We start from the raw sequence: 54,910 nt of genomic DNA, 5'->3' as shown, positions 1-54,910 counted from the left end.
ATAAAGGTAACAGCCCACGGTAATGTCCGCCTCGCCGCCGGTGGTACGGACAAAGCCCTGCACCAGCGCCTGATAGGCACCCCATTTGTCATAGACCGGGTTGGTCACTTCCGGGAAAGCGAGCGCGGGCATGCCGGCCGGGCCGGACGGATCGAACAGGCCCGATCCCTTGAGGTCGGTGGCGATCACCTCGGCGATCTTGCGGCCCAGTTCATTGGCGGTGCCGGCCGGGGTCGCCACATCCTGCTGCGCCGGCAGCGCGGGCACTGCGATCTTCAAATTGCTGTCGATATCGCCGGTCACGTCGACCGACAGCTGCGCCAGCGCGGGCATGGCGGTGAAGGCGAGCAGGGCGGCGGTCGCCGCGGCCAGGCGGCGGAGCAGGGTCGTCGTCATCGGGTCAGCCTCGCGTCAAAGCGGAGTGGCCGCAGCCATTTCCATTGTTCATAATATTCGGGCGGCAAATTGCGGAAGGGCGAAGCGAGCTTCACCGCCTGGATCGCGCGCTCCGCGTGCAGCTTGGCCTGGGGCCGGTTGCTGGCGGTGACGCCCAACTGGTCGATCACTTCGGGCGTACCGATCACCGCGCCATTCTTGTCCAGTCGCACTTCCAGCAGGGTCACCAGCTGATCGGCATCCGCGCCTGACGGCGGGCGCCAGTTGGGCTTGAGCTGCCGGCGGATCTCGGCGTCCAGCGCGGCCTTCTGCTGCGGTCCCATGGCGGCGGCCTGCGGCGCGGCGGCGGGTTTACGCGGCGCGTCGGCGCTGGTGTCGATGCCTTTGAGGAAATCATTGCCCAGCAGCGATCCCTTGGGCTTGGCCGCGGCCTTGCCCGATCCCGATGCCGCGGCCGGCTTGGCGGCCTTGGGCGCGGGCTTGGCGCTCGCCTTGGCGGGCGCCGCCGCTGCTGCCTTGGGCTTCTCCGGCGCCGGCTTCGCCCTGGGCTTTTCCGCCGGCTTTTCGGGCGCCGGCTTGGGCTTGGGCGCCGCCTTGGGCGTTTCCTTCTTCGGCGGTGTTGGTTTCGGCTTGGGCGGCGCGGGCTTCGCGACTTCCTTGGGCGGGACCGGCTTTGGTTTGGGCGGCGCCGGGGTAGGCTCGGGCACGGGGGCTGGCTCGGGTTGGGCAGCGGGCGCAGCGTCCTCGGTCGGGCCCTTCTCAGGCGCGACGCTGGGGGGGGGCGGCTCGGTCGAGATGCGCGGCGCGGTCGATTGCAGCGCCACTTCGTCCACCAGGCTGACATCCATCGGCGGGCTGTTCAGCTTCAGCGGATTGGGCGTCGCCAGGAACCCGGCCGACAGCAGGCCGAACAGCAGGACATGTCCTGCCGTCGCGACGCCAAGGCCGATTTTTTCCGCGCGTTCCATCGGTTTGACCTATGGCCCCTATTCTGAACCTGCGCTGACATCGTCGGCGCCGTCCTGCCCGCCGGTGCTGACCAGCGCCACCTTGTTGAGGCCGGCCCGGTTGAGCTCGCCCATCACCCGCATCACCCGGCCATAATCCAGCGCCGTGTCCGCCCGCAGGAAGATTTGCGGTGCGTCGGGCTTGCCGGCATTGGCCGACACGATCTCGGCCAGCCGGTCGGGCAGGTCGGCATCGCTGACCACATCCTCGTCGACATAGATGGCGCCGTCGCGATCGATCGACACCACGGTCGGCTTGGCATCCTGGTCCAGCCCCTTGGCGCGCGTCTCGGGCAGGTTCACCGGCACGCCGGTCACCAGCAGCGGCGCGGTCACCATGAAGATGATCAGCAGCACCAGCATGACGTCGACCAGCGGCGTCACGTTGATGTCTGCCATCGGCGCGCGATTGCGCCCGCGCCGACCGGATGGAGGACCAGACATCGCCATCAGCGTTGGGCCTCAAGCTCGCGGCTCAGCGTCGCGTAGAAGCCATCGGCAAAGCGGTTGAGGCGCGATTCCATCCGGTTGATGCCATGGCTGAACCGGTTGTAGGCGATCACCGCCGGGATGGCGGCGAACAGGCCGATCGCGGTCGCGAACAAGGCCTCGGCAATGCCCGGCGCGACGACGGCGAGCGAGCTGTTCTGCGCCGCGGCGATTGAGGTGAAGGCGCGCATGATGCCCCAGACGGTGCCGAACAGGCCGACGAAGGGGGCAACCGAACCGACCGTCGCCAGGATGTTCAGCCGGTCCGACAGCCGGTCGACCTCGGCCGCGATCGTGCTCGACATGCTGGTCGCCAGCCGGTCGCGCGTGCCGTCGCGGTCGATCACCTTCTGTGCGGTGGAGCGGCGCCATTCGGTGACGCCGGCGGCCATCACCTTGGCGGCCGGGAATTCGGCCTTGCCGCGGGCTTCATAGAAACGGTCGATATCGTCCGCCTTCCAGAAATCCGCCTCGAACGCGCGGCTCTGCTTGCTCGCCTTGCGCAGGGTGAAGCTGAAGCCGATGATGATCGCCCAGGTCCAGATGCTGGCCAGCAACAGGCCCAGCATCACCCCCTTCACGACGATGTCGGCCTGCAGGAACAGGGCGAGCGGCGAAATGGTGGCGGCGTCGGCTGCGGCGCCAACGGCGGCGCCGACGTCAGGCATGGACAGGTTCATGGGTGGATGTCTTCCCCTCGCATCAAACGGCTGAAAATCTCGATCCAGGGGCGCGGCTGGCGCTGCGGTCGTCCCTGGGGTGTCAGATAGGCGACGGTGATGACGCCGTCGGTCAATATGTCCTCGCCGCGCATGACTCTTTGCTGAATGACGCAGCTGGCGGCCCGCACCTCCATCATCTGGCTGACGACCATCAGGTCATCGTCCAGCCGGGCGGGACGGCGATAGGCGAGTTTCAGGTCGGTGACGGCATAGACGCCTTCGCCGCCTTCATGATTGGCGCGCTGGTCGATGCCGGCGATGCGCAGCATGTCGGACCGGGCGCGCTCCATATAGCGCAGATAATTGGCGTGATAGACCAGCCCCGACAGGTCCGTATCCTCGAAATAGATGCGCAGCGGGAAATGATGCACGGCGGCGATGAACCGTCCGGATGCGGGCGCTGGCAGGGGATCGGCAAGGGGCATGGGCGGCTATTAAGCATGGCGTGCGGTTCGCGCAAAGGCGGAAAATCGCGCGGGCGAACCATCCATCCGTCGCGATGGCCCGTTCGCCGCCCGCGAAGGGGCTTGGCGCGCGGCCTTACTTGTCGGTAGGGGTGACTGGAACGAACATTTGGTGAGGAGAATGGGACATGACCGACATAAAGACCGTGGGCGTGATCGGCGCCGGCCAGATGGGGGCGGGCATTGCCCAGGTCGCCGCCCAGGCCGGCTATGACGTGATCCTGTCCGACATCGACCTGCCCCGCGCCGAAAAGGGCAAGGCCGGCATCGCCAAGCTGCTGGCCCGCGCGGTCGAAAAGGAAAAGATCAGCCAGTCCGATGCCGATGCCGCACTGGCCCGCATCACCCCGGTCGGCGAGATCGCGCCGCTCGCCGGCGCCCAGCTGGTGATCGAGGCCGCGACCGAGCGGGAAGAGGTCAAGCGCACCATCTTCACCAATGTCGGCAAGATACTGGCGCCCGGCGCCATCCTCGCCACCAACACCTCGTCGATCCCGATCACCCGCCTCGCCCAGGCCGCGCCTGACGCCAGCCGCTTCGTCGGCGTCCATTTCTTCAATCCGGTGCCGGTGATGGTGCTGGTCGAGGTCATTCGCGGCCTTGCCACGTCGCCCGAAACGGTCGCCGCGGTCGAGGGTTTCGCCGCGAAGATCGGCAAGACCACGGTCCATGCCTTCGACGCACCGGGCTTCGTGGTGAACCGCATCCTGCTGCCGATGCTGAACGAGGCGGTGTTCGTGCTGGGTGAGGGGGTCGGCAGCGTCACCGACATCGACCAGGGTTGCAAGCTGGGCCTCAACCATCCGATGGGGCCGCTGACCCTGCTCGATTTCGTCGGCCTCGACACCGCGCTCGAAATCCTCAACGTCTTCCTCACCACCACCGGCGATCCCAAATATCGTCCGGCGCCGCTGCTGGTCAAATATGTCGAGGCCGGTTGGTATGGCCGCAAGACCGGCAGGGGCTTTTACGATTATTCCGGCCCGGAACCCGTCCCGACCCGCTAAATCCGTCCGGTAGGGCGGCCTTGTGCCGCCCTATCCCGCGCTCAGCCCATGTTTCTTCATGCAGTGGCGCAACTGGTCATAGGTCAGGCCCAGCCCCTTGGCGGTCGCGCGCTGATTATAGCGGAACCGCTCCAGCGCGGCCCGCACGATCGCCGCCTCATGCGCATCGACCGCCGATTTGAGATCGGTGACATCGCCATGGCCGTTCATCACCGATGCGGTCACAGGTGCCGGCGCCGCGCTTTCCGGTGAAACTGCCGCAGTCCCCGGCATCATCGGGCGCGGTTTCCAGGGCGAGGCGAACGGGTCGAACACGATCGCCGAGATCGGCCGCCCCGGCTCGAGCCAGCGATAGACCGCCCGTTCCACCACATTGCGCAGTTCGCGCACGTTGCCCGGCCAGCCATAGCCTTCCAGTTCGGCTGCGCAGGCGGCGGAGAAACCGGGCCATTGCGGCCAGTTCAGTTCCGCCGCCATGCGCCGGCCGAAATGGTCGGCCAGCACCGTTATGTCGCCTTCGCGCGCGCGCAGCGGCGGCAGGGTGATGACCTCGAAGCTCAGCCGGTCGAGCAGATCGGGGCGGAAGCGCCCGGCATCGGCGGCGGCGGGCAGATCCTCGTTGGTCGCCGCGACGATGCGGACATCGACCATCACCGGCCGCGACGATCCGATCCGCGTCACCTCGCCATATTCGATCACGCGCAGCAGCCGCTCCTGCGCCGCCATCGACAATGTGCCCAGCTCGTCCAGGAACAAGGTGCCGCCATCGGCCTCCTCGAACCGGCCCGGCCGCGCCTTGGTCGCGCCGGTGAAGGCGCCCTGTTCATGGCCGAACAATTCCGCCTCGATCAGCGTCTCGGGCAGGGCGGCACAGTTCATCACGATCAGCGGCTCGCCCCAGCGCGGCGACAGATGGTGCAGGCGCTCGGCGATCAGCTCCTTGCCGGTGCCGCGTTCGCCGATCACCAGCACCGGGCGATTAAGTTCGGCGGCCCGCCCGGCCAGCTCGACAGCGTCGAGAAAGGCCAGCGACTGGCCGACAAACTGCGTATTTTTCTCCATGCGCCAAAATATGGGGAAATTTCCCAACTTTCAGCAAGCGAAATCTTTGCGCAGCCGTGCCAAATCATCAGAAAATGGCTGTTTTCTGCGCTTTTCGAAAATTGGCACGGCCTCTGCAATGTTGGGAACGAAGCCGCTGCACAGACAGGCGGCACCTTTAGAAGGCCAGGTTCAAGGAGTGTTGAAGATGGAAAAGAACAGCAACAGCGTTCGCGAAATCGGTCAGCTGATGTCGGTCGCCATTGCCGCCGTCCTGTTCGGATCGACCATGATCCTTTCGGCGGTCGGCCCGGCCCGCGCCAGCGAAGCCCCGGTCCTCGCGACCCAGGATACCCCCGCGACCCTGCGCTATCTGGCGTAAGGCCGCACGACCCAGGCCGGGGCGGAAATGCCCCCTCTCGTCCGCCCCGGCCCCCTTGAAGAGAAGACCAGGAGCACCGTTAAAATGGGTATTTTCTCCCGCACCCGAGACATCATCGCCGCCAATGTCACCGACCTGCTCGACAAGGCCGAAGACCCGGCGAAGATGATCCGCATGATCATCCTCGAAATGGAGGAGACGCTGGTCGAGGTGCGCGCGTCCGCCGCTCGCACGATCGCCGATCAGAAGGAAATGCGTCGCCACATCGGCAAGCTGCAGGCTTTGCAGGACGGCTGGACCGAAAAGGCACAGCTCGCCCTCAGCAAGGACCGCGAGGATCTTGCCAAGGCTGCTCTGGTCGAACGCCAGAAGGCTGCCGACATGGCCGAGCATCTCTCCCACGAGATCGAGGTGCTGGACGAGGCGCTGAAGGCGTCGGAAGAGGATATCGCCAAGCTGCAGGGCAAGCTGCGCGAGGCGCGTGCTCGCCAGAACAGCCTGGTCAGCCGCATGGAAAGCGCGCAGAACCGCCTGCGGGTGCGCGAAGCCTATGCCGGCGAGAAGGTCAATGAAGCCTTTGCCCGCTTCGACATGCTCGAACGCCGCGTCGATATGGCCGAAGGCCGCGCCGATGCCATGGGTCTGGGCGCGCAGCCCAAGACGCTGGAAGAGGAAATCGCGGAACTGAAGTCGGCCGACAAGGTCGATGCCGATCTCGCCGCGCTCAAGGCCAGCATGAACAAGGGAGCCTGATCCCATGGAAGACGTCTTCTTGCCTATCATGGTCTGCGGCATGCTGTTCATCGGCATGCCCTGGCTGATCTTCCACTATGTCACCAAGTGGAAGCAGGCGCCCAAGATCACCGACGAGGATGAGCGGCTGCTGGACGAACTCCACCTGCTCGCCCGCCGTCTCGAAGACAGGCTGCAGACGGTCGAACGGATCGTCGCAGCCGACAATCCCGACTTCCGCCCGCAACGTCCGGCACAGGACGATAATTACGACTTCGACCGGAGGAACTGACATGAGCGCCCGCCGCACCAAATTCTATCTCGACAAGCAGAATGGCAAGTGGATGGGCGTGTGCTCCGGCATCGCCGACTATACCGGGATCGACGTGGTCTGGGTTCGGGTCGGCGCGGTGCTGGTGACCCTCATGGGCGCCTTCCCCTGGACGCTGATCGCCTATTTCGCCGCCGCCTATTTCGCCGATGCCAAGCCCCAGGGCCTCTATTCGGATCGGGACGACGAGAAATTCTGGCAGGGCGTGCGCACCAACCCGGCGCGCTCCACCCGCGACGTCCGCTCCAAGTTCCGCGACATCGACCGCCGCCTCGCCGACATCGAGGTCTATTATACCAGCCGCAACACGCGCCTCGCCGACGAGATCGACAGCCTGCGCTGAAGCATAGCCAGGACAGGGCAGCAATAACGGGGAGTTAAGGCCATGAATTTCGCAGGACCGACCTTCGTTCTGGCCATCATCGCCATGTCGACGCTGGGCTGGATGTTCACCACCTGGGTCCGTGCCCGCCATGGTTATCCGGTTGAAAATGAATGGACGGGCACCGTTCATCGAACAGATCCCGACGCCGGTCGAAAAATCGACCTTCTTTCAAGTGAAAACGAAAAGCTGACTGGCCGCATCAGCCGCCTCGAAGAACGCATCGCAGTCCTCGAACGGATCGCCACCGATCCCGCCGCCCGGACCGCGCGCGATATCGACGCGCTGCGCTGACGCTGACCAGGCAAGGGGAGTAAAGATCATGGTTCCAGTTGAAGTTCTTGCGCCTGCTGCGGTCATCGTCGGATCGCTGGGTGTCGCGGGTTGGGTTTTTACCACCTGGCTTCGCATCCGGCACGGCTACCCGCTGGAAAATAGCTGGGGCAAGGCGGTCTATCCGCAGAAGAATGAGGAACTGGTCGAGCGAATCAAGCTGATCAGCCAGGAAAATGCCCAGCTGCGCGCCGAAATCGGCTCGATGAAGGACCGGCTCGCCGTGGTCGAGCGGATCGTCACCGATGAAAGCCATCAGCTCAATCGCGAAATCGAGCGGCTGCGCGGCCCGGCGAACTGATCGCCCCGCGCGCCCAAGGGAGGACAGATATGAATCCGTTTGAAATGGTCGTCGCCATCGTCGCGATCACCGCCATCGCCAGCGTCGTCCGCGCCAAATATGGTGTCGTGCGCCGCCACAAGGGCGAGGATTTCATCCAGCGCGGTCCCGATCCGGAGGCTGAACGCCTCCGCGCCGAAGTGAAGGCGCTCAAGGACCGGGTCGCCGTGCTGGAACGGCTCGCCACCGACAGTTCGACCGCGCTGGAGCGCGAATTCGAGAAGCTCAAGGACCGCGACTGATCGCGGCAAAGGACACAGGGAGGACATCATGCAGGATCCCCTCTTCTACCTCACCATGGCCACCGCCGGCCTCGCCGGCCTCACCATCGTCGCCTTCGCGTCGCTGCGCGGCTGGAACGGCTGGCTCGACCTCAAGCGGGCGGAACTGAGCCGCCGCAGCGAGGAAGCCGCCCCACCCTCGGCCGCCGCCCGGATCGAGGTCGCCGACCTCAAGGAACGCATCCGCAAGCTCGAAGCCATCGCCGCCGGCGTCGATCTCTGATCCGCCGGCGGGGAAAAGCGGCTTTCCCGCACCGCTTTTCCCCCTATATGGGCGGCATGACCGATCAGCCCGCCCCGATGCCCGTTCTGGCCGACCTCCAGGAAGAATATGAATTTCTCGACGCCGATGATCGCTATCGCCTGTTGATCGATCTGGGCCGGGGGCTGGAGGATATGCCCGACGCGCTCAAGACTGACACGACGCTGGTGCGGGGCTGTTCGGCGGCGGTCTGGGTCTATCCCACGGTGCTCGACGATGGCCGGCTCCATTTCCTTGCCGACAGCAATGCCGCCATCACCAAGGGGATCATCGCGCTGGTGCTGCTGACCGTGCAGGACCGCGCCCCGGCACAGATCGGCGCGACCGATATCGAAGGCGCGCTGGCGCCCTTCGACCTCAAAAACCAGCTCAGTTCCAACCGCACCCAGGGCATTCCCAACATGATAGCCCTGATCCGCGAGACCGCTGCCCGCTACGCCTGACGGAAACTCCCGCGCATCCCCGCGTTCTTGCCTGACAAGGAGAATGCGACAATGCGCCATATCATGCCCCTCGCCATGCTCGGCCTGCTGGCCGCCTGTTCGGGCGGGGACAAGAAGGAACCGACCCAGCGCGACCAGATCGGCCAGGTCTGGAAATATGAAACCGCCGGCGCCAGCCAGAAGGTCGCCTATATCGGCAGCGCCAACAGCGTGCAGACCATGACCGCCGCCGACACCTTCTCGGTGCTGATGGTCCAGCCCATGTCCAATGGCGAAAAGACGGTGACGGTGAAGCTGGTCGGCGCGCCCTTCCAGTGCGACCTGTCCGACTGCGCGGTCGATGCCACCACCGACGATGGCAAGGCCCATCGCTGGAAGGGCCGCATGACCGAAGCGAAGGACGGGATCGAGATCATGCCCTCTCAGAACGCCTATGAGGCGATCGCCAAGGCCAGGAGCCTGAAGGTCGATCTTGCCGTCGGCCCGAAAGACCAGCGCTTTCCGTTCGAATTCAACGTCGCCGGGCTCGACCTCAAGAAGGGCGCCTGATGCGCGACTGGCGAGCGCGACGCTGCGCTCGCCATGACCGCCTGCCTTATTCCTGCAACGACACGCCGGGGCTGCGCGGGTCGGCGGCGCCAATCCAGTGGCCGTCGGCGGTGCGCTCGGCGGCATTGGCCTTGAGGCCCAGGCGCGAAATGGTGACGCGGTGGCCCAGTTTCTCCAGCGGTCCCTTCATCGCCTCCAGCGACGTGCCCTGTTCCAGCACCAGCCCCTCGCCATTGAAGAATTCCAGCCCCAGCGCGATCGAATCCTGCGCCGACAGGCCCCAGTCGAAATGGGCGATCAGCGCCTTGGCGACCTGCATGATGATGGTCTTGCCGCCGGCGGCACCAACGGTGAAGATCGGCATACCCTTGTCGTCATAGACGATCGTCGGCGACATGGATGACAGCGGCCGCTTGCCCGGTTCCACCCGGTTGGCGACCGGCGCGCCATTCTTCTCGGGCGTGAAGCTGAAATCGGTCAGCTCATTGTTCAGCACCACGCCATTGGCGACCAGCTGGCTGCCGAAGAAGCTCTCGATCGTCGATGTCCAGGCCGCGATGTCGCCATTGCGGTCCACCGCGACGAAATGGCTGGTGCCGCTTTCCGGTTGGGGCAGGGCGCTGGTGCGCGGCTGCGCCCCGGCGGGCAGACCGGGCTTGTAGGCAGTGAGCGCCTTGTTCAGCCGGATCTCGCCCGACCGCTGCTTCAAATAAGCGGGATCGATCAGCCCGGCGATCGGCACGTTCACGAACTCGGGGTCGCCCAGCCAGGTGTCACGGTCGGCATAGGCCAGTTGCATCGCTTCGCCGATGACGTGCCAGGAGCGCGGATCATCCTTGCCCCACTGCGCCAGCGGGAAGCGCTCGACCATGCCCAGCACCTGCAGCACGGTGATGCCGCCGGCCGACGCCGGCCCCATGCCGCACACCGTATAGACGCGATAATGGCCGCATACCGGTTTGCGGTCCTTGACCTGGTAATTGGCCAGATCCTGGGTCGTCATCGGCACCGGGTTCTTGGGCGCATTGGTGACCGCTTTGGCGATCGCCTGCGCATTCTCGCCCAGATAGAAGGCGTCTGGCCCTTCGGCCGCGATCCGCTTGAACAGGGCGGCGAGCGGCGGGTTCTTCAATGTCGTGCCGACCGCCGGCAATTGTCCGTCGATCCAGTAATAGCTGCGGATTTCGGGGAAATCGGCCCAGATATTCTGCAACGCCTTCAGCGCCGTGGCGGTGCGCTCGCCCAGCTGGAAGCCGTCGTCGGCCAGCCGGATCGCCGGCTGGAACAGGTCGGCCCAGGGCAGCTTGCCCCATTTCTTGTGGGCTTCCCACGCCATGCGCAGATTGCCCGGCACGCCGACCGAATAGCCGCCCGGCCAGGCCTGGACGAAGGGCAGCGGCTTGCCGTCGGGGCCCATGAAGCGGTCGGGCCGGGCGGCGGCCGGGGCGGTCTCGCGCCCGTCGATCGATTCCAGCACGCCGCTCGCGCCATCATGATGCATCAGGAAGCCGCCGCCGCCGATGCCGCTATTGTGCGGCTCGACCACGTTCAGCGCCAGCATCATCGCGATCGCGGCGTCGGTGGCGCTGCCGCCCTTGCGCAATATTTCCTGCCCCGCCGCCGCCGCGCGCGGATCGGCGGCAGATACGGTGGCATTCAAGGCCACCGGCTCGCGCGCCAGGGCGGTTACGGGCGCCAGGGCAAGGGGGGCAATCAGGGCGAAGGGGGCCAGCAGGCCGGTCAGGCGGGAGGTCATGGCCGGCACCCTAAAGCTCGCATTTCGTTTCGCAACCCGTCTTGTTTCGATCATGTCCGGGAAGGACGGATCAGGCGTCGATCCCCACCACCTCGCCGATATGCCGCACCCCATCGCGCGCCATCAGCGCCTTCAGGCCATCATTGATCCGCCTGGCGAGATAGGGGCCTTCATAGACCAGCGCGCTATAGACCTGCACCAGCGAGGCACCGGCGCGGATGCGGGCATAGGCCTGCTCCGCATTGGCGATGCCACCCACGCCGATCAGCGGCAATCGGTCGCCCAGCAGCCGGCGGAAATCCTTGAGCTTGCCCAGCGACAGGTCGGTGAGCGGCGCGCCCGACAGGCCGCCGGTCTCGCCTGCATGGGGCGATTGCATCGCCGGACGGGTGATGGTGGTGTTCGACACGATCAGCGCGTCGATCCGATGGTCGATGCAGGCGGCGGCAATATCCTCGATATCGGCCGGCTCCAGGTCCGGCGCGACCTTCAGGAAGATCGGCGGGCCGCCTTCGGGCCGTGCCGCCATCACCGCGCCCAGCAGATCGTCCAGCGCCGCCCGGCCCTGCAGCGCGCGCAGCCCCGGCGTGTTGGGCGACGAGATATTGACGGTCAGATAATCGGCCAGCGGCGCCATGCAGGTAACGCCGGTGGCATAATCGGCATTGGCGCGCCCGGCCGCCGTCGCTTCCTTGTTCGCGCCGATATTGATGCCGATCACCGGTCCTTCGCCTACCGGCCGGCGATAGCGGGCGATGCGGTCGGCGGCGGCGCCCTGGCCGCCATTGTTGAAGCCGAAGCGATTGATCACTGCCTTGTCCTCGACCAGTCTGAACAGGCGCGGCTGGGGATTGCCCGGTTGTGCCAGCGGCGTCAGCGTCCCCAGTTCGGCAAAGCCGAAGCCCAGTCCATGCATCTTGTGCGCGACCCGGCCGTCCTTGTCATAACCTGCCGCCAGACCCACCGGATTGGGAAAGGCGATTCCCGCCACCGTCTGCGCCAGCATCGGGTCGGCCTTCAGCGGGGCCGGGGTCGGCATCATCCGCAGCAGTGCGATCGACAGATTATGGGCGCGCTCGGCATCGAGCGCGAAGAAGAGCGGACGGATCAGGCGATAGGACATGGCCGCGCTATGCCAGCGGCGCCTGCGCAGGTCGAGTCGTGTTGCGTTATTGCAACAACATATTCCCTTGCGTCATTTCATGACAGAAAACGTCATGAATGCGATCCTTTTCGGTCGTCAGATGTCCGATCTGTCCAATAATCTTCCACCGATTCGGGCTTAAAGCCGTCTTGCGACCCGAAGGCTCTAGGCCATTTTGGCTGATGAGACCTTTTCCTGACCCGGCAGTGAAAGCTGCCGGGTCATTTTTTTGTTGCAACGCTGTGGCGAAAAATCGTCATGGTGACGTCATGGCTCTTGCACGGTCGTTGGCCGCGCTCATAATGCCGCCACTGGGGTGAAACTATGGGGCCGCAACATTGGGATCTGCCGCTGAGTGCGGCGCGGGGGGTGGTGCCGGATAATCGCGGGCCATTGTCCTATTCGGTGGATGCCGAACAGGGCCCGGTCCGCTTGCGCTATTTCACCCCGCCGGAAAAGGTCCGGCCCTATTTCGGCTCGCTCTACATATTTTCCGTGGCGGCCGACCATTATGCCGACGTCACCCGCGCCGATGTCGCGCAACTGCGGCTTATGCTGCGGGGCGATGGGCGCTATCATTTCCAGGATGGCTCGGTGCAGCGGCCCCCCGCCGTAGGCCTGATCGGCCCTACGCAGGGGGCGACCCGCTTCGAACTGGATGCGCCGACCCGGTTGCTGGGCGTGTCGCTGCTGCCGGCCGGCTGGCTGGCGCTGCATGGCGGCGACGCCGACAAGCTGGCCGATGGCCTGTGCGATCTGGCGGCGGAGCGGGATGACGGCTTTCTCGATCTGCTCGCCCAGTTGCAGCGCATGGAGGATGGCGACGCCATGGCCGCGCTCACCTGGTCCTTCCTCGCCGAACGGATCAAGCCGCTGCCCGAAGCGACCTGGGCGATCCTGCGGGCGATCGACAGCTGGCTGATCGGCGAAGGCTCGCCCCGGATCGAGGTGCTGAGCGAGATGACCGAATTGTCGCCGCGCCAACTCGCCCGCATCACCAACAAGCTCTATGGCGCCCCGCCCAAGCTGCTCGCCCGCAAATATCGCGCCCTGCGCTGCAGCGCGCGGATCGCGCTCGACCATGAAAGCTGGCAGGCCCTGTGCGACGATGGCAGTTTCTACGACCAGTCGCATTTCATTCGCGAGATCAAGCATTTCATCGGCATGACCCCGCACCAGCTCCAGACCGAGCCAACCGCCGTGGTTCAGCTGACCCTGCTCCGACGCACGCTGGGCGGCGATGTCGCGGTGCTCAACCGGCTGAGCTGATCGCTATTTGGAATGCGCCTTTGGCGTATCCGTACCGGCCCACACCCCCACCCGGCCGCCCATCAGGGTATCATGTCTGGGAGGTCGGGTGGGGGTGTGGGCCGGTGCGGCTCTGAAAATGCGCTCTTTCGCGCATTTTCCAAACAGACTCCCAAGGTAGGAGAAATGCCTTGATTCCGGGGGCGAGTGGGACCACATGCCCAATCGGATTGATTCGATCCGATTTGAGAATGGTTCGCAACACGCATGAAATTATCGAGCTTTGCCGATTATGCCGTCGTGCTGATGTCTGCCGCCGCCCGCCACTGCGGTGCGGCGAAGATGAACGCGACCACGCTCAGCGCCGAAACCGGCATCCCGCTGCCCACCGCGCAGAAGCTGGTGAGCCGGCTGTCGGCGGCGGGTCTGCTCGAATCGAGCCGGGGCACCGGTGGCGGCGTGCGTCTGTCGCGCCCGCCCGCGACGATCACCCTGGCGGACGTGGTGGAGGCGGTCGAAGGCCCCATCGCCATGACCGCATGCAGCGAACAGGGGGCGCATGACTGCAATCTGGAACAGGATTGCCGCATCCGTCCGCACATGAATCTGGCGAACAACGCGATCCGCGAAGCGCTCGCGAACGTGACCATCGCCAGCCTGACACGAGAAATGGCATGACTGAAGAAGTGAGCACCGTCCGTAATCAGGAAGCGCTGGAGGCCGCCGAGCGCGCCTCCACCTATGAGCATGGCTGGTCGTCGGCCATCGAGCAGGATTTCGCGCCCAAGGGCCTGAACGAGGATACGGTCCGCTTCATCTCGGCCAAGAAGAACGAGCCGCAATGGCTGCTCGACTGGCGCCTGAAGGCCTTTGCCATGTGGCAGAAGATGGAAGCGCCGGACTGGGCCAAGCTCAACGTCCCGCCGATCGACTATCAGGACGCCTATTATTACGCCGAGCCCAAGAAGAAGGTGGAACTGGATTCACTGGATCAGGTCGATCCCGAAATCCTGGCCACCTATCAGAAGCTGGGTATCCCCATCGCCGAGCAGGAAATGCTCGCCGGCGTGAAGGGCAGCCGCAAGATCGCGGTCGACGCCGTGTTCGACTCGGTCTCGGTCGCCACCACCTTCCGCAAGGAGCTGGAGGAAGCGGGCGTCATCTTCCGCTCGATCAGCGAGGCGGTGCGCGAATTCCCCGACCTCGTAAAGAAGTGGCTGGGCAAGGTCGTGCCGATGCACGACAATTATTTCGCCACCTTGAACTGCGCGGTCTTTTCCGACGGCACCTTCGTCTACATTCCTAAGGGCGTTCGCTGCCCGATGGAGCTGTCGACCTATTTCCGCATCAATGCGGAAAATACCGGCCAGTTTGAGCGCACGCTGATCGTCGCGGATGATGGCGCCTATGTCTCCTATCTCGAAGGCTGCACCGCGCCGATGCGCGATGAAAATCAGCTCCACGCCGCCGTGGTGGAACTGGTCGCGCTCGACGATGCGGAGATCAAGTATAGCACCGTCCAGAACTGGTATCCCGGTGACGAGAATGGCAAGGGCGGCATCTATAATTTCGTGACCAAGCGCGCGCTCTGTCAGGGCCGCAACAGCAAGGTGTCTTGGACCCAAGTCGAAACCGGATCCGCCATTACCTGGAAATATCCGTCCTGCGTGCTGAACGGCGAGAATAGCGTCGGCGAATTCTACTCGGTCGCGCTCACCAACAATCTGCAGCAGGCCGACACCGGCACCAAGATGATCCACAATGGCAAGGGCAGCCGCTCGACCATCGTGTCGAAGGGTATCTCGGCCGGCCGGTCCAACAACACCTATCGCGGCCTCGTCCGCGTGAGCCCAAGCGCCGAAGGTGTGCGCAACTTCACCCAGTGCGACAGCCTGCTGCTGGGCGACCAGTGCGGCGCCCACACCGTGCCCTATATCGAGGTGCGCAATCCCAGCGCCCAGATCGAGCATGAGGCGACCACCAGCAAGATCAGCGACGACCAGCTTTTCTACGCGATGCAGCGCGGCCTGGATCAGGAAAGCGCGGTCAGCCTGATCGTCAACGGCTTCGCTAAGGAAGTGCTGCAACAACTGCCGATGGAATTCGCGGTGGAAGCGCAGAAGCTGCTGGGCATCAGCCTGGAAGGTTCGGTCGGTTGATCGATCAGACATCCCTGGATCAGGCCCGCCGCCTAAACTCCCCTCCCCTTCAGGGGAGGGGCCGGGGGTGGGGGCTCTCGGCTGGTCGTCTCGGCCAGTTGCAGGGCTTCGCGCGCGAAATGCGTCATGAGCCGACCGAGCCGGAAAAGCGCCTATGGGCGAGATTGTCCCGCTCCCAGATCGGTGGCCATAAATTCCGCCGCCAATCTGTGATCGGCCCTTTCATCGTAGACTTCCTCTGCCCGCAAAAGGCGCTGATCGTGGAAGTCGATGGAGACACCCATGTTGCGGGTTCCGATGTGGCGCGCGATCAGGCGCTGCAACAGCAGGGTTACCATATCATCCGGATCGCCAATGATGCGGTGATGCAGAATATCGAAGGGGTTTGTGCTGCGATCCTTGGCGCGCTGGATCAGGCGCCGGATCGTTGGGCTAGCCCCCACCCCAACCCCTCCCCTGAAGGCGAGGGGCTTTTTCAGATCAACGAAAAGACGAGCGATCAATGAGCGACGAAGACGATATCCAGGATGCCCTCGCCGATTTCGCGGAGGATGTCGGCAATGGCCAGGCATGGACCGCCGCGATCCGGATCCTGACCGAGGATTATGAGCTGGAAGAGGGCGAGCTTGCCGCCCGCGCCGCCAAGGATTTCGGCGATCTCGACGCCTATCAGGCCGAATGCCGCGATGCGCTGGAAAAGGGCGACGTCGCGATGACCGAGAAGCTGCGGAGCGACAAGGCCTTCCACAAGGCGAAGGCGCCCAACCTCGCCCGCATGGGACCGGTCAGCGAATTCGTCGTCGCGCTGCTGGAAAAGGGCGCGCCGGAACCGGACGCCGACTGGTGGCCCTATATGCCGATCAAGCGCCATATCGACACGCTCTTCCCCGCGCCGGGCGACGTGCGCGACATGGCCTTCTGGACCGCGCGGACGCTCCAGCGCGCGCATAAGGACTAAGACAAGATGCTGACGATCGACAATCTCACCAACGAAATCGACGGCAAGGCGATCCTCAAGGGACTCTCGCTCCAGATCAATGCGGGCGAAATCCACGCGATCATGGGGCCGAACGGCGCCGGCAAGTCGACCCTCGCCTACACGCTGGGCGGCCGCCCCAACTATGACGTGACCGGCGGCACCGCGACCTTCGAAGGCGAAGACCTGTTCGAAAAAGACCCGCATGAGCGCGCCGCTGCCGGCCTGTTCCTGGGCTTCCAATATCCGGTCGAGATCCCCGGCGTCTCCAACCTGCAGTTCCTGCGCGAAAGCCTCAATTCGCAGCGCCGCGCGCGCGGCGAGAAGGAACTGAACGGCGGCGAGTTCATCAAGCTGGCCAAGGAAAAGGCCGGCCTGCTCGGCCTCGACATGGAGATGCTCAAGCGTCCGGTGAATGTCGGCTTTTCCGGTGGTGAGAAGAAGCGCGCCGAAATGGTGCAGATGGGCATCCTCGATCCCAAGCTTGCCATCCTCGACGAAACCGACTCGGGCCTCGACATCGACGCGCTCAAGACCGTCGGCGCGGGCATCAACGCGATCATGCGCAAGCCCGACAAGGCGGTGCTGCTGATCACCCATTATCAGCGCCTGCTCGACTATGTGAAGCCGGACTTCGTCCATGTCCTGGCCGCTGGCCGGATCGTCAAGTCGGGCGGCCCCGAACTGGCGCTGCAGCTCGAAAGCGAAGGCTATGCCGAGGTGATCGCGGCGTGACCCTCCTCGCTCTCCCCACGCGCAAGGATGAAGCCTGGCGTTACAGCGATCTTGACGCACTTGCCGCCGTCTGGCCGGTGCCGGCCGCGACCCGGATCACGGTGGCGGAGGGCGAAAGCGCGCATGACCATCTGCTGCAGGATGCGGCCGATGGCGCGACCGCTGTGCACGACTATGTCATTGATATCGCTGACGGTGCCCGGTTCGATTTCCATCTGCTCAACATTGGCGGCAAGCTGGGACGTGTCACTTTCGCTGTCACGCTCGGCAAGGGCAGTCATTTCGAACTGAACGGCGCGATCATCGGCGGTGGCGAGCAGACGCTGGAGATCATCACCAGCGTCACCCATGCCCAGCCCGACGCGACCAGCGGCCAGACCGTCCGCTCGATCCTGGGCAGCCATGCCACCGGCAATTATCTGGGCAGCATCAATGTCGCCCGCGATGCCCAGCGCACCGACGCCTTCCAGTCGATCAAGGCGATGCTGCTCGACCGCACCGCCACGGCCAACGCCAAGCCGGAACTGGAAATCTATGCCGACGACGTGAAATGTGCCCATGGCGCGACCGTCGGCGAGCTGGACAAGCAGGCGCTCTTCTACATGGCCTCGCGCGGCATGGACCCGGCGACCGCCAAGACGCTGCTGCTGAAAGCCTTCGTCGCGGGCGTGTTCGACGATGTCGCGCAGGACGATCTGCGCGAACGGTTCGAGGCGGCGGCGCTCGCCAAGCTGGGGACGCTGGTATGACCGATCTCGCCCAAGGCCTGCGCCTGCGGGACGATTTCCCCGGCCTTTTAGATGGGAATGGGGGCGACTGGCATTATCTCGACAGCGCCGCCACCGCGCAGAAGCCGACCGCCGTGATCGACGCGATCGCCCGCGCCTATGGCCCCGACTATGCCACCGTGCATCGCGGCGTCTATGAACGCTCGGCCAATATGACGCTCGCCTATGAAGCCGCCCGGCGCAAGGTCGCCGGCTTCATCGGTGCGCAGTCGGACAGCGAGATCGTCTATGTCCGCGGCGCGACCGAGGGTATCAATCTGGTCGCCCAATGCTGGGCCGGCACCCAGCTCAAGGCGGGCGACCGCATCCTGCTGTCGACCCTCGAACATCACAGCAATATCGTTCCCTGGCAGATCGTCGCCGAAAAGGTCGGCGCCCAGATAGACGTGGTGCCGCTGACGCAGGATGGCCGGATCGATCTCGACGCGATGCGCGCGATGATCACGCCGCAGCACCGCATGGTCGCGCTTGCCCATGTGTCGAATGTGCTCGGCAGCGTGCTCGATTGCCGCCGCGCGGCCGACATCGCCCATATGGTCGGCGCCAAGATATTGATCGACGGCTGCCAGGCGGTCCCCCGCCTCGCCGTCGATGTTCAGGCGCTCGACTGCGACTTCTACGTCTTCTCCGCGCACAAGCTTTACGGCCCGACCGGCATCGGTGTGCTGTGGGGCCGCAAGGAACTGCTGGACGCCATGCCCCCCTATCAGGGCGGCGGGTCGATGATCGACAAGGTGACGTTCGAAAAGACCACCTATGCCCCCGCGCCGACCCGGTTCGAGGCAGGCACGCCGCATATCGTCGGCGTCGTCGGCCTGTCGGCTGCGATCGACTATGTGCAGGGCATCGGCCTCGACGCCATCCACGCCCATGAATGCGCCATGGTGGCCAAGGCTCGCGCCGCGATCAGCCAGATCAACAGCGTGCGCGTCTTTGGCCCCGAAGATTCGGCCGGCATCCTTTCTTTCGAAGTGGAGGGGGTGCATCCGCACGATGTCGGCACCATATTGGACGAAACGGGTGTCGCGATCCGCGCCGGCCATCATTGCGCCCAGCCGCTTATGCGGCATCTGGGCGTCGAGGCGACCGCACGGGCCAGTTTCGGCATCTACAGCGACGACAGCGACGTGGATGCGCTGGTCAAGGGCATTGAACGGGTAAGGAAGATCTTCGGATGACCGAGGAAAAGAAGTTCATGGTGGAAGAAGTCGACGCGGTGGAAACCCCGCCCAAGGCGCGCGTGGAAGAGGCGGAGGCGGCTCCGCGCCAGCGCGACTATCTCGACGGTTTCCTGGCGCAAAAGCCCAGCGAAGTCGCGGCCGGTGAGCCGGGCGGCGATCTCTATGACGGCATCATCGATGCGCTGAAGGAAATCTTCGACCCCGAAATCCCGGTCAACATCTATGACCTCGGCCTCATCTACGGCGTTGACGTCACCAGCGACGGCCATGCCGTCGTCACCATGACGCTGACCACGCCGCATTGCCCGGTCGCCGAATCCATGCCCGGCGAAGTCGAACTGCGCGTCGGCGCGGTGCCCGGCGTCGGCGATGTCGAGGTGAACCTGGTCTGGGATCCGCCATGGGATCCGGGCAAGATGTCGGACGAAGCCAAGCTCGAACTGGGAATGCTCTGATGACCGAGACGACCACCAAGACGCGTGCTCGCCCCGCCGCCGTCATGCTGACGCCCAGCGCCGAAGGCCGCATCGCCGAACTGATGGCGCAGGCGCCCGAAGGCGCGATCGGGGTCAAGCTGTCGACCCCCAAGCGCGGCTGCTCGGGCCTTGCCTATTCGGTCGACTATGTCACCGAAGAAGCCAAGTTCGACGAGAAGATCGAGACCCCCGGCGGTGTCCTCTATATCGACGGCGCCTCGGTCCTCTATCTCATCGGTTCGACCATGAACTGGGTCGAGGATGATTTCACCGCCGGCTTCGTCTTCGCCAATCCCAATGCCAAGGGCAGCTGCGGCTGCGGCGAGAGCTTCACGGTCTGATACCAGTTCAGGGGAGGGCGCCGATGCTGCACATGCTGATCCTCGGCATGGGCTATAGCGCCTCCCGCCTCGCCGCCCGACTGCGGGCCGAGGGTTGGCAAGTCACCGGCGTCCGCCGCCGCGCCGATGCCCAGGCGATCGCCTTCGATGATGAACCGGCCGTCCGCGCCGCCATCGCCGGCGCCACCCATATCCTTTCCTCCGTCCCGCCCGAGGGCGAGGAGGATCCCGTCCTTACCCGCTATGGCGCCGCGATCGCCGCCGCGCCGGCGCTCTGGGTCGGCTATCTCTCCTCGACCGGCGTCTATGGCGATGCGGCCGGCGCCTGGGTCGATGAGGCGAGCCCTGTGGGGCAGGGGCGCCGCACCGCCCGCGCCCGCGCCGATCTCGCCTGGGGCGCCTTGCGGCCCGATGTCCGTCGCTTCCGCCTGCCCGGCATCTATGGTCCCGGCCGCTCCGCGCTCGATCGGGTCCGGGCCGGCAAGGCGCATCGCATCGCCCTGCCCGGACAGATATTCAGCCGCGTCCATGTCGACGATATCGTCGGCGGCATCATCGCCGCCTTCGACGGCCCGCCCGGCGCTTATAATCTGGCCGATGACAGGCCCTGCGCCCAGAATGATGTGATCGCGACGGCCTGCGAACTGCTGGGCCAGCCGCTGCCGCCGCTGCTGTCGCTGGAACAGGCGGATCTCTCGCCCCAGGCGCTGGCCTTCTATGCCGAAAACCGCCGCGTCGCCAATGGCCGGGCACGACGGCTGCTTGACTGGAAACCTCTTTACCCCACCCATGCCGAAGGTCTAAGGGCCTGTCTTGTGGAAGAAAATCAGCCTTGCTGATCGGTTCGTCGCATGGTTTACGCCCCGTTAACCAGCGTGCGCCGAAAGCGGGATTACCGCATCAACAAGGGTGTGTCATGACCAGCATCGACAAGACTGTTTCCACGCTCGGTGACCGCATCAACGCCATGTCCGTGCCTGATCGCGCGGCCCCCGCACCGGAATCGCTCAGCAGCCTGATCGCCCGCCTCAACATGGCCAAGCTGCGCTACCAGCCCGGCGGCGTCAGGCTCTAGAATCATAGAATAGAGCCTGATTCACGCCATCGGTGAAAGCGCGAAGCGCTTCCACCTCAGGCGATCAGGCTCTAGTTTTCGCCCGCAGCGCGATCACCATCCCGGCGATCGCCAGCAGCGCGCCCGGCACGGCCAGCCCGCTCCAGCGATAGCCCTCCACCACCGTGGAGATCAGCATCGCGATCACCGGGATCAGCACGCTGGTATAGGCGGCCCGACCCGCGCCCATGCGCTGGATCAGCCCGAAATAGAGCGGGAAGGTGACGACCGATCCCGCCAGTGCCAGCCATCCTATGCCTAGCAGATAGCCGATCCGCGGCTCGATCACCGGCGGCCCGGTGGTGATCCAGGCAAAGGCAGCGTCGATCCCGGCGCCGATCAGCATCGCCCAGGCCAGCACCGCGATCATCGGCAGCCGGCGGGCGATGTCCATGCCCTGCATCACGTTGGCGGTCGATGCGCTCATCAGCCCGGCACAGGCAAAGGCCGCGCCCAGCACCACCTTGTCCGGGTCGATCCCGGCAAAGCGATATTCATGCACCAGCATCATGACGATGCCCGCCGTTGCGATCACCGACCCGCCGATGAAGGCGCGGCTCACCGGCTGGCGATGGAAGATCCAGGCCAGGATGCTGTTGGGGATCAGCAACATTGCATAGACCACCGCCACCACGCCGGACGTCAGATAGACTTCGGCGCGATAGACGAAGTTGAAATTGAGCACGAACTGCGCCGTGCCCAGCAGCGCGGCGAAGACCAGGCCGCTCCGCCCGATATTGAGCGACACGCCGCGCATCCGCGCGAACGCGGCCATCGCAAGGCCTGCCAGCAGGAAGCGATAGCAGACCGACCAGCTTGCGGGCACGCTGCCCAGCTGGTCGCGGATGACGATCCAGGTCGAACTCCAGATCAGGGTCACGAGGATGAAGGGCAGGGCGATGCCGCCCCGCTCCATCCCGCCCTGCGCCCTGTCGTCAGGCGTCATGATGCCCCAAGGCCCGGATCGCGTGGGCCAGCGGCGCGACGCTCTGCGTATCCTGCGACCAGTTGGTCACCAGCCGCGCCGCGCCTTCGCCCCAGTCATAGAAATCGAAGCCCTGCGCGCGCAGTGTCGCCGCTTCCGCCGGGGTCAGCCAGACGAACAGCTCATTGGCCTCCACAGGATGCATCAGCCGTCCGGCCGCCGCCTGCGCCAGCGCCTGCGCCGCGCCATTGGCGGCGCGGGCATTGTCCAGCCACAGTCCGTCCTCGACCATCGCCAATATCTGCGCGGCAAGGTAGCGCCCCTTGGAAAAGAGATGGCCCGCCCGCTTGCGCCAGCGCGCCGCTTCCGCCGCCCGCGCCTCGCGTTCGGGGCCGAAGAACAGAAGCGCCTCGCCCACCATGCCGCCATTCTTGACGCAGCCGAAGGAAAGGATGTCGATCCCCGCCCGCCAGGTGATGTCGGCCGGCGCGCAGCCCAGATGCGCCACCGCATTGGCAAAGCGCGCGCCGTCCATATGAAAGCCCAGCCCATGGGCCTTGGCGATCTCGCCCAGCGCCGCGACTTCGTCCGGTCTATAGACCATGCCATATTCGGTCGCATTGGTGATGCTGATCGCCCGCGCCGGCACTTGATGCACGTCGGGACGGATCGCCTTGAGCCTTGCCGTCACGACATCGGGCAACAGCTTGGCGCCGACGCCGGGCAGCGCCATCAGGCTGGCGCCATGGGTGTAGAAGCCCGGCGCGCCGCATTCGTCGACGACGATATGCGCTTCCTCATGGCAGATCACCCCGCCATAGGGCGGGCACAGGCAGGCGAGCGCGATGCTGTTGGCCGCCGTGCCGGTGGCGATCCATTGCGCCTTCACCGGCGTTTCGAACAGGTCGGAAAAGGCGCCGTCCAGCCGCGCGCTCCACGCATCGCCGTCATAGCCATGGTCGGCATGGTCCGCGCCGGCGATGGCGGCCATCACCTGGGGGCAGATCGGGGTGGCATTGTCCGAAAAGAAGTGCATGGCGCATGCGATACAGGGCGCGCGCTGGGACGGGAAGAGGCCAGCGAGGGCGCCTTGGCTCTTTATTCCAAAATTGGTCAGTATATATGACCAATTGTTTCGCGGGGCCGGATGTGACATAGGCGCCCCCGTCCAACGCATAAGGAGACTCACCATGGACGTCGAACAGAAGTCGCGCTTTACCGTTACCCCCAGCAGCAAGGCTGTGGCGGCGGACGCGCGCGCGGTACTTCTGGAGGATCCGGGCTTCGGCCGGCTCTTCACCGACCATATGGTCACCATCCGCTATACCGAGGGGCAGGGTTGGCACAGCCACGCCGTCGGTCCGCGCGAGCCGTTCCAGCTCGATCCCGCCTGCGCCGTGCTCCATTATGCCCAAGAAATCTTCGAAGGCATGAAGGCCTATCGCCTGGCCGACGGCAGCGTCGCCATGTTCCGGCCGGAGGAAAATGCACGCCGCTTCGCCGAGTCCGCCGAACGCATGGCGATGCCGGCGATCCCGGAAGACATGTTCCTTGAAGCGGTCGAACAGCTGGTGAAGATCGACGCGGACTGGATCCCGTCGGGTGAGGGCAGCCTCTATCTGCGCCCCTTCCTGTTCGCCAGCGAAGCCTTCCTGGGTGTGCGCCCGTCGAACGAATATATTTTCTGCGTCATCGCCTCGCCCGCCGGCGCCTATTTCAAGGGCGGCAAGAAGGCCGTGACCCTGTGGGTGTCGGAACATTATACCCGCGCCGCGCGCGGCGGCACCGGTGCGGCCAAGTGCGGCGGCAATTATGCCGCGTCGCTGGTCGCGCAGAAGGAAGCGATCAAGCATGGTTGCGACCAGGTCGTCTTCCTCGACGCCGCCGAGAACAAGTGGGTCGAGGAACTGGGCGGCATGAACGTCTTCTTCGTCATGGATGACGGTTCGATCGTCACCCCGCCGCTGACCGGCACCATCCTGCCCGGCATCACCCGCAATTCGATCATCAGCCTCGCCCGCGCCAAGGGGCATGAGGTGCGCGAGGAGCCCTACAGCTTCGCCCAGTGGCGTGCCGACGCCGCCAGCGGCAAGCTGCGCGAGGCATTCGCCTGCGGCACCGCTGCCGTCGTCACGGCGATTGGCACGGTCAAGAGCACCGACGGCGATTTCACCGTCGGCAATGGCGATGGCGGCCTGGTCACCGAAAGCCTGCGCGCCGAACTGACCGGCATCCAGCGCGGCAGCGTGGCCGATCCGGCCGGCTGGGTCCGCACGCTCTGATTTAGAGCCGGTGCCGATGCGCCGTAGGCGCAAAAGACGCTGAGACAATTTGTCGCCCCCGCTTTCACCCTGAAAGCGGGGGCGATGCTTTTCAAAGCGCTCTCAAGCGCCTAGACAGATGCCCATGCAACGCTTCGACGTCGTCATTCTTGGCGGGGGCCTGGTTGGCCTCACCCTGGGCATCGCTCTTTCGCGCCATGGCGTGCAATGCGCCGTGATCGATCCGGCCGACCCCGTGCAGGCCACGGCTGCCGGTTTCGATGGCCGTGTCTCGGCGATCAGCTCGACCAGCTTCGCGATGCTCCAGGCGATCGGCGTTGGCGCCCATCTGGAGGGCAAGGGCTGCCCTATCGACCGTATCTGGGTCAGCGACGGGCTGGAGCCGGGCGCGCTCGACTTCGTGCCGGACGAGGATGATGGCGTGATGGGGACGATGTTCCCCAATCGCGACCTGCGCGTCGCGCTGGCGCAGACCGCTGCCGAGGTCGAAAACCTCACCATCTTCCAGCCCGATCGTGCCGTCCATGTCGATCGCAATGCCGATGGCGTCACCCTGACGCTGCAGAACGGCGTGACGATCCACGGCGCATTGCTGGTCGCGGCGGAAGGGCGCAACAGCCCCACGCGCGAGGCGGCGGGCATCAATACCACCCGCTGGCAATATAAGCACACCGCCATGGTCACCGCGATCGACCATGAGGTGCCGCACGCCAACACCGCCTATGAAATCTTCTATGTCGGCGGCCCGCTCGCGCTGCTGCCGATGCTGCCGGGCACCCGGTCCGCCGTGGTCTGGACCGTGCCTACCGATCAGGCGCCGGCGATGCTCAAGCTGTCGGAACGGGCCTGGCTCGCCGAAATGCAGAAGCGCATCGGCGGCTTCCTGGGCGAGATCAGCCTGGCCGGCCCGCGCTCCTCCTATCCGCTCGGCTTCCATCATGCCGCGCGTATCACCGACACCCGCCTCGCGCTGGTCGGCGACAGCGCCCATGCCATCCACCCGATCGCCGGTCAGGGCCTCAATCTCGGCTTCCGCGACGTGGCGGCTTTGGTCGAAGTCTTGGTCGAAGGCATGCGCCTCGGCCTCGATCCGGGCGATGCGCAGCTGCTTGCCCGCTATCAGCGCTGGCGCGGCCTCGACACGATGATGACCAGCGTCGCGATGGATGGCCTGGTCCGCCTGTTCGACATTCCCGGCAAGCTGCCCTCGCTGGTCCGCCGCGCCGGCCTTGCCGCCGTGCAGCGCACCAGCTTGCTCAAGAACCGCTTCATGGCCGAAGCCCGCGGCCAGTCCGGCGCCCTCCCGCGCCTGCTCGCCGGCGAGATGGTTTAGGGGCTAATGTTCGTCACCCCAGCGAAGGCTGGGGTCTAGGGCGATCACGCGCTGGAAGGCACAAGATCCCAGCCTTCGCTGGGATGACGGAATGGCAGGCTGGCGGGACTCTGCTTCCACGGATCACAGCATCCGCCGCAGCACCCCGTCCTTCAGCATGAAATGATGGCGCAGCGCCGCCAGGATGTGGACGATGATGAGCGCGCTCCACAGCCAGGGGATCAGCTCGTGCGCCTCGTGCGATATGCCGACGATCGCATCGCCCTTGGCCACGCCGAATTTCGGCACGTCGAACAGGAAGAACCAGTTCAAGGGCCGCTCGCCCGCCGACGACATGATCCAGCCTGACAGCGGCACGATCAGCATGAAGGCGTAGAAGGCGAAATGGGTGAGGTTGGCGGCCAGCTTCTCCCAGCCCGGCATCGCGGCCGGCAGCGCCGGCGGCTTGTGCCCCAGCCGCCAGACGATGCGCAGGATGGTCAGCACCAGCACAGTGAGGCCGATCGACTTGTGCACCGGCATCACCTTCCAGTCCTTGGGCAGGCTGTCATGGGCAAAGCCCAGCCACAGATTGACCAGGATCAGGATCGCGATGATCCAGTGCAACAGGCGGGCGACGGACGTGTAACGGGCCATGGGCTGCTCCTTTTACGGAAGTCTCGCCTGGGCCTTGCGCGCGCTACCCCGCCCGCACGGCCCAGCTATGTCGAAAGGATACGCACGGGCACGATAAGTTCCTTATCCGGCGTGTCTTTTATCCCTGACGATTGGCGACCAGATTATCCACAACCGACGGATCGGCAAGTGTACTAACGTCCCCCAGCGCCTGCGCGGACACTTCGCCCTCGGCGATCTTGCGCAGGATGCGGCGCATGATCTTGCCCGAACGCGTCTTGGGCAGGCCTGGTGCGAACTGGATCGCGTCGGGCGTGGCGATCGGGCCGATCTCGGTCCGCACCCATTTCACCAGATCCTTGCGCAGGTCGTCGCTCGGCTCCTCGTTCGCGTTCAGCGTGACATAGGCATAGATGCCCTGGCCCTTGATGTCGTGCGGGAAGCCGACCACGGCCGCCTCGGCGACGCTTTCATGCAGCACCAGCGCGCTCTCGACCTCGGCCGTGCCCATGCGATGGCCCGACACGTTGATGACGTCGTCGACCCGGCCGGTGATCCAGTAATAGCCGTCGGCGTCGCGCCGCGCGCCGTCGCCAGTGGTATATTTGCCGGGGAAGGTGGTGAAATAGGTCTGGAAGAAGCGGTCATGGTCGCCCCACACCGTGCGCATCTGGCCCGGCCAGCTGCCCGCGATCACCAGATTGCCTTCGGTCGCGCCCTCCTGCACCACGCCGTCGCCATCCAATATCTGGGGAATGACGCCGGGCATCGGCAGGGTAGCGCTGCCGGGCTTCAGGTCGGTGGCGCCGGGCATCGGCGCGATCATCGCGCCGCCGGTCTCGGTCTGCCACCAGGTGTCGATGATCGGACAGCGGCCTTCGCCGATCACGCCATGATACCAGCGCCAGGCTTCCGGATTGATCGGCTCGCCGACCGTGCCCAGCACGCGCAGCGAGGCGCGGCTGGTCGAATGGACATAATCGTCGCCCTCCTTCATCAGCGCGCGCAGTGCCGTGGGGGCGGTGAAGATGGTGTGGACCTGATGCTTGTCGACCACTTCCCAGATGCGCGCCGGGGTCGGCCAGTTGGGCACGCCCTCATACATCAGGGTCGTCGCGCCGTTCGCCAGCGGGCCGTAGACGATATAGCTGTGGCCCGTGACCCAGCCGATGTCGGCGGCGCACCACCAGATGTCGCCGGGCCGATAGTCGAAGCATAGTTCATGCGTCAGGCTGGCCCACAGCAGATAGCCGCCGCTGGTGTGCAGCACGCCCTTGGGCTTGCCGGTCGAGCCTGAGGTGTAGAGGATGAACAGCGGGTCTTCCGCATTCATCGGTTCGGGCGGGCAGTCGGCCGATACCTGCGCCGCTGCCTCATGCAGCCAGATGTCGCGCCCCTCCTGCATCTGCACCGCGCCACCGGTCGCCTGCACGACGATCACCTTGTTGACGCAGGGTGCTTCGGCCAGTGCGGCGTCGACATTGGCCTTCAGCGGCACGGTCTTGCCCGCGCGGCGCCCTTCATCGGCGGTGATGACGATGGTCGAATCGCAATCGACCAGACGCCCGGCCAACGCCTCGGGCGAAAAGCCGCCGAACACCACGCTGTGGATCGCGCCGATCCGCGCGCAGGCGAGCAGGGCAAAGGCCGCCTCGGGGATCATCGGCATATAGACGGTGATCCGGTCGCCCTTCCGCGCACCCGCGTCCTTCAGCACATTGGCAAGGCGGCAGACCTCTTCATGCACCTGCTTGTAGGTGTAGCGGCGCACGTCGGCGTCGGGACTGTCGGGTTCCCAGATGATGGCGACCTGGTCGCCGCGCTCGGCCAGATGCCGGTCGATGCAGTTGGCGCTGACGTTCAGTTCACCGTCGGCGAACCATTTGACGCCGAAATCCGCCTCATGGAAGCTGCTTTCGTCGGCCTTGGTCGGCGGCGTGATCCAGTCCAGCCGTTGTGCCCGCTCCAGCCAATAGGCGTCGGCGTCCTCGATCGAGCGTGCATAATCGGCCGCGCGGCCTTCCCGGTCCAACAGGGCCTGGGCGGCCCATTGGGAGGGAACCGGGAAGAAATCGTCAGACATCCAGCTATCCTTTCCTGTGCGCTAAATTCCATGCGCTTGCAGCAGGTTGTAGGAGGCGCGCAGCACGACTTAAAGGGGCGATGCGCGTTTCGCCGCGTTTCTGTGTTTTTGCGCCTTTCCCGGCGCGCGGCCCCGGCCTAACAGAAGATCATATGTGGCAACTTTTCCAATTCCCGCTCTGTCCCTTCTCCCGCAAGGTTCGTCTGCTGCTTGGCGAGAAAGGCATTGGTTATGATCTGGTGCGCGAATCTCCCTGGGAAATGCGCGACGAGTTTCTGGATCTCAATCCGGCCGGCACCACCCCGGTGGTCGTCGATCAGGAAAAGGGCGTCACGCTGATCGACAGCCAGGCGATCTGCGAATATTTCGAGGAAACGGTCGAAAAATTCCCGCTCATTTCCGGCACGGCGGCGGGCCGGGCGGAAGTGCGGCGCCTGACCGCCTTTTTCGACCAGAATTTCTACGGCGATGTCGTTGGCCCGCTGCTGCATGAACGGATGAAGAAGCGGCTGATCGAGCGCGTCTCGCCCGATGCCCGCGTCCTGCGCGAAGCGATGCGCCGCGCGAACGTCCATATGGACTATATGGACTATCTGCTCGACCATCGCAGCTGGATGGCCGGCGGTACGCTCAGCCTTGCCGATATCGCGGCGGCAGCGCATCTTTCGGTGGCGGATTATCTGGGCGGCATCGACTGGGCCGGGCATGAGCCGGTCAAGCGCTGGTATGCCGGCTTCAAGTCACGCCCCTCCTTCCGCCCGCTCTTGTCCGAACGGATGGAAGTCATCACCCCGCCGACGCATTATGAAAAGCCCGATTTCTAAAGGGTACGGGCACGAAGCGGCCTAGTCCGCCTCGGCCGCCAGATAGACGCGGTTGCGGCCATGCTCCTTGGCCAGGTAGAGCGCCCGGTCGGCGGCCTTCAGCGCCGCGCGCGGGTCGTCATAGGCCAGGACATTGGCGACGCCGGCGGAAAAGCTCACCCGCTCCATCCGCTCGCCATTGGTGCGGTTGACCAGGCTACGATTGGCCAGATCCTCGCGCACCGCGTCGACCGCCTCGCAGGTCTCGGCCGCCGTCTTGCCGCGAAACAGCATGACGAACTCCTCGCCGCCATGACGGGCGACATGGCAGCGGTCATCGGACGCCTTGGCCAGCAGCCCGGCGACGAATTTTAGCACCCGATCGCCGGTCTCATGGCCATGGGTGTCGTTGACCAGCTTGAAATGATCGATGTCGCAGAAGGCGACCGACAATTGCTCGTCGCCTTCCTTCGCCAGCTTCAGTTCCTCGCGCAGCACGCCTTCGAAGGCGCGGCGATTGGGCAGGCCGGTCAGATGGTCATGCTCGGCGGCGCGACGCGCGGTCTCCAGGCTCGATTTCAGCGCCTGGGTCTGCTTCTGGTTCTCGCGCAGCTGGGTTTCGACCTGGCGGGTCTTTTCCACCATCGACCGGGTCAGGCTGACCAGCCGTGCCAGGATCGGCTCATTGTCGGCGCCGGCGGCCAGACCCTTGGCCTGTTCCTGCAATGCCGCGCCATAATCCTTGGCCGAATTGCGGGATTCGGTCATCAGTCCGGTAAATTCGTCCAGATTTTCCTCGACCTTGTCGAGCATGGAGGCGAGCGCGTCGGGCGTCACCTCGTCCGCGCGCTGGCTGGCGGCGAGCGATTCCATCCAGGCATTGCTGATCTTGCCGCGCTCCATCAGCACTGCCTGCACCGCCTTTTCCACGCCGATGCTGGCGCCGGTCAGATAGTCGAGCGCCACGCCGAAATTAAGCGGCGTCAGGTCCAGATCATGGGCGAATAGAAATTCGCCGATCTCCTCATAGAGGCGACGACGGCGATTAATCTCGCGACTGGCGGCACTGCCGGCGCGCGCGCGCGGCTCACTTTCCACCTGCGGTTCGTCCGGCTTGCCGGACAGGCCACGGGCCCAGCGGGAAAGGCGGTCGGTCAGCCCATGGTGCGAGCCGGCGGTGGATGTGGATGCCCCAGTCATGCCGCTTATAACGGAGGCGCCCGATCAAGGTTAAGGGGGCACTTGTCAAAAGTGGCAGGGATTTCAATCCATGCCGCTTTTTCTTCGCGGGTTCAGATATTTGCCGCCACCAGCCAGTCGCGGAAGATGCGCACCGACCGGGTCTGCAACGCGCGCGGGCGACAGACGAAATAATAGCGATAGGGGCTGTCGCAGCGTATATTGGGGAACAGCCGGATCAGCCGGGGGTCGCCCGACTGTTCGAAATGGCTGGCATGCATGACCGCCACGCCCAGTCCCTGGGCAGCGGCTTCCAGCATCAGCTGGCCGGAATCATAATTGTCGATCGCCAGCGGCTGCAGGTCGGGAATGCCCGCCACGTCCTTCCAGGCGTCGAAGGAAAGGGCCATGTCGCGATGCAGCAGGATCGTCTGTTGCGCCAGTTCGCTGGGCGACGCCAGCGCATTGGGGCCTTCCACCATCTCGCGCCGGCCGATCAGATAGACCTGCTCATGGTCCAGCTCATAGGCATAGAGCGCCGGGTCGATATCCTTGCTGGCCAGCACGATCGCCGCATCCAGCCCTTCGCCAAGCCGTGCGACCGCATGGGGCGTCGTCTCGATGTCGATATGCAGCTGCGGGTGCTGCTGGCGCAGCCGGCCCAGATGCGGGAAAAGGCGCTGCGTCGCGAACAGCGGCATCACCGCCAGGCGCAGGCGCAACTGGTTGCCGCCGCTCTGGATATTCTCCAGCGCCTGGCTGAGCGAATCCAGCGCCGGGGCGATGTCGTCAAGTAGCCGCTGGCCTTCGGAATTGATCTCCAGCGCCTGATGCTTGCGGTCGAACAATGGGCGTCCGATGAACCGCTCCAGCGCCTGGACGCGGCGGCTGAGTGCCGGCGTCGACAAAGCGAGTTCCTCGGCAGCCGCCTTGACCGAGCCAAGGCGGGCAACCTGAACAAAGGCCTCCAGGGCCGTAAGAGGCGGCAATCTGCGCATAATCGTCAAATTCTATAAGCCGGTCCGCTGCGTCGCATCATCTGTCATTATCGAACGGCGCGCTTCCCCGGTTCAAGCATCCTGACCTGCAATGAGCAGGAAAACGCGGCAAATGGCAAGATGCAAAAATTGCAACCACCCGATTCTTTTCGCACTTGCAAAATTACCTGCTGCAGCGCACATAGGAAAGGCCTTTCAGGCATCCTCTCCTATAAACTTTCCGGGCTGGCGCTTGCGCTGGCCCTTTTTTTGTTCCGGGCATAACGAAGCACGGCCCCTTTCCCTCACCCCCGGCGTTACCTATCTTCGTTTCGCAACCAAAAGGACGGGGATGACCATGGCCGATCAGGACAGCAGCGGACGCAGGATTCAGGTCGCCAATGCGCGGCCGGAGGATGCCGGGCGCGGTTTGGCGCGGCTTCCGCTGACGGTAATGGCCGAATTGCAACTGGCTGAAGGCGATGTTGTCGAGATTGTCGGCAAGCGATCGACTCCGGCGCGGGTGGTGCGCCCCTATAAGGAAGATGAAGGTCTGGACGTGCTGCGCCTGGATGGTTTGCAGCGCGCCAATGCCGGCGTCGGCTCGGGCGACTTCGTTCAATTGCGCAAGATCGATCCGCGTCCGGCCCAGCGCGTCGTGTTCGCGCCTGCACAAAATAATCTCCGTCTCCAGGGTAATCCCGATGCGCTGAAGCGGGTTTTCTTTCAGCGGCCGCTTGTCGCGGGCGATGTCGTCGCCACCGCCGGGCAGCAACAGGTGCCGCCCGGCGACATGCCACCCCATCTGCGCCAGATGCTGGCGGCGCCGGCCTATGCGCTCCAGGAAATCCGCCTGATCGTGGTGTCGACCGTGCCCAAGGGCATCGTCCATATCGATGCCGAGACCGAGGTGGAATTGCGCGCCGAGTATGAGGAGCCGCGCGAATCCCGCCGTGCCGATGTCACCTATGACGATGTCGGCGGCATGGCCGAAACGATCGACCAGCTGCGCGAGATGGTCGAGCTGCCGCTGCGCTATCCCGAATTGTTCGAGCGGTTGGGCGTCGATCCGCCCAAGGGGGTGATGCTCCATGGCCCGCCGGGCACCGGCAAGACCCGGCTCGCCCGCGCCGTCGCCAATGAATCGGAAGCCGAATTCTTCCTCATCAACGGACCCGAGATCATGGGTTCGGCCTATGGCGAGTCGGAAAAGAAGCTGCGCGACATTTTCGAGGAAGCGGCCAAGGCGGCGCCCTCCATCCTCTTCATCGACGAGATCGACTCGATCGCGCCCAAGCGGGGTCAGGTCACCGGCGAAACCGAAAAGCGCCTCGTCGCCCAGCTTCTCACCCTGATGGACGGGCTGGAACCGCGCACCAATCTGGTCGTCATCGCCGCGACCAACCGGCCCGAGGCGATCGACGAGGCGCTGCGCCGTCCCGGCCGCTTCGACCGCGAAATCGTCGTCGGCGTCCCCGACGAACGCGGCCGGCGCGAGATATTGGGCATCCACACCCGCGGCATGCCGCTGGGCGACCGGGTCGATCTCGCCGAACTGGCGCGCATGACCTATGGCTTTGTCGGCGCCGATCTCGCCGCGCTGACCCGCGAGGCCGCGATCGAGACGGTGCGCCGGCTGATGCCGCGCCTCAATCTGGAGGAAGGCACGATCCCGCCCGACGTGCTGGAGGATCTGTCCGTCACGCGGGAGGATTTCCTCTCGGCGATCAAGCGGGTCCAGCCCTCGGCCATGCGCGAGGTGATGGTGCAGGCGCCCAATATCGGCTGGGCCGACATTGGCGGCCTGGACGATGCGCAGATGCGGCTCAAGGAAGGGGTCGAACTGCCGCTCAAGGATCCCGACGCCTTCCGGCGCCTGGGCATCCGCCCGGCCAAGGGCTTCCTGCTCTATGGTCCGCCCGGCACCGGCAAGACGTTGCTGGCCAAGGCGGTCGCGCGTGAGGCGCAGGCCAATTTCATCGCCACTAAGTCGAGCGACCTCCTGTCCAAATGGTATGGCGAGAGCGAGCAGCAGATCGCCCGCCTGTTCGCCCGCGCGCGACAGGTGGCGCCGACCGTCATCTTCATCGACGAACTGGACAGCCTGGTCCCCGCCCGTGGCGGTGGCCTGGGCGAGCCGGCGGTGACGGAGCGGGTGGTCAACACCATCCTCGCCGAAATGGACGGGCTGGAGGAATTGCAGTCGGTGGTCGTCATCGGCGCCACCAACCGGCCGACCCTGGTCGATCCGGCGCTGCTGCGGCCCGGCCGCTTCGACGAACTCATCTATGTGCCGGTGCCCGACCAGGCCGGACGCAAGCGCATCCTGGCGATCCATACCAAGAAGATGCCGCTGGCGTCCGACGTCGATCTGGATCAGCTGGCGGCCCGGACGGAGCGGTTCACCGGCGCGGACCTGGAGGATCTGTCCCGTCGGGCGGGCCTCATCGCGCTGCGGCAGTCGCTGCGGGTCGAAGCCGTCACCATGGCCCATTTCGAGGCGGCACTGGAGGAAACCCGCGCCTCTGTGACGCCGGAAATGGAGCGGGAATATGAGCAGATCCAGGCGACCTTGAAGCAGAGCGCGATGCAGGTCGATCCGATCGGCTTCATTGCGCCCGGCATGCTGCGCGCCCGCGAACGCTGATGGACTTGGGATAAGCGCGCGGCCGACGGTGGGTGAACCCATCGCCTGGCCGCGCGTTCTATCTCATGGCGCGCAAAGCCGCTTGCCAGCGGACATCAATTTTGCGAGGCCGATTCTGTTAGTCAGTCAGGCGGATTTTGATGGCCTCCCTACCGTTCAAAGACAAGAAGACCAGGATTTCGACGCGCGGTGGCAGCCGCTCCTTCCGCAGCCAGTGGGCCATGTTCTTCCGCCAGTTCATGAAGCATCCCGGCATGATCGGTTCGGTCATCCCCTCCTCGTCGCAACTTGTCGCGCGCTCGCTGGACGGCGTCGACTGGGCACGGACCCGCCTGTTCGTCGAATATGGTCCGGGTGTCGGCACCTTCACCCAGGCCATTCTCGATCGCATGCATCCCGACGCGATCCTGCTGGCGATCGACCTCAATCTCGATTTCGTCGCCTATCTGGAGGATGCGATCGACGATCCGCGCCTGCGCGTCGTCCATGGCTCGGCCGCCGACGTGCGCCGCTTCGTCAAGGAAGCGGGCTATCAGAAGGCGGATTACGTCCTTTCGGGCCTGCCCTTTTCCACCCTGCCGGCGGGCGTGGGCGAAACCATCTGCGAAGAGACGCGCGCCGTGCTGCGGCCGGGCGGCAGCTTCATCATCTACCAATATTCGCGCTATGTCCGCCGCCTGATCGACCCGCTGTTTGGCCGGGTCAGCGACGAACTGGAATGGCGCAACATTCCCCCCTGTCGCCTGTTCCGCGCGGCCAAGGACGAAGCGCTGGCCCAGGCGGCCTGATCTTTCCTGATCTGTATTAATATCTGGCAGAAATTACGTAATTCGGCCTGCTGCGCGTTTGACTCCGCGCTGGACTTGAGCAACCAATTGCTTGGGGACAAGGGGGTTATATGGCGTCATACGCCGATGGCAACGATCCGTGGGCCGACCTCTTCTTGTCGGCTGCGCTGGAGCCGCATCTCTGGGATGCGGCGCTGCGCGCCATGGCCCAGGCAACCGGGTCGTGCCATGGCCAATTGATCGGTTTCGGTCCGGGGGCAGCGGCCTTTAACTGGATCAGCGACGTGGCGCCGGATATTATCGAAAAGTCATCGATGATAGACGGCGCTGCCCCGGACCTCAATTTCCGGGTCGCGGCCGACCGACTGCCGGCGCGCCCGGCGATCGTGCATGAAGCCCATTATGATGTCGCGCGCCAGGCACTGCGCGCGGATGACTATCTCGACCTGTGCAGCGACTATGACATTTTCCACGGGTGCCAGACGCGTCTGGTCGCCGACGACAATGTGATGATCGGCTTCGCCCTGCTGCGCAGCGAGGCTGATGGCCGCACCAGTGTGGAACAGCGCGACCTGTTCGCCAAGCTGGCCGGTCATGCCCGCCATGCCGTCCGGCTGCAGCGGGCGATCGAGCAACAGGGCTTTGGCCTGCTGGCCGGCACGTTCGAGACCATGGACCGCGCCTGCTGGCTGCTCGACGCGACCGGGCGGGTGGGGGGCATGACGCCGCGTGCCGATGCCTTGCTGTCGACCAGCCGGCTGCGGGTCGGCGACGGCTGGCTGCAGAGCGACCGGGGCGACGAGACGCGCGCAATTTTGCGATCCATCCGCGCGGTGGTGGATGTGCCGGCGCGCGAAGCCGATCCGGTGGCGCTTGCCGATGCCGATGGCGGCGTTGGCATTATGCTCGAATTTTTCCCCTTACCCTCCCGCCCCTGGGCACTGCCCTTTGCGCCGCATGCGATTATCGTCGCGCGCGTCGGCGCGCCGACCGAACGCCATGTCCGCCTGCTCATGCGCACTTTCCGCCTGACCCCGGCCGAAGCGGACATCGCCATCCATCTGGCCGCCGGGATGAGTCGTGCGGACATTGCCCAGCGCCGCGGCGTTTCGGCCGAGACGCTCAAGGCCCAGTTGCGCTCCATCTATGACAAGACGGGGTGCAACCGGGAATCGCAGCTTGTCCGCATCGTCGGGATGATGAGCAGCTGACATCCGGATTTTTATTGCGTGAATTGCGCAATTTACCCCGATCGGGGTATGCGCCGGCTTCGTCGAACGGCTAGATGATTCGACGGGGCAGGAGCATCTTGCCTGCCGACGGCCGATCCATATGCGACCCATGGGTCGGCCGCCGGCATCTCTTCCTGTCTCCCCACACTTCGTCAGGGTTCCGTCCCGCGACATTTTCGTGCTAAGCCGCTGCCGGATTTGAAGCGAGATTACCAATGAATGACCTGACGCAGACCCCCGAAATGCTGATCGCGCAGATGGGCGCGCGTGCGCGCCGCGCCGCCGCCCTGCTCGCGCCAGCCGGGGACGCGCAGAAGGTCGATGCGCTGCGCCGCGCCGCCCAGGCCCTGCGCGACCAGGCGCCCGCCATCCTCGCCGCCAATGCGCGCGACATGGACAATGGCATCGACAATGGCCTGTCCGCCGCGATGCTCGACCGGCTGCGGCTGGACGAGGATCGGATTGCCGCCATGGCCGTCGGCGTGGATCAGGTGGCGACCCTCGATAATCCGCTCGGCAGCGTGATCGACTCCTCCGTGCGCCCCAATGGTCTGGAACTCAGCCGCGTGCGCGTGCCGCTGGGCGTCATCGGCATCATCTATGAAAGCCGCCCCAACGTCACCGCCGACGCCGCTGCCCTCTGCCTGCGCGCCGGCAATGCCGTGATCCTGCGCGGCGGCAGCGAGGCGAAGGAAAGCAACCGCGCGATCCACGCCGCCATGGCGGAGGGGATCGCCGCCGCCGGCCTGCCCGCCGATGCGGTGCAACTCGTCCCCACCACCGATCGCGCCGTGGTCGGCGCCCTGTTGCGCGCATCGGATTTCGTAGACCTCATCGTGCCGCGCGGCGGCAAGAGCCTGGTCGCGCGCGTGCAGGAAGAGGCGCGGGTGCCGGTGCTCGCCCATCTCGACGGGATCAACCACAGCTATATCGATGGCGCGGCCGATCCGGCCATGGCGGAAAGCCTGGTCTTGAATGCCAAGCTGCGCCGGACCGGCGTCTGCGGTTCGACCGAAACGGTGCTGATCGACCGCGCCTATGGCCATGCCCCCGCGCTGGTGAAGGCGCTGCTCGACGCCAAGTGCGAAGTGCGCGGCGATGACGCGGTGCAGGCGATGGACGAACGCGTGGTCGCCGCATCGGACGAGGATTGGGATACCGAATATCTCGACGCCATCGTCTCGATCCGGCTGGTCGACGGCGTGGAAGAGGCGATCGCCCATATCGCGGCGCATGCCAGCCATCATACCGACGCGATCATCACCGAGGATGCGGCGGTGGCCGAACGCTTCCTCAATGCCGTCGACAGCGCGATCGTGATGTGGAACGCCTCGACCCAGTTCGCCGATGGCGGCGAGTTCGGCCTGGGCGCGGAAATCGGCATCTCGACCGGCCGCCTCCACGCCCGCGGCCCGGTCGCGCTCGAAGGGCTCACCACCTATAAATGGATCGTGCGCGGTCGCGGCCAGGCTCGACCGTAAGGCGTTTTCCGGGTGGAGGGGGAAACCTACCCCTTCACCACCGTATCGATTGCCTTCAACTGCTTCAGCATCGGCCCGACCCAGTCGAGCTTCAGCATTACCGGCCCGTCCGACGGCGCATTGTCGGGGTCTTCGTGCGCCTCGGCGAAGATCGCCGCCACGCCCGCTGCCACCGCGCTGCGCGCCAGCAGCGGCGCATAGTCGCGCTGGCCACCGGAGGCCGACCCCAGCCCGCCGGGCTGCTGCACCGAATGGGTGGCGTCGAACACCACCGGATAACCGGTTTCCGCCATCACCGGCAGCGCGCGCATGTCGCTGACCAGCGTGTTATAGCCGAAACTCGCGCCGCGCTCGGTCAGCAATATGCGCTCATTGCCGGTCGACGCGACCTTCTGCGCCACCGCCGCCATGTCCCACGGGGCCAGGAACTGCCCCTTCTTGACGTTGATCACCGCGCCGGTCTTGCCGGCCGCGATCAGCAGGTCGGTCTGGCGACACAGAAACGCCGGGATCTGCAGGATATCCACCGCCTGCGCCGCCGCCTCCACCTGTTCGGGGCCGTGAATGTCGGTCAGCACCGGGCAGCCCAAAGTCGCCTTCACCTCGGCCAGGATCGCCAGCCCCGCGTCGATGCCGACGCCGCGCTTGCCCGATACCGATGTGCGGTTGGCCTTGTCGAAGCTGCTCTTGAAGATGAAGGGCACGCCCGCATCCGCCGCCGCCTTGGCCAGCGCATCGGCCATGAACAGCGCATGGTCGCGGCTTTCGATCTGGCAGGGGCCGGAAATCAGGACGAAGGGCAGGTCGTTGCCGAAGGTGACCGGGCCGACCTTCACATGCTTGGGATCTCTCATGCCGCTCACTTGGGCGCCTTTGCGAAGCGGCGCAACAATTGTCCGCGCCACAGCCCCTTGCCGGGATGATAATTCCAGCAGAACCAGCCAAAGGTCAGGCAGGCGAGCAGCGAAGGCAGCGCCATCGGATCGCCATTGGCCTTCATATGGCGATAGAATGTCATGTCGGCGCGCCAGCGGTCGCGCTCACTGCCGCCGCCATTGATGCCGTACATATTGTCATGCTTCCTACAGCCGACATTCCGGTTGTATTTGCGATGGTCTATGAAATAGCAGTAGTCGCGTTCGGGCGTGGTCATGTCCCGATTAGGACCGGGGCAGTGCAGAAATTCAAGCGTAAAGTCTTTTACCTAGGTGGTTTTGATCCGCGCGGCGTCCGTTTCTATCACCAGCTCTATCGCGATCAGGCGGCCCGCTACACCGCGCTGACCGGCGAGACGGTGGAGGTCAGCGCGCGCCGCGCCGGCCCCGCCAACAGCGCGATCTGGACCGTCACCAACGCCAGCGCCGGGGTCGAGACCGACTATGAATATCTCCGCTGGGAAGATCTGATCGGCAAGGTCTGGATCCGCCATCCCTTCACCCTCGCCTGGCGCGCTGCCCGCGCCTATGCCGGCCATGCCCGGCTGATGCAGTTCGGTCGGATGCGCAAATTGCGCCGCGGGCCGGTGATCACCATCCTCTATCCGCCGATCCTGGCCGTGCTGATCCCGCTGCTGCTGGCGCTGGTCCCGGCGCTGCTGCTGTCGCTGCTGCTGCCCTTCTGGGCGGCGGCGCTGGTCGGCATCGGCATCAGCGCTTTCTTCTCCGGCCGCATCCTTAACAAGCTGGTCGTGCCCTGGCTGCTGCGCTTCATGACCTATCATGGCGCGCTCGCCGCCGACGGGCCGGGCGACGAGCTTAATGCCCGGCTCGACCAGTTCGCCGCCCGCATCGCGGCGGAGCTGGACGGCGACTGGGACGAGATCCAGCTCGTCACCCACAGCGCCGGCACGATCCTGGGCATGAGCCTGCTGCGCCGCATCCTCGCGCTGCGTGGGCGCGCGCCGCTGCCCGATCATTTCGTCATGGTCGGCATGGGGCAGGTGGTGCCGGTCATCGGCCTGCGCTGCGATGCCGGCTGGTATCATGCGGACCTGAAAGCCCTCGCCGACCAGCCTTTCCGCTATGTCGACATCAGCTCCCCGCCCGACGGCGCGGCCTATTACAACGTCAATCCGCTGCGCCTTGTCGCCGATCAATTTGCCGCGCGGGTGGACATGCTATCGCCGCGTTTCCATCTCTTCTACTTGGCCGAAAATTATCACGGGGGCTGGTCCAACAAATATGAGGCGCATTTCGATTATCTCAGGGTCGGCGACCGCCTGTCGCCGCTGGATTTCGTGAGCCTGACCGCTGGCCGCCGCACGGTGGACGAGGCGGTCGCCGCCTTCCGGACGATCCCGTGAGCGCGCCCTTCACGCCGCCCTATCCCGAACCGCCCAGGTCGAAGCGCGGCCTCATCAAACGCTTCCTGCGTGGCTGGCACAGCTGGATCCATGTGCTGTTCGACAAAAGCTATACGATGAAGATGGGCGAGATCCGCATGCCGGGTCAGACCATGTATATCGCCAATGAACTGCCGCTGGTGGACAAGATCCTCAAGGGCGGCACCGCGTTCCCCAAGCATAGCGAACTTGTCCGCAATCTCGATCCGCTGATCGGCAATTCGGTCTTCTCCGCCAATGGCGAGGATTGGGAAAGCCAGCGGGCGATGGTCAATCCCGCCTTCGCCCATACTGCGCTCAATCGGTCCATGCCGCTGATGGTCGCCGCCGCCGACGATCTGCTCGCCCGGCTCGATGCCGCCGATCGGACAAAGCCGGTCGATATCGACCCGATGATGACCCATGTCGCGGCCGACATCATCTTCCGCACCCTCTTCTCGCAGACGCTGGACGAGGAACGCTCCAACATCATCCACACCGCCTTCGGCCGGTTCCAGCGGCTCGCCCATTCGGCCTCGATGCTGCGCCTCTACGGCATCCCCGCCGGCTGGTTCGAGAAACGCTCTAAAGGGCCGGCCCGCGCCATCCATGACGTGTTCCGTCCGATCGTCGAGGCCCGCTACGAAGGCTATCATGGCCGGGGCGAGGCGCCCCATCGCGACATTCTCCAATCGCTGATCGAGGTGCAGGATGCGCAGACCGGCGCCCATTTCACCTGCGAACAGGTGATGGAACAGGTGTCGACCATCTTCCTCGCCGGCCATGAAACCTCGGCCAGCACCATGACCTGGGCGCTCTACATGCTCGCCGAATGCGCCCATATCCAGGATCGGGTCCGCGCCGAAGTGGCTGGCATCGCCGGCGACGATGTGCTGACCGCGCCGATGCTCAAGGATATGGGCCATGTCCGCAACATCTTCCGCGAAACGCTGCGCCTCTATCCGCCGGTCGCCTTCTTCCCGCGCGAAGTCACCTGCCCGATGGAGATGCGCGACAAGAGCCTTGAAGAAGGATCGATGCTGGTCGTCGCGCCCTGGCTGACCCAACGTAACAAGGATAATTGGGCCTGCCCGCACGCCTTCGACCCCGACCGGTTCGATGATCCCGCCAATGCCGACATGGTGAAACAGGCCTGGTTCCCCTTCGGCCGCGGCCCGCGCGTATGCGTCGGCGCCGGCTTCGCCCAGCAGGAAGTGATGACCGTGATCGCCTCGGTCATCCGCCGCTACCGCCTCACCATGCCCGCCGGCTTCAAACCCGAACCCATCAGCCGCCTCACCATCCGCCCCAGGACGGGCATGAAGCTGCTGTTCGAGCGGGTGGGGTAACCCGACACTCGCAGATCCTCCCCTGCAAGGGGAGGGGGACCATTTGCATCGCAAATGGTGGAGGGGTGTCACGCTCTCGATAGGGGGATACCCCTCCGTCAGCGCTGCGCGCTGCCACCTCCCCTTGCAGGGGAGGATGGATTTTAGCTGCGCCCTATCGGCCCTGCGCCGCCGGCAATTCCACCTGCACCTGCGTCGGGATCGGCGCCGCCATGATCGCGATCCCTGCGACGATCCCCAGCACGCCCCACACCCAGCGTTTCGCGCGCAGGTCCATGACGCCGCGCGCCAGGCAGTAAAGGCCGGCCAGGACCAGGATGATGGCGGCGATCATGCGACTTCCTCTTTTGCGGTCTCGTCCTCGGGCACGACATCGACGGCGACGCTGATGCTCTGGCCCGATCCGCCGACGAACAGCCCGTCCATCGGCGCGACATCGGCATAGTCGCGGCCCATGGCGATGAACAGATGATCCTCGCCGGTGATGACGCCATTGGTGGGGTCGAAGCCGATCCATCCGCGCGTCGGCCCGCACCACAGCATCACCCAGGCATGCATGGCGTCGGCGCCGACCAGCCGGGGCATGCCCGGCGGCGGATAGGTACGGAGGTATCCGCTGACATAGGCGGCGGGCAGGCCAGCGAGGCGCAGCGCCACCACCATCACATGGGCGAAATCCTGGCACACGCCATGGCGCGCGGCAAAGGCGTCGGCCACCGGCGTCCCGGCATCGGTGGCGCTGGGATCATAGGCAAATTCCGCCTTGATCTGCTGCGCCAGTTCCCATGCCGCCGCGACGATCGGCCGGTCGGGCGCCAGCATCGCGCCCGCCCAGATGCCGATCGCGTCCAGCATTGGCGCGCGGGGCGAGGCATAGAGGAATTGGGCGGGGGCAGAGGCGCTGATGTCGCGGTCGGCCAGCGCCGCGCGCGCCACCATGGCGATGCTGGGGTCGTCATCCTGCGGCAGGATCGGCGCGCCGCCAGCCACCCCGGCGCGGAACCGGCTCTCGATCGTCAATTGCCGCAATGGCTGGTCGATCACCAGCCGCTCGACATGCACCGGCCAGGCCCCCGGCCGCGCCTCGATCGACAGTGGCGGGGGATCGACGCTCAAGGCATAGTCGGCAGTCCATTGCCCGGCCCAGGCCATCGGCCGCAACCGCACATTGAAGCGGGCGACCCGCACCGGCGCGCCATAGCGCAATATGCTTCTGTGCCGGACATGGTAGATCATGACAGCAGCTCTGCGCCCTCGACCTTTTCCGTCTTGCGGACCTGCAGGAAATAGCGCTGGCCGATCGCGTCGGACAAGGCGAGCAGCCGGCTTTCGATATCGGTCAGCGTCGCCATGGTCAGCATGTCGCCGGTCAGCGGCGCCAGCGTCGCCGCCAGCGCGCCGGCCAGCCGCTGCGGCTCCTCCGGCATGCCGTCGCCGCGCAGCGTGGGCAAAGCGGCGACATGTTCGGCAATGCACAGTGCCTGATAGGCGATCGATCGGGGGTTCTGCGGCTCCAGCGCGACCAGATCGCGCACCGGCGGCAGCGACGGACCGGTCAGATAGCGGTTGCGATAGCTGATCTGGCTGTCATGCAGGTCGAGCAGCACGGTCAGGTCGTCGGCCGACGCCCAGTCGCTGCCCAGCAGCAAGGTCAGCCGGCATCCGGTGATCGCCCGCTCGATCCGCCGTCCCATGTCATGGAAGCGCCAGCCCTCGGTACGCGCCATATTCTCCGCCGCCAGCCCCGACAGCGCCGAAATCCGCTCGATCATGCGCGATGCCGCATCCAGCAGCGTTTCGGTCACCGCCCCGTCAAAGGCGGGTAACGGCAGGCGCACCAGCCGCCAGAAATCGGTTGCCAGCCGGTCGCGCAGCCCCTCGCCGATATTGGCGACCACGCCCATCAACGCGCGCACGCTGCCCGGCTGGCGCGCATCGCCCAGCGCCTGCGCGCACAGCGCACCGACCGGCTGCGCCGCGTTTCCGGTCGCGCCCCACAGCGCCAGCTGCCCCGCCAGCCGCGCCATGGTCGGCGAATCCGACGATGGCCCCATATCGACCTCGATCGATTCGCCGATGACCGCGCGGATCACCCGCAGCGTCATTTCGGTCCGCTCGATATAGCGGCCCAGCCAATAGAGATTGTCCGCCGCCTTGGTCGGCAACAGCCCGCCGATCCGCCGGATTGCCGGCGCGCCGCCATCGCCCAGCAGCGTATCGGGCGGCACCGGCTGGCTGTCGATCACGCACATGTCGGCCGACATGTCGCCTTCGCCCATCAGCGCGGCACGGATATCGCCATGGGCGGCCAGCCGCGCGAAGGCACCCGGCATGATCCGCCATTGGCCGAGGCCATCTCGCGCCACGAACACGCGCAGGGTGAAGGGCAGGGGGGCCAGCCGCCCGCCGACGATCGCCGGGGTGGTCGACAATTTCACCACCTCCTGCCCGACATAGTCCATCGGCCGCCGCGCCATCGCCTCCAGCAAGGTCGCGCGCTGGTCCGCATCCAGCGTCGATCCCTGCACTGATCGCGCCGGGCCAAGCCCCGCCGCATCCCGGTCGAACGCCGATGCCACCAGCAATTCGTCCAGATGGCCGGTCACATGGCCGCGCTCGCGCTCCTGCCCGCACCACCAGGTGGCGATATTGGGCAGCAGCAATTCGGTGCCCAGCAGGGCCTTGGCCAGTTGCGGCAGGAAGGCGGCAAAGGCGCGCGCCTCGATCACGCCCGCGCCCGGCCAGTTGCTGACCATTAGCCCGCCGCGCGCGCAGGCATCATAGAGGTCGGGCACGCCGATCCGCGATTCCCCGTCGAACGCCAGCGGATCGAGGAAGCGGCTGTCCATCCAGCGCCACAGCCCGTCGATCCGCTTCAGCCCCTCGATCGTGCGCACGAACAGGCGCCCATCGCTGACGATCAGGTCATCGCCCTCGACCAGCATCAGGCCCAGATAGCGGGCCAGATGTGCCTGCTCGGCATAGCTCTGGTTGAACCGGCCCGGCGTCAGCAGGCCGATGCGCGGATCGGCGCGCTGGCAATCGACCGCCAGGCCCCGGCGCAGATCGGCGAAGAAGGGCGCCAGCCGCCGCGTGTTCATCGCGCCCAGCAGATCGCCGGTCGCGCGCGACAGCGCCAGCCGGTTCTCCAGCGCATAGCCGACACCCACGGGCGTGCGCACCCGGTCGGCCAGCACGCGCCATTCGCCGTCCGGCCCGCGTCCCAGATCGGCGGCATAGAAATGGAGATAATGGCCGCGCGGTGGCGCCGCCCCGGTCATCACCCGCCAATAATGCGGGCTGCCGGTCACCACCGCGGCGGGCAGCTTGCCCTCGCGCACCAGGCTCTGGGTGCTGTAGATGTCGCTGATCACCCGCTCCAGCAGCTCGGCCCGCTGCATCAGCCCCTGTTCGATCCGGGTCCATTCGCCAGAGCCGATCAGCATCGGGATCGGGCTCAGCGGCCAGGGCCGCTCCTGCTCGTCGCCGGTCAGGCGGAACGCCAGGCCCAGATCCTGCGCCTGCCGCTCGACATTGCCGGCCAGCGTCGCGGGATCGCCCTGACCCTGTTCCGACAATCGATCCAGCATCGCCCGCCAGCGGGGCGCCATCTCCGCCGGCGCCCCGGCGAACAGGTCGCCGCCCGACGCGCGCGCCAGATAGTCGCCGGCCCAGCCGGACGCTTCGAGACCCGGCAGGACAGGCGAGTCGGTCATCGTCTAATATTCGGGATGCCTGAACCGAAGGTCCAGCGTCATCGGAAATTCGCTCGGGGGTTCGGCAGGCGGCATGTCGACGGGGCCGGGCGTATGGCCATGATCCTGGAACCGCGCCTTGCGCCGCGCCTCCGCCTCATAGCTGTTGATCGGCACATCGTCATAATTGCGCCCGCCCGGATGGGCGACATGATAGACGCAGCCGCCCAGCGACCGCCCGCTCCAGCTGTCGAAGATATCGAAGGTCAGCGGCGCATTGGCGGGCAGATTGGGGTGCAGGCAATTGGCCGGCGCCCACGCTTTGTAGCGCACGCCGCCCACCGCCTCGCCCGGCACGCCGGTCGGCGTCATCGGCACGCGCCGCCCGTTGCAGCTGACGATATGTCGCCCGGCGACCAGGCCCGATACGCGCACCTGCAACCGCTCGGTCGAACTGTCGACATAGCGCACCGTACCGCCGATCGCGCCGGTCTCGCCCAGCACGTTCCACGGCTCCAGCGCATGGCTGATTTCCAGCCCGACGCCGCCGGCCTCGACGCTGCCATGCACCGGGAAGCGGAACTGGCGCTGCGCCTCGAACCAGTTGGGATCGAAATCATAGCCCGCCTGGCGCAGGTCGTTCAGCACCTCCAGGAAATCGGCCCAGACGAAATGGCCCAGGAAAAATCGGTCGTGCAGCGCCGTGCCCCAGCGCACCAGATTGCCCTGCTGCGGCTCGCGCCAGAACCAGGCGGTCAGCGCGCGCAGCAGCAATTGCTGGGCCAGGCTCATCTGCGGGTCTGGCGGCATCTCGAACCCGCGAAACTCGACGAGGCCAAGGCGCCCGGTCGGCCCATCGGGCGAGAACAGCTTGTCGATGCAGATTTCGGTGCGATGGGTATTGCCGGTCACATCGACCAGCAGGTTGCGGAAGAGGCGATCCACCAGCCAGGGCGGCGGCAGCTTGTCCGCGCCGTCGCGCACCGGATTGGGCACCTGCGCGAGCGCGATCTCCAGCTCATAGAGGCTGTCGTGCCGCGCCTCGTCGATGCGCGGCGCCTGGCTGGTCGGGCCGATGAACAGGCCGGAGAAGAGATAGGAGAGCGAAGGGTGCCGCTGCCAGTAGAGGACGAAGCTCTTGAGCAAGTCCGGCCGACGGATGAACGGGCTGTCGTTCACGCTCGCCCCGCCCAGCACCAGATGATTGCCGCCGCCGGTGCCGACCGACCGGCCATCGACCATGAACTTGTCGGCGGTCATCTTCACTTCGCGGGCATCCTCATAGACGCCCTGGGTAATCGCCACCGTCTCGGCCCAGCTTGTTGCCGGCTGGATATTCACCTCGACCACGCCGGGGTCGGGCGTCACCTTCAGCACATTGACGCGCGGGTCGGACGGCGGGGCATAGCCCTCGATCCGCACCGGGATGCGGGTCGCCTCGGCCACCTTCTCGACCTCAGCAATCAACTCCAGATAATCGTCCAGCGTCTTCACCGGGGGCACGAAGACCGACAGGAAATTGCCGCGCGGCTCGACCGTGACGGCGGTGCGCACCGCCCCTTCGATGAACACCTGTTCCTGCCGGTCCTGATGCTCGGCCTGTGCCACCTCGGACCGCTCGAACCGCTCGGCCGGAGCTGCCGCCTCGGCGCGATAATCGGCCAGCGGCTCGCGCGGCTCGCTCGTATCCTGCGGATGGATATAGGGGAAATCGGACGGCGGCACATAGGGCAGGGTGCCCAGCGGCAGGCGGTATCCCAGCGCCGAATCGCCCGGCACCGCGAACAGCGCCTTGCGCCGCACCTTCCACACCTCGCTCTGCCAGCGCGGCGCGCTCGCCTGCGTCTGCCAGCGCTGGATCGGCAGCACATAGCCGACCGTCTTGCTAAGGCCGCCCTCGAACGCGCGCACCATCCGGCTGCGCTCCTCGGGATTGTCGAACTTGGGATCGCCCGGCTCGGTATTGGCGGGCAGTTCCGCCTCCTTCACCGACCAGGCCAGCGCATCCTCGAACACCGGCTGGACGAAATCCGTCTCGACCCCCAGCCCGTCCGCCATGGCGGTCAGGAAGCGGCCGGCATCCTCGGCGGTAATGGTCGTATCGCCCGCCTCCGGCTCGCCCGCGATCAGCCCGGCATCGCGCCAGATCGGTACGCCGTCGGCCCGCCAGTAGATCGAATAGCCCCAGCGCGGCAGGCTTTCGCCCGGATACCATTTGCCCTGGCCATGATGCAGCAGCGCGCCCGGCGCAAAGCGATCGCGCAGCCGCCGGATCAGCCGGTCGGCATAGCCCGCCTTGGTCGGCCCGACCGCATCGCCATTCCATTCGCCCGCCTGTGGATCGTCGACCGCGACGAAGGTCGGCTCACCGCCGGTGGTCAGCCGCACGTCCTGCGCGATCAGGTCCGCGTCCACCTGTTCGCCCAGCGCCATCAGCGACGCCCAGCGCCCCTCGGTAAAGGGCTTGGTGATCCGCACCGCCTCGGCAATGCGGCTGACATTCATGGCGAAATTGAAATCGACCTCGGCCGGTTCGGCCATGCCGCTGATCGGCGCGGCGGAGCGATAATGGGGCGTGGCGCAGAGCGGGATATGCCCCTCGCCCGCGAACATGCCGCTGGTCGCGTCGAGCGCGACCCAGCCGGCGCCGGGCACATAGGCCTCGGCCCAGGCATGCAGGTCGACCACATCCTGGGTGACTCCCTTGGGCCCTTCGATCGGCTCGACGTCCGCAACCAGCTGGATCGAATAGCCCGACACGAAGCGGGCGGCAAAGCCCAGCCGGCGCAACAGCTGCACCAGCAGCCAGGCGGAATCGCGGCACGATCCGGTGCCGATGTCCAGCGTCTCCTCGGGCGTCTGCACCCCGGTTTCCATGCGGATGACATAGCCGATGCGCTGCTGCAGCTTGCTGTTCACATCGACCAGGAAGTCGATCGTCCGTCCCTCGAACGCGGCATGCTGGGCCACCAGTTCCTCGAACAACGGCCCCTGCATCTCGACGTCATAATAAGCGGCCAGATCGGTCTCCAGCTGCTCGTCATAGCTGAAGGGGTAATTTTCCGCATAGGGTTCGACGAAGAAGTCGAACGGGTTGATGATATCCAGATCGGCCAGCAGGTCGACCTCGATACTGAAATGATCGACCGGATCGGGAAAGACGATCCGCGCCAGCCAGTTGCCGTGCGGGTCCTGCTGCCAGTTGAGGAAATGGTTCGCCGGCTCGATCTTCAGCGCATAATTGGGGATCTTGGTGCGACTATGCGGCGCGGGCCGCAATCTTATCACTTGCGGACCCAGACGGATCGGGCGGCTATAGCGATAGGCGGTCAGGTGGTGCAGCGCGGCCTTGAGCATGATGCGATCAGAAACCACGCTTTGCTGCAATGCAATGCGAAACTGTCGCTTCGCCAAAGATTCTCGCAATTTCCGTTCGCGTCAGCCCCGGCCATCCCCTCATTTAACCGACGTCATCCCGGACCCTTCGACAGGCTCAGGGCATGCTTCATCCGGGATCCATTCAGCGCTTTCGCGCGGGTGTAACGCCGAATGGATCCTGACTTCCGTCAGGATGGCGCAGGTCGAGATTGGCAGGGAGCGACCAGTTTTGGCCATTCCATCATCGTCACCCTGAACTTGTTTCAGGGTCCATTCCTCCCATAAGACCAATGGTTTGTTGGGCTCGATGGATGCTGAAACAAGTTCAGCATGACGTTGGTGGGATGGCCGCAATCCACCCCATCCCGGCCATTCGGCTGACGCTGAATTTGTCGACGCGGCCTGGCCTCTATTTCCCCTCCAGCCTTTGGCTGAAATAGACCATCTGCATCGCCTGCAACCGGGCGCCCTGTTCGATATCGGCGTCGCCCGAATGGCCGCCGGCGGTATCCTCGTAGAAGAGATAGGGCAGGCCATAATCCTTCAGCCGCGCGGCGAACTTGCGCGCATGCTGCGGCCCGACCCGGTCGTCCTTGGTCGTGGTCCAGATATAGGGCGTGGGACAGGCGACCCCCTTGCGGATATTGGCATAGGGTGAGATTTTCTCGAGAAACGCCTTTTCCTCCGGCACCGACACGCTGCCATATTCATCGACCCAGGACGCACCGGCGGCGATCTGCTCGTATCGGATCATGTCGAGCAGCGGCACCTGGATCACCACACCGTTCCAGAGGTCAGGATGCTGGTTGAACTCGACCCCCATCAGCAGCCCGCCATTGGACCCGCCATAGATGCCGAATTTCTGCGGGCTCGACAGCTTGCGGGCGAATATATCCTGCGCCACCGCCGCGAAATCATCATAGATGATCTGGCGCTTGGTCTTGAGGCCCGCCTCATGCCAGGCCGGGCCGAACTCGCCGCCGCCGCGGATATTGGCCAGCACGAAACTATTGCCCCGCTCCAGCCACAGCTTGCCGGTGATCGCGGCATAGCTGGGCGTCATCGGCACCTCGAAGCCGCCATAGGCGGTCATGATCGTCGGCGTGCTGCCGTCGGGCGTCATCCCCTTCTTGTGGACGATGAAATAGGGGATCTTGGTCCCGTCGGTGGACGTCGCCTCAAACTGCTCGACCACCAGCCCCGCCGCATCGAACCGCGCCGGCATTGCCTTCACCTGCACGGGCTTGGGGTCGGCGGCATCCATCGCCCACAGCGTCGTCGGCGCCAGGAAGCCTGCGACGCTCAGATAGGCCTGGTCGCTCTTGTCGGACGCGGCGACCGTGCTGATCGTCGCATTGTCGGGCAGGTCGACCGGCTGCGCGGTCCATCCCGTGGCCCCGCGCGCATGGACCCGCACCCGCCCGCGCACATTGTCATTGAGGCTCAGCACGACCCGATTCTGCGTCGCCACCACCCCGTCGATCGACTGGCGCCGCGTCGGCGCGAACAAGATCTCGGGCGTCAGCACCCCGCCCTCCTGCAGGGCTTTGAGCGCCACGCTCGCCAGCGCCCCTGCCGGCACGGTCACGCCGCCGCTTTCCCACGCCTCGCTGGTTTGGATCAGCACCTGCCCGTCGACCATGCCCTGCAGCTGGCTCTTGGCCGGCAGCGCCAGCCGCTTCGTCCCCTGCGCCGTCAGCAGCCAGGTCTCGTTGCCGAAGAAAGTGACGCCGCGAAACAGGAAGGCGGCCCGATTGCCCTGCCCATCGCTCAGCAGGATGGGCATCGACATCAGCTGGTCGCTCGCCGCGCCGCGAAACACTTCCTGCGCGTCGTCCAGCTTCTGCCCGCGCTTCAGCGTCTTGACGACAAAGGGATAGCCCGACTTGGTCAGGCTGTCCGCCCCCCAGTCGCGCGACAGGAGGAGCGTATCCTTGTCCAGCCACACCGCATTCTGCTTGGCGTTGGGAATGTCGAACCCGCCCGGCACGAATGTGCCGTCGACCAGGTCGAACTCGCGCAGCCGCACCGCATCCTCGCCGCCGTCCGACAGCGCCAGCAGTGCGATCCGCTCCTCGGGGTCGAGGATGGTCGCGCCCTTCCACACCCACTTCTTCCCTTCCGCCTTGGACAGCGCATCCAGGTCCAGCACGGTCGTCCAGTTGGGCGACGCCGCCGCATAATCGGCCTCGGACGTATAGCGCCACACGCCCTGCGGATGGTCGGCATCGCGCCAGAAATTATAGATGCGGCCATGGATCAGCATCGGCATCGCGATCCGGTCCTTGGCCGATGCGATCGCCAGCGCATCCCTGTAATAGCCGGCATAGCGCGGATCGCCCTGCAGCGTGGCGACGGTCGCCTTGTTCTCCGCCTCCACCCACTGCATCGCGCGCGGCCCGGTCCAGTCTTCCAGCCAGACAAACGGATCGTCGGCAGGCGCGGGGGCGGGCGCGCCAGCGCCGGTCAGCAGGGCAGCAGAAACCATCGTTATCAACCTCTTCATTGCGCCCCCCTTTGTTGTCCTCAATCCCGCGCGAGCTGGCCCTTCAGATAGCGCCGCCGCAGCACCGCGCCCGCCACCAGCAAGGGCAGCGACGCGGCACAGGCGATCAGCCCCAGCAGCATCGGTGACCAGCCCATCAGGCTATGGACGCCAAAGGCCGACGGCAGGATCAGCAGCAGCGCGCCCAGGGTGAGCAGCCACAGCCCCCAGCGCCGCGGCCGCACCGCCACCATCCGCATCTCGTGCCGCAACGCCTTGCGCCGGGCCTTCTTGTCGGCGGCGACGCTCATGCCGCCTCCGCCTGGCGCGCGGCGAAATCGGTCCGTGCCTGCACCACCGCCGGATAGCTGCCCTCGATCCACTGGAACAGCGGCCCCAGCGCATCGCCCAATGACACGCCCAGCGGCGTCAGTTCATATTCGACATGCGGCGGCACGGTCGCGAAGTCATGGCGCGCCACTAGCCCATTGGCCTCCAGCGCGCGCAGCGTCTGGGTCAGCATCTTCTGGCTGATGCCGCCGATCCGCCGTTTCAGCTCGCCATTGCGCCGCACCCCCTGGCCGACCACCAGCAGGATCAGCAGGCTCCACCGATCCCCGATCAGGTCCAGCAGGTCGCGCGACGGGCAATGCGCCTCGCACGGATCGATCCGCTCGGTCCATTCCGGCAGCTTCATGGGTAGGTACTCCAAGGTGCGTACTTCACTTGCAGTACCTAGGCATCCATCTTGGCGTCCGCAAGCCGGCTGCACCCTCATGACGTGCAACAAGGACATTTGAAAATGAGCAAGATCGCCATCGTCTACCATAGCGGCTTCGGCCATACCGACGTGCTCGCGCGCGACGTCGCCCAGGGCGTCACCGACAGCGGCGGCGTCGCCGACCTGCTGCGCATCGACGGCCTCCAGGCCGATTTCGGCGAATTTTTCGATCGCATCGCCGATGCCGACGCCATCATCTTCGGTTCGCCCACCTATATGGGCACCGTCTCCGCGCCGATGAAGGCGTTCATGGACGCCAGCGCGCGGGTCTATTTCACCAAGGCGTGGAAGGACAAGCTGGGCGCCGCCTTCACCGTCTCCGGCTCGCCCTCGGGCGACAAGCTCAACACCCTGACCAGCCTCGCCATCTTTGCCGCCCAGCATGGCATGGTCTGGATCGGCACCGGCCAGAATCCGGGCAATAATGACGATGAAAGCGCCGCGACCGAGGTCGAAAACCGCCTCGGCAGCTTCATCGGCGCCATGGCCCAGGCGGCCAATGACAGCCCGGACGTCACGCCCAAGGCCGGCGACCGCGCCACCGCCCGTTCGCTCGGTCGCCGCGTGGCGCAGGCAGCGGCCCGCTGGCGCGCTGGCATCGATCATCGGGCCGATGCCTTGCCTGCCTGATCGACGGCACGGCGGGCAGGGGCTTCCCCTGCCGCCGCGCTTGCGCTATCCATTGCCCATATCCCCGGGGGACCGTCCGCAGACGGTTGAGAGGCGGCTTTGTGGCCGCGACCCGCTGAACCTGATCCAGTTGACACTGGCGTAGGGAGGGAAGCGCGTCGTGCCACTCGTCCCGTGACACCGCCCGCACTCTCTTTCCGCCTGAAGGAGAGAGAAGTTATGGCAGACGTCCCCGCCCGCACCGAAATGCGCGTTACTACGGGAGCCATTCGCGGCTCGAAGAAGATCCATGTCGGCCCGCGCAAGGTCGCCATGCGCGAGATCCATCTGGAGCCGGGCAGCGGCGAGCCGCCGGTGCGCGTCTATGACACGTCCGGTCCCTATACCGATCCGGACGCCCACATCGACATCATGGCGGGCCTGCAGCAACTCCGCCGCGACTGGATCCGGGAACGCGGCGATGTCGAGGAATATGACGCGCGCGAGATCAAGCCGGAGGATAATGGCCTGAAAGGCCCCGACCGTTCGGGCGGCGTCCAGCCCTTCCCGAACGTGGTGAAGCGTCCCCTGCGCGCCAAGCCCGGCGCCAACGTCTCCCAGATGCACTATGCCCGTCGCGGCATCATCACCCCGGAAATGGAATATGTCGCCGAGCGCGAGAATCTGGGCCGCGCCCGCCTCGCCGAATATGTCCGCGACGGCGAAAGCTGGGGCGCCTCCATCCCCGACTATGTGACCCCGGAATTCGTCCGCGATGAAGTCGCCCGCGGTCGCGCCATCATCCCGTCGAACATCAACCACCCGGAATCCGAGCCGATGGCGATCGGCCGCAATTTCCTGGTGAAGATCAACGCCAATATCGGCAACTCGGCGGTCGCCTCCGACGTCGCGTCCGAAGTCGACAAGCTGGTCTGGTCGATCCGCTGGGGCGCGGACACGGTGATGGACCTCTCCACCGGCCGCAACATCCATGACACGCGCGAATGGATCATCCGCAACTCGCCCGTGCCGATCGGCACCGTCCCCATCTATCAGGCGCTCGAAAAGGTCGGCGGCATCGCCGAGGACCTCACCTGGGATATCTTCCGCGATACCCTCATCGAACAGGCCGAACAGGGCGTCGATTATTTCACCATCCATGCCGGCGTCCGCCTCGCCTATATCCCGATGGCGGCCAGGCGCGTCACCGGCATCGTCTCGCGCGGCGGATCGATCATGGCGAAATGGTGCCTGGCGCACCACAAGGAGAGCTTCCTCTACGATCATTTCGACGAGATCGCGGAGATCATGAAGGCCTATGACATCGCCTATTCGCTGGGCGACGGCCTGCGCCCCGGCTCGATCGCCGACGCCAATGACGAAGCGCAATTCTCCGAACTCTATACGCTTGGCGAACTGACCCACCGCGCCTGGAAACAGGATGTGCAGGTGATGATCGAAGGCCCCGGCCATGTGCCGATGCACAAGATCAAGGAGAATATGGAAAAGCAGCTCCAGGTCTGCGGCGAAGCGCCCTTCTATACGCTCGGGCCGCTCACCACGGACATCGCGCCGGGCTATGACCATATCACCTCAGGCATCGGCGCGGCGCAGATCGGCTGGTATGGCACGGCGATGCTCTGCTACGTCACGCCCAAGGAGCATCTGGGCCTGCCCGACCGCGACGATGTGAAGGTCGGCGTCGTCACCTACAAGCTCGCCGCCCACGCCGCCGACCTGGCCAAGGGCCACCCCGCCGCCAAGGTCCGCGACGACGCGCTCAGCCACGCCCGCTTCGAGTTCCGCTGGCGCGACCAGTTCAACCTGTCCCTGGATCCCGACACGGCCGAACAATATCATGACCAGACCCTGCCGGCCGAAGGCGCCAAGAGCGCCCATTTCTGCTCGATGTGCGGCCCCAAATTCTGCTCGATGAAGATCACGCAGGAAGTCCGCGACTTCGCCGCGAAGAAGAACCAGCCCGCCGACGGCTTCCTGGCGGCGGGCCTGACCGGCGCGGAAGTGGCGGAAGCCAGCAAGGCCGCCGCGTTGAAAGGCATGGAAGAGATGAGCAAACTCTTCAAGGAAACCGGCAGCGAACTCTATATGGGCGCCGGTGGACGGGAGCATGATTGATGAATTGGTAGATTGAAAATGGATGTGGAAGGGTCTTGATAATCCTTCCACATGCAATAGCATGAAAACATGTACCTGATGTATGTCGATGAAAGTGGTGACACAGGGCTTGTTGGATCTCCAACGCGTTATTTTGCGTTAAGTGGGATCGTTGTTCATGAGCGACGATGGCGACCATTCATTGACAGGTTGATTGCATTGCGAAAGACGCTGAAAAGTGTCTATGGGCTGCCCATTCGTACGGAGTTGCATGCTTCTGAATATATCAGGAGTCCGGTACATGGTTTGGCCAAGCATCATAGGTTATCTATTTTGAGAAATGCCATTGACGAATTGGCAAAAACACCTGAAATTTCAATTACAAACGTAATTGTTGATAAGGCAGGGAAGCCTGCAGATTATGATGTTTTTCAAAGTGCCTGGGGTGTTTTGTTTCAAAGATTTGAGAATACGCTGTTCTTTGGTAACTACCCTGGGAAATATCGGGATGATTTTGGTCTAGTATTGACCGATGCGACGGCAGGGGAAAAGCTTTCCCGCATGGTTAGGCGAATGGCTGTATATAATCCAATTCCAAGCTCTTATGGTGGAACGAGAAATATCCCAATCACTAAGATTATTGAAGATCCTCACGGGAAAGATTCAAAGGCGTCTTTGAGTCGGTTTCGAAACTCACGCTGACCGAGCCAAACGGCGTAGCATGAGCATGGCGGCGGCGGCGTAGAGGAAGGCT

General features: G+C 65.2%; 58 protein-coding genes and 1 riboswitch (1 of these 59 cut by a window edge). Of the genes, 35 read left to right on the top strand and 23 right to left on the bottom strand.

Annotation, left to right across the window (positions count from 1 at the left end; all coding sequences use genetic code 11):
- The 5 genes in view from tolB to AC0KVN_RS17470 are tightly spaced (at most 18 nt apart) and all read right to left on the bottom strand, a layout consistent with a single transcriptional unit that may run on beyond the window.
- Positions 1-396 carry the start of a Tol-Pal system beta propeller repeat protein TolB gene (gene tolB, locus AC0KVN_RS17490; RefSeq protein ID WP_037519409.1) on the bottom strand. Its footprint begins 939 nt before the window's first position, so 396 of the gene's 1,335 nt are visible here — the first part of the coding sequence; the start codon lies at positions 394-396; its stop codon lies beyond the left edge, outside the window.
- Positions 393-1,364, bottom strand: coding sequence for an energy transducer TonB (locus tag AC0KVN_RS17485; RefSeq protein WP_004209368.1), 972 nt, complete (start codon positions 1,362-1,364; stop codon positions 393-395). The genes tolB and AC0KVN_RS17485 overlap by 4 nt, the downstream gene beginning before the upstream one ends.
- A gap of 18 nt (positions 1,365-1,382) precedes the next feature.
- Positions 1,383-1,853: a protein TolR gene (tolR, locus tag AC0KVN_RS17480; RefSeq protein WP_004209369.1), complete on the bottom strand. Its 471-nt coding sequence runs from the start codon at positions 1,851-1,853 to the stop codon at positions 1,383-1,385.
- Complete coding sequence (gene tolQ, locus AC0KVN_RS17475) at positions 1,853-2,572, bottom strand: protein TolQ (protein ID WP_004209370.1); 720 nt, start codon at positions 2,570-2,572, stop codon at positions 1,853-1,855. Before tolQ ends, tolR begins: the two co-directional genes overlap by 1 nt.
- Positions 2,569-3,039, bottom strand: coding sequence for a YbgC/FadM family acyl-CoA thioesterase (locus tag AC0KVN_RS17470; RefSeq protein WP_435568199.1), 471 nt, complete (start codon positions 3,037-3,039; stop codon positions 2,569-2,571). The genes tolQ and AC0KVN_RS17470 overlap by 4 nt, the downstream gene beginning before the upstream one ends.
- A gap of 167 nt (positions 3,040-3,206) precedes the next feature.
- On the opposite strand from AC0KVN_RS17470, the gene AC0KVN_RS17465 reads away from it, so the two are divergent.
- Positions 3,207-4,085, top strand: coding sequence for a 3-hydroxybutyryl-CoA dehydrogenase (locus AC0KVN_RS17465; RefSeq protein WP_435568198.1), 879 nt, complete (start codon positions 3,207-3,209; stop codon positions 4,083-4,085).
- 30 nt (positions 4,086-4,115) lie between these two features.
- On the opposite strand, the gene pspF is transcribed toward AC0KVN_RS17465, so the two are convergent.
- Entirely contained in the window at positions 4,116-5,147 is a 1,032-nt protein-coding gene (gene pspF, locus AC0KVN_RS17460; protein WP_435568197.1) for a phage shock protein operon transcriptional activator, read from the bottom strand.
- A 187-nt stretch (positions 5,148-5,334) separates the two neighbouring features.
- Between pspF and AC0KVN_RS17455 the strand changes: the two genes are divergently transcribed.
- The 10 genes from AC0KVN_RS17455 to AC0KVN_RS17410 all read left to right on the top strand — a co-directional run bounded on the left by AC0KVN_RS17455 (position 5,335) and on the right by AC0KVN_RS17410 (position 9,161).
- The gene (locus tag AC0KVN_RS17455) at positions 5,335-5,508 is read left to right on the top strand and encodes a hypothetical protein (protein WP_007708701.1); all 174 of its coding nucleotides are present in this window, start codon (positions 5,335-5,337) and stop codon (positions 5,506-5,508) included.
- An 84-nt stretch (positions 5,509-5,592) separates the two neighbouring features.
- Positions 5,593-6,261, top strand: coding sequence for a phage shock protein PspA (pspA, locus tag AC0KVN_RS17450; RefSeq protein WP_004209375.1), 669 nt, complete (start codon positions 5,593-5,595; stop codon positions 6,259-6,261).
- A gap of 4 nt (positions 6,262-6,265) precedes the next feature.
- Positions 6,266-6,532, top strand: coding sequence for an envelope stress response membrane protein PspB (gene pspB / locus AC0KVN_RS17445; RefSeq protein ID WP_004209376.1), 267 nt, complete (start codon positions 6,266-6,268; stop codon positions 6,530-6,532).
- Between the two features lies 1 nt (position 6,533).
- Positions 6,534-6,914 carry an envelope stress response membrane protein PspC gene (pspC, locus tag AC0KVN_RS17440; protein ID WP_004209378.1) on the top strand — a complete coding sequence of 127 codons (381 nt, stop codon included), beginning with the start codon at positions 6,534-6,536 and terminating at the stop codon, positions 6,912-6,914.
- 42 nt (positions 6,915-6,956) lie between these two features.
- Positions 6,957-7,247: a hypothetical protein gene (locus tag AC0KVN_RS17435; protein WP_004209379.1), complete on the top strand. Its 291-nt coding sequence runs from the start codon at positions 6,957-6,959 to the stop codon at positions 7,245-7,247.
- Between the two features lie 28 nt (positions 7,248-7,275).
- Positions 7,276-7,587, top strand: coding sequence for a hypothetical protein (locus AC0KVN_RS17430; protein WP_037508090.1), 312 nt, complete (start codon positions 7,276-7,278; stop codon positions 7,585-7,587).
- A 29-nt stretch (positions 7,588-7,616) separates the two neighbouring features.
- Positions 7,617-7,868 (top strand): hypothetical protein, encoded by a 252-nt coding sequence (locus AC0KVN_RS17425; RefSeq protein ID WP_007708693.1) that lies wholly within the window; start codon positions 7,617-7,619, stop codon positions 7,866-7,868.
- A gap of 28 nt (positions 7,869-7,896) precedes the next feature.
- Positions 7,897-8,130: a hypothetical protein gene (locus AC0KVN_RS17420; RefSeq protein ID WP_010339237.1), complete on the top strand. Its 234-nt coding sequence runs from the start codon at positions 7,897-7,899 to the stop codon at positions 8,128-8,130.
- 47 nt (positions 8,131-8,177) lie between these two features.
- Complete coding sequence (locus tag AC0KVN_RS17415; RefSeq protein WP_037519416.1) at positions 8,178-8,612, top strand: SufE family protein; 435 nt, start codon at positions 8,178-8,180, stop codon at positions 8,610-8,612.
- 51 nt (positions 8,613-8,663) lie between these two features.
- On the top strand, positions 8,664-9,161 hold the full coding sequence (locus AC0KVN_RS17410; RefSeq protein ID WP_161734174.1) for a hypothetical protein: 498 nt from the start codon (positions 8,664-8,666) through the stop codon (positions 9,159-9,161).
- A gap of 46 nt (positions 9,162-9,207) precedes the next feature.
- Here AC0KVN_RS17410 and ggt read toward each other — a convergent pair whose 3' ends face one another.
- Positions 9,208-10,917, bottom strand: coding sequence for a gamma-glutamyltransferase (gene ggt, locus AC0KVN_RS17405; RefSeq protein ID WP_483656226.1), 1,710 nt, complete (start codon positions 10,915-10,917; stop codon positions 9,208-9,210).
- 70 nt (positions 10,918-10,987) lie between these two features.
- Positions 10,988-12,040 carry a quinone-dependent dihydroorotate dehydrogenase gene (locus tag AC0KVN_RS17400; RefSeq protein WP_435568195.1) on the bottom strand — a complete coding sequence of 351 codons (1,053 nt, stop codon included), beginning with the start codon at positions 12,038-12,040 and terminating at the stop codon, positions 10,988-10,990.
- A gap of 345 nt (positions 12,041-12,385) precedes the next feature.
- On the opposite strand from AC0KVN_RS17400, the gene AC0KVN_RS17395 reads away from it, so the two are divergent.
- The 12 genes from AC0KVN_RS17395 to AC0KVN_RS17340 all read left to right on the top strand — a co-directional run bounded on the left by AC0KVN_RS17395 (position 12,386) and on the right by AC0KVN_RS17340 (position 21,040).
- A complete protein-coding gene (locus AC0KVN_RS17395; RefSeq protein WP_010339232.1) occupies positions 12,386-13,330 on the top strand; it encodes a helix-turn-helix domain-containing protein in 945 nt (314 codons plus the stop codon).
- Between the two features lie 246 nt (positions 13,331-13,576).
- Positions 13,577-13,987, top strand: coding sequence for an RrF2 family transcriptional regulator (locus tag AC0KVN_RS17390; RefSeq protein ID WP_004209390.1), 411 nt, complete (start codon positions 13,577-13,579; stop codon positions 13,985-13,987).
- Positions 13,984-15,468, top strand: coding sequence for a Fe-S cluster assembly protein SufB (sufB, locus tag AC0KVN_RS17385; RefSeq protein ID WP_010339231.1), 1,485 nt, complete (start codon positions 13,984-13,986; stop codon positions 15,466-15,468). The genes AC0KVN_RS17390 and sufB overlap by 4 nt, the downstream gene beginning before the upstream one ends.
- Positions 15,465-15,974, top strand: a complete 510-nt coding sequence (locus tag AC0KVN_RS17380) for an endonuclease domain-containing protein (protein ID WP_435568194.1) — start codon at positions 15,465-15,467, stop codon at positions 15,972-15,974. Before sufB ends, AC0KVN_RS17380 begins: the two co-directional genes overlap by 4 nt.
- Entirely contained in the window at positions 15,971-16,426 is a 456-nt protein-coding gene (locus AC0KVN_RS17375; RefSeq protein WP_037508097.1) for a hypothetical protein, read from the top strand. Before AC0KVN_RS17380 ends, AC0KVN_RS17375 begins: the two co-directional genes overlap by 4 nt.
- A gap of 6 nt (positions 16,427-16,432) precedes the next feature.
- Positions 16,433-17,179: a Fe-S cluster assembly ATPase SufC gene (sufC, locus tag AC0KVN_RS17370; RefSeq protein WP_435568193.1), complete on the top strand. Its 747-nt coding sequence runs from the start codon at positions 16,433-16,435 to the stop codon at positions 17,177-17,179.
- Entirely contained in the window at positions 17,176-17,928 is a 753-nt protein-coding gene (locus tag AC0KVN_RS17365) for a SufD family Fe-S cluster assembly protein (protein WP_017500996.1), read from the top strand. Before sufC ends, AC0KVN_RS17365 begins: the two co-directional genes overlap by 4 nt.
- The gene (locus tag AC0KVN_RS17360) at positions 17,925-19,145 is read left to right on the top strand and encodes an aminotransferase class V-fold PLP-dependent enzyme (protein WP_435568192.1); all 1,221 of its coding nucleotides are present in this window, start codon (positions 17,925-17,927) and stop codon (positions 19,143-19,145) included. Before AC0KVN_RS17365 ends, AC0KVN_RS17360 begins: the two co-directional genes overlap by 4 nt.
- Positions 19,142-19,603 (top strand): SUF system Fe-S cluster assembly protein, encoded by a 462-nt coding sequence (locus AC0KVN_RS17355; protein WP_010335502.1) that lies wholly within the window; start codon positions 19,142-19,144, stop codon positions 19,601-19,603. Before AC0KVN_RS17360 ends, AC0KVN_RS17355 begins: the two co-directional genes overlap by 4 nt.
- Entirely contained in the window at positions 19,603-19,965 is a 363-nt protein-coding gene (locus tag AC0KVN_RS17350) for a HesB/IscA family protein (protein WP_017503694.1), read from the top strand. The genes AC0KVN_RS17355 and AC0KVN_RS17350 overlap by 1 nt, the downstream gene beginning before the upstream one ends.
- Before the next feature lie 23 nt (positions 19,966-19,988).
- Complete coding sequence (locus AC0KVN_RS17345) at positions 19,989-20,804, top strand: Rossmann-fold NAD(P)-binding domain-containing protein (protein WP_435568191.1); 816 nt, start codon at positions 19,989-19,991, stop codon at positions 20,802-20,804.
- Positions 20,805-20,881: 77 nt separating this feature from the next.
- Positions 20,882-21,040, top strand: a complete 159-nt coding sequence (locus AC0KVN_RS17340; protein ID WP_004209402.1) for a hypothetical protein — start codon at positions 20,882-20,884, stop codon at positions 21,038-21,040.
- A gap of 64 nt (positions 21,041-21,104) precedes the next feature.
- On the opposite strand, the gene AC0KVN_RS17335 is transcribed toward AC0KVN_RS17340, so the two are convergent.
- Together AC0KVN_RS17335 and AC0KVN_RS17330 are read right to left on the bottom strand one after the other, a co-directional pair.
- Positions 21,105-22,025 (bottom strand): DMT family transporter, encoded by a 921-nt coding sequence (locus AC0KVN_RS17335; RefSeq protein WP_435568190.1) that lies wholly within the window; start codon positions 22,023-22,025, stop codon positions 21,105-21,107.
- The gene (locus AC0KVN_RS17330) at positions 22,015-23,040 is read right to left on the bottom strand and encodes a threonine aldolase family protein (RefSeq protein ID WP_435568189.1); all 1,026 of its coding nucleotides are present in this window, start codon (positions 23,038-23,040) and stop codon (positions 22,015-22,017) included. Before AC0KVN_RS17330 ends, AC0KVN_RS17335 begins: the two co-directional genes overlap by 11 nt.
- A gap of 154 nt (positions 23,041-23,194) precedes the next feature.
- Here AC0KVN_RS17330 and AC0KVN_RS17325 point away from each other — a divergent pair, with 154 nt between their 5' ends.
- Both AC0KVN_RS17325 and AC0KVN_RS17320 read left to right on the top strand, forming a co-directional pair.
- Positions 23,195-24,286: a branched-chain amino acid aminotransferase gene (locus AC0KVN_RS17325; RefSeq protein ID WP_010335497.1), complete on the top strand. Its 1,092-nt coding sequence runs from the start codon at positions 23,195-23,197 to the stop codon at positions 24,284-24,286.
- 124 nt (positions 24,287-24,410) lie between these two features.
- A complete protein-coding gene (locus AC0KVN_RS17320; RefSeq protein WP_435568218.1) occupies positions 24,411-25,619 on the top strand; it encodes a UbiH/UbiF/VisC/COQ6 family ubiquinone biosynthesis hydroxylase in 1,209 nt (402 codons plus the stop codon).
- A gap of 123 nt (positions 25,620-25,742) precedes the next feature.
- Here AC0KVN_RS17320 and AC0KVN_RS17315 read toward each other — a convergent pair whose 3' ends face one another.
- Positions 25,743-26,255, bottom strand: coding sequence for a cytochrome b (locus tag AC0KVN_RS17315; RefSeq protein WP_313393426.1), 513 nt, complete (start codon positions 26,253-26,255; stop codon positions 25,743-25,745).
- A gap of 118 nt (positions 26,256-26,373) precedes the next feature.
- Positions 26,374-28,317 (bottom strand): acetate--CoA ligase, encoded by a 1,944-nt coding sequence (acs, locus tag AC0KVN_RS17310; RefSeq protein WP_435568188.1) that lies wholly within the window; start codon positions 28,315-28,317, stop codon positions 26,374-26,376.
- A gap of 152 nt (positions 28,318-28,469) precedes the next feature.
- Here acs and AC0KVN_RS17305 point away from each other — a divergent pair, with 152 nt between their 5' ends.
- Positions 28,470-29,141: a glutathione S-transferase family protein gene (locus AC0KVN_RS17305; protein ID WP_004209410.1), complete on the top strand. Its 672-nt coding sequence runs from the start codon at positions 28,470-28,472 to the stop codon at positions 29,139-29,141.
- Positions 29,142-29,162: 21 nt separating this feature from the next.
- On the opposite strand, the gene AC0KVN_RS17300 is transcribed toward AC0KVN_RS17305, so the two are convergent.
- The gene (locus AC0KVN_RS17300; protein WP_004209411.1) at positions 29,163-30,320 is read right to left on the bottom strand and encodes a GGDEF domain-containing protein; all 1,158 of its coding nucleotides are present in this window, start codon (positions 30,318-30,320) and stop codon (positions 29,163-29,165) included.
- Between the two features lie 92 nt (positions 30,321-30,412).
- On the bottom strand, positions 30,413-31,297 hold the full coding sequence (locus AC0KVN_RS17295) for a LysR substrate-binding domain-containing protein (protein ID WP_004209412.1): 885 nt from the start codon (positions 31,295-31,297) through the stop codon (positions 30,413-30,415).
- Between the two features lie 337 nt (positions 31,298-31,634).
- Here AC0KVN_RS17295 and AC0KVN_RS17290 point away from each other — a divergent pair, with 337 nt between their 5' ends.
- The 4 genes from AC0KVN_RS17290 (at position 31,635) to AC0KVN_RS17275 (ending at position 37,424) form a co-directional block, all read left to right on the top strand.
- A complete protein-coding gene (locus AC0KVN_RS17290) occupies positions 31,635-33,923 on the top strand; it encodes a CDC48 family AAA ATPase (protein ID WP_026109514.1) in 2,289 nt (762 codons plus the stop codon).
- Positions 33,924-34,063: 140 nt separating this feature from the next.
- Positions 34,064-34,711: a class I SAM-dependent methyltransferase gene (locus AC0KVN_RS17285; protein WP_435568187.1), complete on the top strand. Its 648-nt coding sequence runs from the start codon at positions 34,064-34,066 to the stop codon at positions 34,709-34,711.
- Between the two features lie 110 nt (positions 34,712-34,821).
- The gene (locus AC0KVN_RS17280; RefSeq protein WP_435568186.1) at positions 34,822-35,922 is read left to right on the top strand and encodes a helix-turn-helix transcriptional regulator; all 1,101 of its coding nucleotides are present in this window, start codon (positions 34,822-34,824) and stop codon (positions 35,920-35,922) included.
- 236 nt (positions 35,923-36,158) lie between these two features.
- On the top strand, positions 36,159-37,424 hold the full coding sequence (locus AC0KVN_RS17275; protein ID WP_435568185.1) for a glutamate-5-semialdehyde dehydrogenase: 1,266 nt from the start codon (positions 36,159-36,161) through the stop codon (positions 37,422-37,424).
- 26 nt (positions 37,425-37,450) lie between these two features.
- On the opposite strand, the gene kdsA is transcribed toward AC0KVN_RS17275, so the two are convergent.
- Complete coding sequence (gene kdsA, locus AC0KVN_RS17270) at positions 37,451-38,278, bottom strand: 3-deoxy-8-phosphooctulonate synthase (protein WP_435568217.1); 828 nt, start codon at positions 38,276-38,278, stop codon at positions 37,451-37,453.
- Positions 38,279-38,283: 5 nt separating this feature from the next.
- Positions 38,284-38,577 (bottom strand): hypothetical protein, encoded by a 294-nt coding sequence (locus tag AC0KVN_RS17265; RefSeq protein ID WP_004209421.1) that lies wholly within the window; start codon positions 38,575-38,577, stop codon positions 38,284-38,286.
- A 21-nt stretch (positions 38,578-38,598) separates the two neighbouring features.
- Here AC0KVN_RS17265 and AC0KVN_RS17260 point away from each other — a divergent pair, with 21 nt between their 5' ends.
- Positions 38,599-39,726 (top strand): hypothetical protein, encoded by a 1,128-nt coding sequence (locus AC0KVN_RS17260; protein ID WP_435568184.1) that lies wholly within the window; start codon positions 38,599-38,601, stop codon positions 39,724-39,726.
- The gene (locus AC0KVN_RS17255; RefSeq protein WP_435568183.1) at positions 39,723-41,093 is read left to right on the top strand and encodes a cytochrome P450; all 1,371 of its coding nucleotides are present in this window, start codon (positions 39,723-39,725) and stop codon (positions 41,091-41,093) included. Before AC0KVN_RS17260 ends, AC0KVN_RS17255 begins: the two co-directional genes overlap by 4 nt.
- Before the next feature lie 154 nt (positions 41,094-41,247).
- Here AC0KVN_RS17255 and AC0KVN_RS17250 read toward each other — a convergent pair whose 3' ends face one another.
- From AC0KVN_RS17250 to AC0KVN_RS17220, 7 genes are all read right to left on the bottom strand, one after another.
- Positions 41,248-41,427, bottom strand: coding sequence for a hypothetical protein (locus AC0KVN_RS17250; RefSeq protein ID WP_125985443.1), 180 nt, complete (start codon positions 41,425-41,427; stop codon positions 41,248-41,250).
- Positions 41,424-42,329, bottom strand: coding sequence for a transglutaminase family protein (locus AC0KVN_RS17245; protein WP_483656225.1), 906 nt, complete (start codon positions 42,327-42,329; stop codon positions 41,424-41,426). The genes AC0KVN_RS17250 and AC0KVN_RS17245 overlap by 4 nt, the downstream gene beginning before the upstream one ends.
- A complete protein-coding gene (locus AC0KVN_RS17240; RefSeq protein WP_435568181.1) occupies positions 42,326-44,809 on the bottom strand; it encodes a circularly permuted type 2 ATP-grasp protein in 2,484 nt (827 codons plus the stop codon). The genes AC0KVN_RS17245 and AC0KVN_RS17240 overlap by 4 nt, the downstream gene beginning before the upstream one ends.
- Positions 44,810-44,812: 3 nt before the next feature.
- The gene (locus tag AC0KVN_RS17235; RefSeq protein ID WP_435568216.1) at positions 44,813-48,145 is read right to left on the bottom strand and encodes a transglutaminase family protein; all 3,333 of its coding nucleotides are present in this window, start codon (positions 48,143-48,145) and stop codon (positions 44,813-44,815) included.
- 430 nt (positions 48,146-48,575) lie between these two features.
- On the bottom strand, positions 48,576-50,672 hold the full coding sequence (locus AC0KVN_RS17230; protein WP_435568180.1) for a prolyl oligopeptidase family serine peptidase: 2,097 nt from the start codon (positions 50,670-50,672) through the stop codon (positions 48,576-48,578).
- A 20-nt stretch (positions 50,673-50,692) separates the two neighbouring features.
- A complete protein-coding gene (locus AC0KVN_RS17225) occupies positions 50,693-50,962 on the bottom strand; it encodes a hypothetical protein (RefSeq protein WP_435568179.1) in 270 nt (89 codons plus the stop codon).
- On the bottom strand, positions 50,959-51,348 hold the full coding sequence (locus tag AC0KVN_RS17220) for a winged helix-turn-helix transcriptional regulator (RefSeq protein ID WP_278394248.1): 390 nt from the start codon (positions 51,346-51,348) through the stop codon (positions 50,959-50,961). The genes AC0KVN_RS17225 and AC0KVN_RS17220 overlap by 4 nt, the downstream gene beginning before the upstream one ends.
- A 105-nt stretch (positions 51,349-51,453) precedes the next feature.
- Between AC0KVN_RS17220 and AC0KVN_RS17215 the strand changes: the two genes are divergently transcribed.
- The 3 genes from AC0KVN_RS17215 (at position 51,454) to AC0KVN_RS17205 (ending at position 54,858) form a co-directional block, all read left to right on the top strand.
- Positions 51,454-52,062, top strand: coding sequence for a flavodoxin family protein (locus AC0KVN_RS17215; RefSeq protein WP_435568178.1), 609 nt, complete (start codon positions 51,454-51,456; stop codon positions 52,060-52,062).
- Positions 52,063-52,117: 55 nt separating this feature from the next.
- Positions 52,118-52,227: riboswitch (TPP riboswitch) on the top strand.
- Positions 52,228-52,281: 54 nt separating this feature from the next.
- Positions 52,282-54,177, top strand: coding sequence for a phosphomethylpyrimidine synthase ThiC (gene thiC / locus AC0KVN_RS17210; RefSeq protein WP_483656224.1), 1,896 nt, complete (start codon positions 52,282-52,284; stop codon positions 54,175-54,177).
- Between the two features lie 69 nt (positions 54,178-54,246).
- Positions 54,247-54,858: a DUF3800 domain-containing protein gene (locus AC0KVN_RS17205; RefSeq protein WP_483656223.1), complete on the top strand. Its 612-nt coding sequence runs from the start codon at positions 54,247-54,249 to the stop codon at positions 54,856-54,858.
- Positions 54,859-54,910: the final 52 nt, after the last annotated feature.

It is taken from the genome of Sphingobium sp. SG1 (assembly GCF_057063145.1).
Note: the sequence above shows the minus strand (reverse complement) of the source record. Positions and strands in the feature narration are given on the sequence as shown.

What these genes read in the sequence shown, in the direction of transcription:
- AC0KVN_RS17485 (WP_004209368.1), bottom strand. Translation starts at nt 1,364, where the DNA reads ATGGAACGCGCGGAAAAAATCGGCCTTGGCGTCGCGACGGCAGGACAT.
- tolR (WP_004209369.1), bottom strand. Translation starts at nt 1,853, where the DNA reads ATGGCGATGTCTGGTCCTCCATCCGGTCGGCGCGGGCGCAATCGCGCG.
- tolQ (WP_004209370.1), bottom strand. Translation starts at nt 2,572, where the DNA reads ATGAACCTGTCCATGCCTGACGTCGGCGCCGCCGTTGGCGCCGCAGCC.
- AC0KVN_RS17470 (WP_435568199.1), bottom strand. Translation starts at nt 3,039, where the DNA reads ATGCCCCTTGCCGATCCCCTGCCAGCGCCCGCATCCGGACGGTTCATC.
- AC0KVN_RS17465 (WP_435568198.1), top strand. Translation starts at nt 3,207, where the DNA reads ATGACCGACATAAAGACCGTGGGCGTGATCGGCGCCGGCCAGATGGGG.
- pspF (WP_435568197.1), bottom strand. Translation starts at nt 5,147, where the DNA reads ATGGAGAAAAATACGCAGTTTGTCGGCCAGTCGCTGGCCTTTCTCGAC.
- AC0KVN_RS17455 (WP_007708701.1), top strand. Translation starts at nt 5,335, where the DNA reads ATGGAAAAGAACAGCAACAGCGTTCGCGAAATCGGTCAGCTGATGTCG.
- pspA (WP_004209375.1), top strand. Translation starts at nt 5,593, where the DNA reads ATGGGTATTTTCTCCCGCACCCGAGACATCATCGCCGCCAATGTCACC.
- pspB (WP_004209376.1), top strand. Translation starts at nt 6,266, where the DNA reads ATGGAAGACGTCTTCTTGCCTATCATGGTCTGCGGCATGCTGTTCATC.
- pspC (WP_004209378.1), top strand. Translation starts at nt 6,534, where the DNA reads ATGAGCGCCCGCCGCACCAAATTCTATCTCGACAAGCAGAATGGCAAG.
- AC0KVN_RS17435 (WP_004209379.1), top strand. Translation starts at nt 6,957, where the DNA reads ATGAATTTCGCAGGACCGACCTTCGTTCTGGCCATCATCGCCATGTCG.
- AC0KVN_RS17430 (WP_037508090.1), top strand. Translation starts at nt 7,276, where the DNA reads ATGGTTCCAGTTGAAGTTCTTGCGCCTGCTGCGGTCATCGTCGGATCG.
- AC0KVN_RS17425 (WP_007708693.1), top strand. Translation starts at nt 7,617, where the DNA reads ATGAATCCGTTTGAAATGGTCGTCGCCATCGTCGCGATCACCGCCATC.
- AC0KVN_RS17420 (WP_010339237.1), top strand. Translation starts at nt 7,897, where the DNA reads ATGCAGGATCCCCTCTTCTACCTCACCATGGCCACCGCCGGCCTCGCC.
- AC0KVN_RS17415 (WP_037519416.1), top strand. Translation starts at nt 8,178, where the DNA reads ATGGGCGGCATGACCGATCAGCCCGCCCCGATGCCCGTTCTGGCCGAC.
- AC0KVN_RS17410 (WP_161734174.1), top strand. Translation starts at nt 8,664, where the DNA reads ATGCGCCATATCATGCCCCTCGCCATGCTCGGCCTGCTGGCCGCCTGT.
- ggt (WP_483656226.1), bottom strand. Translation starts at nt 10,917, where the DNA reads ATGACCTCCCGCCTGACCGGCCTGCTGGCCCCCTTCGCCCTGATTGCC.
- AC0KVN_RS17400 (WP_435568195.1), bottom strand. Translation starts at nt 12,040, where the DNA reads ATGTCCTATCGCCTGATCCGTCCGCTCTTCTTCGCGCTCGATGCCGAG.
- AC0KVN_RS17395 (WP_010339232.1), top strand. Translation starts at nt 12,386, where the DNA reads ATGGGGCCGCAACATTGGGATCTGCCGCTGAGTGCGGCGCGGGGGGTG.
- AC0KVN_RS17390 (WP_004209390.1), top strand. Translation starts at nt 13,577, where the DNA reads ATGAAATTATCGAGCTTTGCCGATTATGCCGTCGTGCTGATGTCTGCC.
- sufB (WP_010339231.1), top strand. Translation starts at nt 13,984, where the DNA reads ATGACTGAAGAAGTGAGCACCGTCCGTAATCAGGAAGCGCTGGAGGCC.
- AC0KVN_RS17375 (WP_037508097.1), top strand. Translation starts at nt 15,971, where the DNA reads ATGAGCGACGAAGACGATATCCAGGATGCCCTCGCCGATTTCGCGGAG.
- sufC (WP_435568193.1), top strand. Translation starts at nt 16,433, where the DNA reads ATGCTGACGATCGACAATCTCACCAACGAAATCGACGGCAAGGCGATC.
- AC0KVN_RS17360 (WP_435568192.1), top strand. Translation starts at nt 17,925, where the DNA reads ATGACCGATCTCGCCCAAGGCCTGCGCCTGCGGGACGATTTCCCCGGC.
- AC0KVN_RS17355 (WP_010335502.1), top strand. Translation starts at nt 19,142, where the DNA reads ATGACCGAGGAAAAGAAGTTCATGGTGGAAGAAGTCGACGCGGTGGAA.
- AC0KVN_RS17350 (WP_017503694.1), top strand. Translation starts at nt 19,603, where the DNA reads ATGACCGAGACGACCACCAAGACGCGTGCTCGCCCCGCCGCCGTCATG.
- AC0KVN_RS17345 (WP_435568191.1), top strand. Translation starts at nt 19,989, where the DNA reads ATGCTGCACATGCTGATCCTCGGCATGGGCTATAGCGCCTCCCGCCTC.
- AC0KVN_RS17340 (WP_004209402.1), top strand. Translation starts at nt 20,882, where the DNA reads ATGACCAGCATCGACAAGACTGTTTCCACGCTCGGTGACCGCATCAAC.
- AC0KVN_RS17335 (WP_435568190.1), bottom strand. Translation starts at nt 22,025, where the DNA reads ATGACGCCTGACGACAGGGCGCAGGGCGGGATGGAGCGGGGCGGCATC.
- AC0KVN_RS17330 (WP_435568189.1), bottom strand. Translation starts at nt 23,040, where the DNA reads ATGCACTTCTTTTCGGACAATGCCACCCCGATCTGCCCCCAGGTGATG.
- AC0KVN_RS17325 (WP_010335497.1), top strand. Translation starts at nt 23,195, where the DNA reads ATGGACGTCGAACAGAAGTCGCGCTTTACCGTTACCCCCAGCAGCAAG.
- AC0KVN_RS17320 (WP_435568218.1), top strand. Translation starts at nt 24,411, where the DNA reads ATGCAACGCTTCGACGTCGTCATTCTTGGCGGGGGCCTGGTTGGCCTC.
- AC0KVN_RS17315 (WP_313393426.1), bottom strand. Translation starts at nt 26,255, where the DNA reads ATGGCCCGTTACACGTCCGTCGCCCGCCTGTTGCACTGGATCATCGCG.
- acs (WP_435568188.1), bottom strand. Translation starts at nt 28,317, where the DNA reads ATGTCTGACGATTTCTTCCCGGTTCCCTCCCAATGGGCCGCCCAGGCC.
- AC0KVN_RS17305 (WP_004209410.1), top strand. Translation starts at nt 28,470, where the DNA reads ATGTGGCAACTTTTCCAATTCCCGCTCTGTCCCTTCTCCCGCAAGGTT.
- AC0KVN_RS17300 (WP_004209411.1), bottom strand. Translation starts at nt 30,320, where the DNA reads ATGACTGGGGCATCCACATCCACCGCCGGCTCGCACCATGGGCTGACC.
- AC0KVN_RS17295 (WP_004209412.1), bottom strand. Translation starts at nt 31,297, where the DNA reads ATGCGCAGATTGCCGCCTCTTACGGCCCTGGAGGCCTTTGTTCAGGTT.
- AC0KVN_RS17290 (WP_026109514.1), top strand. Translation starts at nt 31,635, where the DNA reads ATGGCCGATCAGGACAGCAGCGGACGCAGGATTCAGGTCGCCAATGCG.
- AC0KVN_RS17285 (WP_435568187.1), top strand. Translation starts at nt 34,064, where the DNA reads ATGGCCTCCCTACCGTTCAAAGACAAGAAGACCAGGATTTCGACGCGC.
- AC0KVN_RS17280 (WP_435568186.1), top strand. Translation starts at nt 34,822, where the DNA reads ATGGCGTCATACGCCGATGGCAACGATCCGTGGGCCGACCTCTTCTTG.
- AC0KVN_RS17275 (WP_435568185.1), top strand. Translation starts at nt 36,159, where the DNA reads ATGAATGACCTGACGCAGACCCCCGAAATGCTGATCGCGCAGATGGGC.
- kdsA (WP_435568217.1), bottom strand. Translation starts at nt 38,278, where the DNA reads ATGAGAGATCCCAAGCATGTGAAGGTCGGCCCGGTCACCTTCGGCAAC.
- AC0KVN_RS17265 (WP_004209421.1), bottom strand. Translation starts at nt 38,577, where the DNA reads ATGACCACGCCCGAACGCGACTACTGCTATTTCATAGACCATCGCAAA.
- AC0KVN_RS17250 (WP_125985443.1), bottom strand. Translation starts at nt 41,427, where the DNA reads ATGATCGCCGCCATCATCCTGGTCCTGGCCGGCCTTTACTGCCTGGCG.
- AC0KVN_RS17245 (WP_483656225.1), bottom strand. Translation starts at nt 42,329, where the DNA reads ATGATCTACCATGTCCGGCACAGAAGCATATTGCGCTATGGCGCGCCG.
- AC0KVN_RS17240 (WP_435568181.1), bottom strand. Translation starts at nt 44,809, where the DNA reads ATGACCGACTCGCCTGTCCTGCCGGGTCTCGAAGCGTCCGGCTGGGCC.
- AC0KVN_RS17235 (WP_435568216.1), bottom strand. Translation starts at nt 48,145, where the DNA reads ATGCTCAAGGCCGCGCTGCACCACCTGACCGCCTATCGCTATAGCCGC.
- AC0KVN_RS17230 (WP_435568180.1), bottom strand. Translation starts at nt 50,672, where the DNA reads ATGAAGAGGTTGATAACGATGGTTTCTGCTGCCCTGCTGACCGGCGCT.
- AC0KVN_RS17225 (WP_435568179.1), bottom strand. Translation starts at nt 50,962, where the DNA reads ATGAGCGTCGCCGCCGACAAGAAGGCCCGGCGCAAGGCGTTGCGGCAC.
- AC0KVN_RS17220 (WP_278394248.1), bottom strand. Translation starts at nt 51,348, where the DNA reads ATGAAGCTGCCGGAATGGACCGAGCGGATCGATCCGTGCGAGGCGCAT.
- AC0KVN_RS17215 (WP_435568178.1), top strand. Translation starts at nt 51,454, where the DNA reads ATGAGCAAGATCGCCATCGTCTACCATAGCGGCTTCGGCCATACCGAC.
- thiC (WP_483656224.1), top strand. Translation starts at nt 52,282, where the DNA reads ATGGCAGACGTCCCCGCCCGCACCGAAATGCGCGTTACTACGGGAGCC.
- AC0KVN_RS17205 (WP_483656223.1), top strand. Translation starts at nt 54,247, where the DNA reads ATGTACCTGATGTATGTCGATGAAAGTGGTGACACAGGGCTTGTTGGA.